The sequence below is a fragment of the Companilactobacillus furfuricola genome, assembly GCF_003946325.1.
GTDB lineage: Bacteria > Bacillota > Bacilli > Lactobacillales > Lactobacillaceae > Companilactobacillus > Companilactobacillus furfuricola.
In genome coordinates this window covers 1-50,911 of the sequence record NZ_RHNT01000014.1, presented here as the reverse complement: position 1 = coordinate 50,911, position 50,911 = coordinate 1, and the positions used below count along the sequence as shown (strand labels likewise).

Genomic DNA, 50,911 nt, shown 5'->3' with positions numbered 1-50,911 from the left:
GAAGTACTTAGAGTATCGGGTGCGACCGATGCTCTTTTTTATACATATAATTATATCAAAAAGGGTGTTGTATCAGAACCTGACGGTTCTAATACAACACCCTTTTTTGGAGACTTATGTCACAGCCTCTTTTTAAACGTTGGATCGACGTTGATTGTCGGATAGATTAAGTTCTTTCAAATTTTTGTTGGGGATGATTTTAAGTAGATTTTAATGATGATTGCTTTTAGTTGACTTGTTTTACTGGGGACGGTATTTTTTGGATGATAGTTGTGACTCTTGATTTTTTTGGGGATCAAGAGTAATTTTAAGTTTCTGAGTTTATAATTATTTTTGAGAGTCGCTTTAATTTTGGTATAATTGTTGAGATAGTTTTTAAGGTGGTGCTAATTTTTGAACAAGGATAAGCAAGATGGTCAAGAAGCTATTCCGCTTTTGAATCCTGAGGCCTCGAGTCAAGATACGATGTTAAAAGGTTCAGTCTGGATGACTGCTGGTAGTATTTTTTCGCGTGTGCTGGGTGCTATTTATATTATTCCTTGGATGGCTTGGATGGGGTCTTATTATCCATCCGCTAATGCCTTATTTGCCAAAGGTTACAATATTTATAGTTTGTTTCTGATCATTTCTACTGCTGGGATCCCTGGAGCTATTTCTAAGCAGATTTCACATTATAATGCTTTGGATGAGTATGCTACGGGTAACCGGTTGTTTAAACAAGGCCTTAAAATAATGGCTTTGATGGGTATTATTTTTGGAGCGATTATGTTTTTTGGCGCTTCAGCAATTGCTTTTATTTTTACTGATGGAGATCCTAATAGTATCCCGGTAATCAAATCTCTTGGGATAGCTGTTCTGGTGATCCCAATTTTGAGTATTTTACGTGGTTACATGCAAGGATATTCTGATATGGCACCATCAGCAATTTCTCAGCTGGTTGAGCAAATTGCACGTGTGCTATACATGTTGACTGCTACTTATTTGATCATGCAAGTGCAAAAGGGTAGTTATGTTAGTGCGGTTACCCATTCGACTTTTGCAGCTTTTATTGGTGCAATTTTTGCGATCGGGATATTGCTGTTTTATATTTTTAAAAAGCTGCCTCAGTTACGGGCACTTTCACGCAATGGTAAGCCGGCAACGACTATTAATAAGAATTTTGCCAGGGAAATATTTGAACAAGCTTTCCCATTTATCATCATGGATGCGGGAATTACTTTTTTCAATTTGTATGATCAATCGACCTTCCAACAGTTTATGCTGATGTTCGTTGATGCTACAAAGGTTCAGTTGGATAATTATTATTCACTGTTTGGTTTCCAGGCTAATAAATTGATTATGATCATAGTTTCGCTGTCAACTGCTATGGCAGTTACTGCAGTGCCGATCTTATCGGGATTGTTTGCTAAAGGCGATAAGAAGGATATTGAAGATCAAATTAGCAATACTTTGGAGTTGTTCTTTTTCATTATGATTCCTTCGGCTATAGGGATGTATGCTGTCTCACAACCACTTTGGACAACTTTTTATCGGTATGATGCTTTGGGAATTTCGATGCTACAATTTTCATCGATCATGTCGATCTTATTAGGATTATTTACTGTGTTGTCGGCAGTTCTGCAAGCTTTATACCGTAACCGGCTAGCAATCAGATATTTGGTCATCGGATTTATTGTTAAGGTGATCATCCAAGTTCCGATGATCGGTTTGTTCCATGAATTTGGACCATTAGTTGCTACAAGTATCAGTATGGCGGTCATTTGCTGGTTGATGCTGAGAAAACTTTATCAAATTTATCCATTCAATATTGAACGGACTGAGAATCGTATCAGCGGTATTATTATATTCTCGATCGTGATGTTTGTTGCAGTATTGATCATCAATTGGATCGTTTATCGATTCGTGGGTGATTCGGATAGAATTGTTAGTTTGTTCGTGCTCATCTTTGAAGCAATTGTCGGTGCAGGGATCTTTGGTTATTTAGTTTTGAAAACAAAATTAGCCGATAAGATTTTAGGATCTTGTGTAGCACGGATCAGACGTTTAGTTAGAATTAAATAAGTTTAAGTATTTTATTGCAAACAAAAGGCGCAAACCCTCGGTTGAGAAGGTTTGCGCCTTTTTTGTTAATAATTATGCTTTTTTATTAGTAACGATCTTTTGCATACTTTTTGGAATTGCTTCGATCAATTTTTCTGGTAATACGACGTAATTCTTTTTATAGATTTTATCGGCAATGAAACTGTGTAGAAATAGTGCGGCTTCGACAGTGTTTTGTGAGAAACCGAATTGGCCAACAAAAGCTGCAATTATTCCAGTCAAAGTATCTCCCATACCACCAGTTGCCATTCCCGGATTTCCCGCGATGATTTGGTTAGCAGATCCTTCGTAATATACTTCAGAAAGGTGTTTTTTCACGATTAGAAGGGCGTTAGGTGCGATGTTGTGTAATTGTTCTAAATTCTTCTTAGGCTTTTGCTCGGCTATTTCTAATTGCGATAGACGTTGCCATTCACCTTGATGTGGTGTTAATATTACATTTGCTGGTATTTTTGCGATATCAATTTTGGATCCAGCAATTATTGTCAAAGCAGATGCATCAAAGATGATCGTTTGATCCATATGAGCGTGATCGATAACTAATGAAACTAATGACTCGCTGTATTTGGAGGTCCCCAGTCCCGGGCCAATAGCAATAACGTCAGCATTCTTGATGGCATCAATGATTTCGATCAGATGATGGTAGTCAACGGTCATAGCTTCGGGAATGCGAGTGTTGATTGCGGTAAACTTTTCGGGAATAGTTGCTACAGTTACAAGTCCCGCACCAGAATGGATAGCAGCTGAAGCGGACATAATAGCGGCGCCACCAAAATTAGATGAGCCAGCGATGATCAAAATTTTTCCATAGTTTCCCTTATAAGAAATTGGATCTCGTGGTGTAATTACTTGTTTTAAGATCGATTTATCAATTTTTTGCATTACATATCCTCATTTTTATGGTATCGTTTTAAGGTAAGCATATCACAAAGATAGTTTTGCTGCTGTGGCGGAATTGGCAGACGCGCAGCGTTCAGGTCGCTGTATGGGTTTCCATGTGCAAGTTCGACTCTTGTCAGCAGCATAATAAAAGAGCTATAAACGTTGAATTTTCAGCGTTTATAGCTTTTTTTTTGCTTAACAAATATTTCCAAAAACTATTTACAAAAGAATCAATTTCTGCATATAAAATATAATGTTCTTTGTGATATATTTATCTTTTCTTGGGTTATTAAAAACTAAAATTTGCTTTTGCAGCAGTGTTGTATTCGATTACAGAAAAACTAAAATATTTTTTAAAATTGTAAACTTAATTTTTGAAAAATAGAACAAATCGTTTTTATAATATGAACTCATGTGTGGTATAATTATTTCAATAATTGTACAGGAGGTTTTATTATGAATAATGGAGCAACTGTTTCTCAAAACACCGGTGCACCAATGGATTCGATCACACTTGCCAATCCACTGTATTTTGTTGAGTCATTACTTGGAACTATCGCGGGTGTATTATTTTAAGTTTGCATTACTTGGACTGGACGTTTTTTTGTCTGGTCCTTTTTTAGTGTACAAACAGCAGTATTAAGTTTGGATAGAAGTTTGCTTGTTCATACGTTCAAAACCGACTCCGTAATCTGGGATTACAATTTCGGGATCAGAAAATTAATTGTAAAATATTTATTTCGACATCACTGGTCGATCAATGATTTAAAATGTCACAGTATTTAATCAAAAAAAGTGCCTCGTAAACGTTAGGATTCATCTAACATTTATAGGGCACTTTTTTTGTTATAACTTTGATATTTATGGTTTTGTAACTTGTTCCAGCTCATTTCTAATTCAACTTGATTGGTATTTTCATCGATATTGGTACCGGTTTTTACAAAATTTTGACCTAAGTAGAATTCAATGGCTGCTTGATTGTTTTGATAAACATGCAAGGTCAAGTGATCGAAATTGTTTTTGGCTTCTGAAAGCAATTTTTTGCCGATTCCTTGATGTTGATACTCCTCGGTGACGAATATTCCTTCAATGTAATTATCATTGATACCGATGAATCCGGTGATTTGATCAGCTTCTTCATCTACCCAAACGTCAACTTTTGTAATGGCAGATTTAAAATACGGTAAATTGTCTAACCAATATTTTTCATCAATAAAATCATGTGCGGAAATGTTTTCCGTTAGCCAAATAGTTGCTAAGGCTGAAATATCTATCCGTGTAAATTCAGTGATCTTCGTTATCATCTTTTTCCCTCTAAAATTAGTATATTTGTTTTTAAATAAATTTAAAGAACAAAAAAACCCTCTTTTTTGTCGAAGAGGGTCAAGAAACGCATAGGGGGGATTCATATTAATTCCTAATGAGGAGAAACTATCTCAATAAATATTGATAATGTAGGGGGATTATCTCAAAAGATAGGCGTGGCTTCCTATCTCCTTTATTGAGAACAACATTATAATAACTTATTTTGGCGAGCAGAATAGGCTATCTTTAAACAAAAATATTTATAAAACTTGGGTCGTATTTTTTGTTTTGGTTATTTGATAATGTCGTTAATGTTCATTCCCAAGGCATCAGCAACTCTAGTACCGTATTCTTTATCAGCACCGTACATTTGCTTGATTTCGAGGGTCTTGATTTCATCATTGTCGAATGAACCTAATCCATCTTTGATAGTTTCGATCATCCGATCTTGTTCTTCTTTTGACATTAAGCGATAGAGATCACCCGCCTGAGTTGTGTAGTCGACTTTATAATTATAAGGTTGGTTAATGGCATTACCTTGAACAGGATCACCAGCAATTTTAGCTGAGTGGTCTTCTTTAGGACCGTCAAAACCATTTGGTTCGTAGTTAACTTCGCCACCTTGATTATTGGTCTTCATATAGCCATCGCGTTCGTAGTTGTGGACTTCGTTAACGGGACGGTTGATCGGAAGTTCTTCAAAGTTTACTCCGAGACGATATCTTTGTGTGTCTTTGTAAGAGAACAAACGTCCTTGTAATAATTTGTCAGGAGAAGCTTCAATACCAGGAACTAAGTTGGCAGGAGAAAAGGCAGCTTCCTCGACGTCTGTGAAATTGTTTGAAGGATTTTGGTTCAAAGTTAATTTACCAACTTTAATCAGTGGATAGTCTTTGTGTGAAACAACTTTTGTAACATCGAAAATATCCCATTTGTAATTCAAACCTTCTTCGTAAGGGATGATCTGAACATACATTTCCTATGAAGGATAATCTTTCTTTTCAATGGCATCGAAGAGATCATCTTGCAAAAAGTCGGTATTCTTAGCTGAAATTTTATCAGCCATTTCATTAGTCATATTCTTAACGCCTTGATCAGCAATCAGGTGATACTTGATCCAGAATTGTTCACCATCTTTATTGACCCATTTGAAAGTATGTGAGCCATAGCCGTTCATTTCACGATATGAAGCGGGAAGGCCACGATCACCCATCAAATATGTAACTTGGTGAAGTGATTCAGGAGAATGTGACCAGAAGTCCCATTGCATTTCTTGAGTACGACGGTTAGTTCTTGGGTCACGCTTTTGTGAATGGATGAAATCAGGGAATTTTAATGGATCGTTAACGAAGAATACCGGAGTATTATTGCCAACGATGTCATAATTTCCTTCTTCTGTATAAAATTTAACTGAGAAGCCACGTACATCACGAACTGTATCCGGATAGCCTTTTTCACCAGCCACTTGTGAAAAACGCATGATCAATGGGGTCTTCTTACCAGCCTCATTGAAGAGGTCAGCTTTAGTATATTTGCTCATGTCATTTTCAAGAACGAATTCACCTTTAGCACCTGCACCTTTAGCGTGCACAACACGTTCAGGAATACGTTCACGGTCGAAATGTGCCAACTTCTCGATCAGATCATAGTCTTGCATTAGGACGGGACCTCTAGGACCAGCCGTTTGCGAATGTTGGTTGTCAGCCCAAGGTTGTCCAGTTTGTGTTGTCAGTTTCTTTGCCATTAATATAATCTCCAATCAATTTAGTTTATTTCGTGATAAACGAAATTACATCTCTATGATTGGATTATTTCACCAAAAAGTCAATTTATGTGCACAAAAATGGTAATTTATTTTTTAAAAAATTAGATTATTTCATATTTGACCGAGTTATTGTTTTTTTACAAAATCATTCGAGCAGAATAATTGTTTTGATCACCTTTTTGTTTATGATTAAATTGTTGGTTACGAAAATGCATCTAACGTTTTATCATTAAATCAATGAAGCAAATTAATTGGAGGTTATCAAATGTCAGAACAATATGATTATCAAGTTTTGTATATCGGAGCTGGTCATGGAACTTTTGATGGGGCTATACCTTTAGCAGCATCTGGTTGCAAAGTTGCGATTGTTGAAAGTGGCTTAGTGGGTGGAACTTGTCCTAATCGTGGCTGTAACGCCAAGATCACTTTGGATGAACCTGTAAAAGTAATGCGTGAAGTTGAACGTTTGAATGATGTTTTGAATGGAAAAGTCGAACTGAACTGGACTGGTAACGTTGAACATAAGCAACAAGTTATCGATTCTCTTCCAAGTATGATCTCCGGTTTGATGGATAGTGTGGGTATCGATGTGATCAAAGGATATGCGACATTTAAAGATTCTCATACTGTTATCGTTAATGATCAAGAAATCACTGCCGATAAAATCGTCATTTCGACTGGTTTAAGACCACATCGTCTGGATGTTCCTGGTGAGGATCTGACTCACGACAGCGAAGACTTTATGAATCTTAAATCATTACCAAGAGATATAGTGATTATTGGTTCAGGTTATATTGGTATGGAATTTGCGACGATTGCCAATGCTGCTGGCTCAAAGGTCACGGTGATGCTTCATTCAGACAAAGCTTTGCGCCGCTTCCATCAACCATTTGTTGAAAAAGTAATCGCTGATATGACAAAACGTGGCGTTAAATTTATATACAATGCCAAAGTCGCTGGATTCAGCAATAATGGCTCAAATATCAGTGTCCAGTACGGCGACAGCGAAGAATTGACGACTGATTGGGTATTGGACGCAACCGGTCGGATCCCAAATACTGAAAACATGAATTTGGAGAAGATCGGCGTTGAATACAATGAGCGTGGTATCGTCATTAATGATCATTTGCAAACGACAGTAGATAACATTTACGCTTCAGGCGATGTGATTGATTCAGATCAACCGAAATTAACACCAACCGCTATTTTTGAGTCAATGTATTTGATGAAATTGTTCTCTGGAAAAACGACAGATGCTATCAATTTTCCAGTTGTACCTTCAGTGGTCTTCACGTCTCCACGCATAGCCGAAGCTGGGGTGTCAATAGAAGATGCTGAAAAAGCTGGCTTGTCAGTTACTAATTCTGACTTAAGCCAAGACTGGTATTATCAAGTTGATAAAGAAACCTTAGCAGAAAGCAAACAAGTTCATGATAAAGATGGTCGACTAGTTGGCATTACTGAAATGAGTGATCATGCTGATGATGTCATCAACAGCTTATTGCCGATTATCGAATTAAAACTTGATCCCGAAGAAATAGGACGGATCGTAAGTCTATTTCCATCAATAGGATCAGCCGCATTTGGCCGGATATAAAAACAGAGAGAGCGGAAGGCGACGGTCAGCTGCTGAGGATTTAGGGACAGTCAGCACAAAGGTACGGCGAAGCCGTGCATGCTAACAGTTTCTAAACCGGAGGCCGCTGTCGCCTGGAGATCGTTTCAACATCCTTGAGGGCAAAAAGTAAACAGCACTATTCAAAACCGCTGCAATTTTAACAAGCGTAAATACAAAACACTATTTTATTGAGCAAGTTTAAGTTATACGGGAATCCCATCAAAATTACATCAAAGTGATGGAGCAACCAATCTAAACCGGAGGCAGAAATCTGCCAGACTCCAAACAATGCAAAAATAGCAAGCATTCTCAAAATGAGACGTGCTTGCTATTTTTTGCTATTTTTTACTAATTTTTACATAATTGTTGGAACTAAACCGCCATCTAATCGTAATGCTTCACCAGAAAATGATGAATTATCCGGGCTAGCAACAAAAGCCGCAAAGCGACCGATTTCTTCAGGGCGGATCAATCGTTGGATTTGTGATCTAGAACGATGATTTTTCATAAAATCAGCTTCCCATTGTTCTTTTGGTAGGTCACTTTCGCTATACATATCGGTTAACATTTTTTCAACACCCTCAGTCAAAGTTGAACCTGGCATGATCGTGTTAACCGTTACGTGAGTTGACTTAGTTAGTAAGGAAAGACTCTTTGCTAAAGACAAGTTCATTGATTTGGTCATGCTGTATTGAGGCATTTCACCTGATGGCATGATGGCTTCCTCACTCGCAATAAAAATAATACGACCAAAATCTTTGGCAAGCATCTTCGGAAGATAAAATTTCGATAACGCATTTCCAGAGAGGACATTGACCTTGAAAAATTTTTCCCAAGTTTCATCAGTGATGTCCAAATAATCCATCGGTTGGAAAATACCCATATTGTTAACCAAAATATCTACTGTGGGAATTTTTTGGAACAATTCTGTTTGACCGTCCGTAGTTGAAATATCTGCAGCGATACCAACTGGTGAAGTATTAGGAAATTGATTTTTGATTTCAGTTACTACACGATCAACATCAACAGCCTTACGACCATTAATAATGACGTTAGCTCCTTCGTTAGCCATTTGTACAGCGATGGCTTTGCCAATGCCCTTGGTGGATCCGGTGATTAGGGCACTTTTGTTAGTTAAATGTAAGTCCATATTATTTCTCCGTTGAAATATATTTAATATTTTGTATTCATTGTTGTTAAATCATAACAAATCATCAGAAAAATAATAGTAGGCACATTTAAGTACCCGTGCAACCGTGCCAATAGTCCGTAAATGCTCAGCAGCTGATCGTGCACTTCCACTCTCTATCTAAAACGAGTTCCAGAGCCCAGCGGCCTCCGCTTTACAAACTATTGGCGAGCCCCGCTACGCGGCACTCTAGTGCCAATAGCCCGTAAATGCTCAGCAGCTGATCGTGCACTTCCACTCTCTATCTAAAACGAGTTCCAGAGCCCAGCGGCCTCCGCTTTACAAACTATTGGCGAGCCCCGCTACGCGGCACTCTAGTGCCAATAGCCCGTAAATGCTCAGCAGCTGATCGTGCACTTCCACTCTCTATCTAAAACGAGTTCCAGAGCCCAGCGGCCTCCGCTTTACAAACTATTGGCGAGCCCCGCTGCGCGGCACTCTAGTGCCAATAGTCCGTAAATGCTCAGCAGCTGATCGTGCACTTCCACTCTCTATTCAGGTACGGTTAAAAATTTGAAAAAATTGCGTGTTTTTTGTTCCTTTTCAAATTCACTTGTATCAATGTCGATGAGTGTAATTACGTCACTGTAGTGATTAGTTGGGATCACGTAATTTGATGGGGGTATTGGTTCGTTGAAGGATTTTAATTTTTTTATTTGCTCAAAAATCTTCTTGCGTGCTTGCTTCATTCCAGTGTATGGATCCGTTGCGTGGAGTGAACAATTAAAATCGGGGATGTCGATATAATATGGATAATATTCGCGATCGCATTTTGTCATAACTATTGGATATACAGCCTTCATAGTATTACCTCCAGTTGTTATTGAATAGTCTAATAGTAAGTCACTAAGCAGCAATAATATTATTCATTTTTAATAATAATTTTTTCAAAATAAAAAATCGATAAATCTGCTTCATTCATCGATTTTGGTATTTTTGCTAGTTATATTGTCCATTTCTTTGATCAAAGAGTCGACTGATTCAGTCCCGTGAATATAAACACCGCTGGCTAGGGCATGACCGCCTCCGCCAAATTTTTCGGCGATCGAATTTATCGGAATATTCTTTGATCGCAAGTTTACGCGGAAGACATTAGTTTCATTTTCGCTTAAAACAGCCCAAGTTTTAACAGAATCGATTTTCCCGATCAAGGGAACTGCATAATCTAATTCTCCAGGATTCAAATTAAAAATATCTAGTAGTTGCTTATTTAATACAATATAAGCAAATCCGGAATCATTTAATGAAAAGTTTTCCAACATATAGGCCTCTAATCTGGCGGTTTGTAGATTGATCTCATTTTCTTCATGACTGATCTTCGACGCATTAGCACCTAGTTTAATTAATTTGGCAGCAGCATCGAGTGTTCGAAAATTAGTATCCGCATATAAAAAGCGGTTAGTGTCACCGATGATGCCGGCATATAAGCAATCAGCGATTTTAGGCGTTATTTGTAAATTAGTTTTACTGGCAAATTTGAAGATCAGTTCCGCACAGCTGGAATAATGGTCTTTGACCCAGTTGATGGCACCGAAGGGATCCACATTAGGATGATGGTCGATCTTGATGATTTTTTTAACAAATGATAAATCGTGGTCATCGTCGATCCGCTCAGTATTTGCTGTATCAACTGCAATTATCAGTGCACCGGTATAATCAGTTTGGTCAAGTTGATCCATTTTTCCGATCCAATCAAAAATTGGTAAGTCGATTCCAGTAGCATAGATCTCTTTTTCAGGAAATGCTGTTTGAAGCAAAAGCTTTAAGGCGATTTGTGACCCTACGGCATCAGGATCGGGATTGCGATGCCTTAAAATAATGATTTTTGATGCATTGGTGACTTCTTTATATATTTGACTGATCATTTTTTGGACCTCCAATTTAACTTCTCACAACCTTAATATACCCGAAATATGGCAATATTCATATTAAATAAAATCTATTTCTTTCAAAAATTCATTTTTCAAATTATTGGGATTGGGTATTTTAAAAAAGCAAGCAATATATCAGTGAATTGTTTCGGTCATGGATGATTGCACGAAAAATCTTCTCCAATAATAAATATAATCAAAATAGTAAAGCGTGTAACGAATTGAATCAGCGTGAAATAATGTTTTTTACACAATATAATGTTTTGATATCAAATTATTTCAAAAAATAAAAGCCAGCGCTTTAATAATTTACAATTAATTAATTATGTTATAGTAATATATTTTCATATAAAATGAACTTTAATCTAGCATTCAGTCGCGATGATGCTATCATATCCCCGAGGAGGACGGGATATGCTAATCAAAAAAATGATAGCTTTGTTTATATTGACGGTCACCTTTGGTTTAATTATTGGACTAACTTTTAATTTGGGGATTAAAAGCAATCATTCCACCAACGATCACGTTTCTGAAGCTGATACCGATACTACCGCGACAACCAGTACTGTTCCGGCAATTGACAATAACACGCCAAGCCAAACTGTCAAAAAGGTTTTAACTTTTTATCAAAACGATGGTTTTAGATTACAACCTAATTCACAAATCAATTTGTATACTGGAGGAGGCTCCAAGACTATTCATACTGTTCCGGCGGAAGGTGACGTTGACGATGATTACGATCTGAACGCCAAACAATGGCTGGTGTATAATACGAACACTCAAAAATGGGAGCCTCTGAAAGCTAATGATCCCGCTGCTAAAATTTCCAATGGGGATGATTTAATAGTTTCACCCAGTGCTGGAGTTAAATATTATCAGTATCAATTGAAATGGCGAGATCTAGGTTTGATCACCTATCGAGATAAGTATGATTACTCAAATATTGTGCAAGTTAATACTTATGCAAAGGAAAATAAAGCTAGTTACTTAACGGTAACTTCAGATGATAAATATTTGTACAATAACCAAAATTATGAAGATACAACCTATGTTCACGCAATTCCTAAGGAATCTAACGCTACTGGTGACGTGAAATGGTCTTCAAGTGACACTTCGATCGCTACAGTCGACCAAAAAGGACTAGTACAGCCTATTTCTGATCCGTCGGGAAAAACCAAAACTGTTACGATCTATGCCGAGTTAACTAATCCAGATGGCAGTAAAATCAAGGGTAGTACTGATATTACCGTGGGTGGGGGATTGACCGATAAATCTGCTCAAAATGGCAGCAGCGTTGAATTCACTATCCCCGGCACCAGACAAAGCGATATGAGTGCTATTAGTAAAGTCGAGTGGCACAGAGTTGCTCCTGACCAGAAATTTGATCCGAAAGCTGATTATCCGATCGTTCAAGCTGGCACTAATCTGCAGTATACGATATCAAATCTTCAGGCTAGTGCTCAAGATGGTTCGCAGTACTATGCGGTCGTTTCCTTTAATGATTCAACCAAGCAGTTGATCACCAATCCAGCCAAATTAACAGTAGTAGCAATTTCTAACAACCTAATCAAATTCAGTTCCTTCAAGTTTGAGAATCTGACCACTAATCAAAAAGCCGACGCTAATGGTTCCCTGACCAATGTTAAAAAGTCAGATCAATTGGAGGTCTCTTTTTGGTTGACTGATCAAGATCTCAATTCGACCGTCGACGATGGACCGTTGACCTTTCAACTTCCCAACGGAGCACAAGTCTTGTCATTTCAAAAAATAGGTGGCGGGAATACTGGGGAATTAAAGAGCCTACCTAAATGGAAAGATGCAAATGGACAAGAGTTTTATAAAACGCAGCCAACGGAAAATCCGCAGCTCGACACGATAAGTGATCCCCACGTAATTTTTAATGATAACACTGGGGCTATTATTTATTCACTGACTTTTCAAATGCCATACGATGCGACTTCCTTAAACTTTACCGGTCATGCTACTTATTCTCCACGAAACAAAGAAAATACCTTGCTAGGAAATTATAATAGTAAGAATTACTCGATCAATCCGATCCCACAAGAATTTGCCTTAAATGCTAGATCAATCGATTTTGGCAGTGTTTTGCAAACATCCGATAGTAAACCTTTGATCGGAAAAGTTGACGATCCTAATTCTGAAGTTTTGCAAGTCGTCGATAAGCGCAGTCAGGCTGATCGAACGCCGCGAAAAGTATTTGTCAGTGCAGATCCAAACTTTATGAATGAGAACGGTAAAATGTTCAACTCAAAACTAGTTTTAGACCAAAATGGGGTGGAAGAGCCGATCAATTTAAACGGATTAGAGCTCTACCAAACCAAGCAAGGCGAACAAGTGCCGTCTATTTACTGGAAAAATAAAGTCAAACTAGAATTGCCGAATGATATCCCAGAGGCTGGGCATTATAAAACAGTTTTAGCATGGACAGTTAATGATTCCGTTTAATCATTCATCAAATTTGAATAAATTTCCATTCAATTATTTGTAAATTATGAAAAAATGTTATACTATCAACAGAAATTGTTAAACAAATCACGATTATAATTAAGCAAAATGTTTGTGAGGGAGCATTTTACTTTTAAATAAAATATTAATTTAAAAATAAACATGGAATTACTACCACAGGGGGGAGTAATTCCATGTTTTTTTGTTTGGGGAGAGTAGCTATGAAAGTTCGGGTTGTTTTTATGTTGTTCGTATTGATAATTGCAAATTGCTTATTCCTTTTTGATGCAAAAGAGGTAGGTGCAACATATTCCGACGATTCTGGATATCAACTAATGGGAAAGCCTAGTAAGGATGGAAAACCAGGTATATTATATTGGAAAAATGGTATCTATTATTGTTCGAAGGAACAAAGAATTACTGCGGGTGAAAAATATACGTTAAATATTAGAACCGAATGCCGTAATTTTCTTTATCACGCAAATATTGATTATATTGAGTGGTATCAAATTTTTAAAGATCACCCACCCGTTCATCTTGCTACAAACAAAATGGAAACATACGGCGATATCTTGACTTCGGCTGGTGATTATTATTTTCAGGCAGTATCCCATTACAAATATATTCGTCAAACTCGTCAATATTTTTCTAAGATTATGACTGTACATGTAAATCCGGTACATATAAATGCGAATCAAGTTCTAATAAATATTGATAATCATTATTTGAATAGTTTTAACAAAGTCCCCAGCTCAATATTTGCTAGAGCAACTGTTTTACCAGCAAATGCAGATGGAAAAGTGAGATGGTCTTTGAATAATCAAAATCTTGCAACCATCGATCCCGATTCAGGTAATATTACTGCGAATAATCATGGAAAAAATGGAATTGTTGAAGTTAAAGCAACAGTAGTTGATAATAATAATTCAGATGAAAAAATCTTCGAAACACAAAAAATTACTGTTGGCCAAGGATTAGAAGATCAGACCGTTGAAAAAAATGGGAATGTAACTTTTACAATACAAGGAGATATAGTTGACAAAGCTAAAAATATTCAGTGGCATAGAATAAATACTAACAAACGATACTCTCGTGATGAGAAATTGGTAGGAGCTACTCAAAAGTCATTAACTATTGATGGAATCGATGATAGCTATGGGAAATTCAGATATTATGCAGAATTTGTACTGGTTCAAAAGGGCGAAGATGGAAAACAACAATTCATCAATATTCGTACAAACAAAGCTAAAATAAATATTATCCCCAGCAATAAGCCAAGAATTCAACTAATCTTTTCATCACTAAATGAAACGTTAAGTAAAATATATCCTAATGTTAAATTTAAAGATCATTTACATAGTGTAGCTCCAAATGACACCATTTTTATGCAAGGAACTATTACGGATAAAAATGAAAATTCATTTTTGAAAAATGGTCGATTAGAGTTTAATGTTCCTGCAAATTGTAAGAATTTAAAAGTTTGGATTGATGATAGGCCAGTTGATAGTAATTTTGATACTCAGAGAAATAATGTTAGTATTGATAATTTGGATTTTTCGAAGAAAAAATCTTTTCATATAAAAGTCCAATTTACTATTAGCAAATTTAAGAAATCTGTGTTCCAAACGGAACCAAAATTTAGTATTTTAAACAATGTCCCTAACAATATTAACCTTGAATCAGAAGTTATTGGAGATCCTTTATCAATGGACTTTGTACAAGATTCTGTTGTCTCAGTGGGCAGTAATATCAATTTTATTGTTAATCATGCTTCAGAAACTAAAACATCATCGTTTGGTCAAATTGATGATCCAAACGATGAGGCGCTAAAAGTTATTGATGATAGACGTGAAAAGTCTGTGGTACAGGTTTTTATTCATTTAGACAATGATAACGACCCAACTACTCAACCAAGTTTTTATTATTGTCCTGATCATGGCGCACCTCAATTGCTTTCTACCAAGTGGCTTCAAATTTATCAAACTCAACCTGGTCAATCATTAAAATCGATAGTTTGGAAAAAGAAAATCAAGGTCGTCATTCCTAAAGACTATCACTCAGCTAAAAATTTGCATGTACCTATCCGTTGGGAAATTAAGCAGGTTAGTAAAACTGATTATAGCAATGTATCAAATCGATAATATATATCATTAAAAAAAATGAGCTTTAAGTTCGCCACTTTTTTAAATTAGACTTATAATGAACTTGTAAATCTAAGGAGGCTGTTTAACATGACAGAAATTCTATCTGATGCAGATATTGCAAAGGAACCTGAGGTTTTAAATACACCAATGAAAGATGCATTTGACTGGAGCGATTCGAAGACCGACGTTCGGGATGCAATTTGGGATCATATTATGGAAAGCAATAACCATAGTACTGATAAGACTGCCGAAGCCATGAAACCATTTTTGGACATGAGCGAAGACGAAGTCAAAGACTACGTTGAAAAAAATTTAAAGAAGTAATTTAAGACGCATATAAATAATAAAATCTCTGGAGCAAATTAAACTCCAGAGATTTTTTTGCTGTAATTCATTTTTTAAAAATTATAATTATTTAAATATGCTCTTTATTGTTAATTGCAGATGAAGCCGCTTAGTATAAGAGATGGATAAATAGGATTATGAAATAGATCACTTAGCGAATGATTTTCGAAAAGAAGGTCTATTATTTATGAGAAATAATAAAATTTTTGGATTAAACGAGATCAATTATAAAGATTTAGCAATTGCGGTAGTACTCAGTGGTGCTTCTTTGTTGTTAACTACGTCTATTTCAGGTACAGCAAACGCAGCGGCGACAAATGATACATCTACTACTTCAACTGAGACTGAGGTGACAGCTAATACTGCAAAAATTAGCAGTCCGTCGATTTCTAATGATGCATCAACTGGAGTGGCACAAATTAATCTACCTGATCAATCTAATGATGAGATAACTGGTACGTCTTCGGTTAATGATTCGATAAACAGTTCTAACTTAAACAGTGATCCTGCAACAAGTGCAACCAACGGTACATCAAAGAGTGACACAACAACTATCGACAATAGTACGGCAACGTCAAATGTACCTTCTCCATCAGATCAATCGAATAGTGAAACTGATCTAACTTCAGATGCGACAGGCGAGACTTCAGGACAAGGGGAGGATCAGATATCTACCGATCCCAACGCTACAAATATCTATCAAGCCTCGGAAAATGAATGGACCGCAAATGGTGCATCTGATAATAATTCACTGTCCACTGGTGAGATTAGTCCAGCATTTAAAGTTCCTAGTACCGGTATCAAAGTCACAAATTATGGTTCAACGCCCACATCTGAAAATTTATATGTGGTTTATCTACAAGCCTTTGATAATTACAACAAGCCATTAAGTAAAGTCATTAGTATTAGTAGTGGTGTTAATGACTCGATTATGACTAGTAGTTGGCAACCATTAGTATTTTTAAGATTTAAAGCAAGTATGGGTGACAATGCTGATTATTTGAACACACCTTATAACCCCGATTATCTTGATTCACCGATAACTGTGACCGCAAATGGTCATAATTTGTTAGTTTCAATTTACTTCATGGATCCTAAAGTTGAAGCAAACTATGAATTTGTTGATGAGGATACGGGTCAAGTAATCTCCCAACAGACTGATTCATATTCATACAAAAGCTCATCTGATTTTGGGACAACCGGAATTCGCCCGGCAATGGACATTTTATCAGGAAATACCATGACTGTTGCAAATAAAACAGATACTGCTGATAGTGATCCTGATGATTTTCCATATTTTGGCCCGACTGGAATGATTTATAACAGTGATAAGTATGTTCTAGATTTGGCTAAAAGTGGAAACGTCACGCCATTAGATTATTCGAAGTGGCCAGATCAAGACTTCACTAAAATTTTCTATTACAAAGAAGCCACAGCACCAACAGTTACAGTCGATGCTGTTAATCAGTATGGTGATCTGCTCAAGACATTCAGTAGTTCACAAATTCCTTCAACAACAATGAGTTATTCGGATTATTTGCCTGCTGCAACAGATATTAATATTGCTAATAATACTTTTTCAGGCGTCAATATCATTGAAGCTAACAGTTTATCAGGTCAACCTAATAAAACCATCAATGATCCCATGACAATCGATCAATATCCTGCCTTCTTAGATAGCAGTACTGCACAACAACAAAAAGATGTCCGTACGTTAGGGGATTATCAAAATATAGAATATCAGCTGACGTACAATACTGAGATAACACCTCTTTATGTTCAACCAGTTGATCCAAATGGCGACAATATTGGTGATCCCATTTCTGTTGGTATTGGCGAAGTTGGTCAAAATGCTAATATTTTTGCGCCATCAGTAGATGGATATGATCCTCTAACTTCATCAATTGATATTACAGTTCAACCGGATCAAACACCGATCGATTTTCCATATATTTCAGCTACGGATATCGATCCGGCCCATGGTGGTTCTTATTTGTATTCTGGAAAATTCCCTCAATTACCAATTGGTGGGATTAATATTATTAATACGGGAACAACTACGACCGATCCAACTGCTGAACATTCAGTGAGCGTTCAAGCAGTAGATACTGCTGGTAACCCATTAGGCAGTTTGATTCCTGTGACAACTGCCGAATCAAATACTTCAGCGCTTATTAATTGGTCTTCTGCATTGATCAATTTGTTGAATAAGTCAGTTAAAAATATTTCTCAATATCAACTTTGGAATCCATCTGCTTTGACTGGAGAAATGAATGTTCCAGTTAAAAATCAAGATGTGGTTGTTGATGTTATTTATGCGATCCCTAAGATAACAACGACGTATAAGTTCGTGGATTCGACTACTGGTAATAATATCCTTACGGAAACCAATACTTGGGATTTGAATGATCCTAACAATGGCTATACTTACCAAACACAAGGTATTAGACCACCGATGACGATCATCGATCCCGACTCAGGTCAACTTGAAGCAGACGATGAAACGTCTGATCCTCAAACCGATCCCGCTAAACTTCCATTTTTTGGACCTGCAGGCAATACCTTTAACACTAATTATTATCAATTGGATACCACTAAGAATGGTTCGACGACGCCAATGACTTATATCGCTTGGCCTACTGGCGATGTTACGAAGATTTTTTATTATACGGAAAATCCTGATCCAACAATTACAATTGAAGCTGTCAATCAAGCAGGGGATGTTATTAAAGTTTTCAATTCACCAACAGTAGTCAGCAGTTTACCTGCACCACAATTGAGCCCAGCAAAGAATTTTCCAACAGCTTCTGACGTCGCCATCGACGGCTACACGTTAACTGGACTTAAAGTTCACGCCACTGGGGACTATTTTGGTGGTACAGACACAGATTATAGTTATACTTTCACACCAGATCAGTATGCAGCATTTCTTAATAGTCCTAGTGCACAAAATACGATGGATGAGCGTGCTTTAGCTGCACATAAGAACTTTGGCATTTATTTTACTTATACTGGTGATCCCGTTGATTTAATCGTTCAACCAGTCGATCAAAGCGGTAATAATATTTCTAAACCAATTACGATATCTGATCAGATCGTGGGTTCCACAGTTACGATCCCCGCACCAACGGTTTCCGGCTATCAAGCAGTTGAGCCATCTGTCGATGTGTCGGTCAAACCTGATCCAGCAATCATTCAACTTACTTATCAGAAAGTTACACCAACTAATCCTGATAGTGGAGGTACAGGAACAGGACAAACTGATAGTGGAAACACTGGGACAGGGACAACAACTGGTGGTTCCACAAATGTCGATAGTGGAAGTGCTTCTAGCACTACAAATTCCGGAACTGCATCGGAAACAGGTTCTTCAACTGATAATAAAACAGAACAAACTTCTGAACAAACATCAGCAGGAGCATCTGCAAACGGTATTAATACTAGCGTTTATTCAAATAATAAAGGTATGTCTTCTAATACTGAAAAGAAAGTGAACCTTGCTTTGATTGGTAATGTTTCTCAAAACAATATTGAAGAAGCTAGATCAAATGGCAACATTCAGAATGAAAATAAGCTGGTGGCTACGAGTTTAATCGGACGTCAAAATGATGTCACTTCTGAAAAAGATAGTGTTCAAGTTGGCAATTCTCAGAAGAAACGTAGTTTAGGAATTTTTGCTAAATCAACTTTATATCCTATCCAAAGTAACAAATTACCACAGACAGGTAATAAATTTGCCTTTATTCTCAGTGCATTAGGTCTAGGTATGTTAGGTGTAATGTTGCTAGGTATAAAGAAATTTAGAAAGTTGATCTAGAAAAATGGATCAATAACTCATTTACAAATCAACAATACAGGGTAGAATGTCGCATTGCTTCAATTTTAGGAAAGTAAGCGATGTTTTGTCCTGTATTCTTTTTGGAAAAAATAAATATTATTAATTGTGCAAAATAACTATCTATTTTGAGGGAAAACCTGTATACTCACATTATTGTATTATGAGTTAGTTAGAGATTTAATTTTTCTTTATGAATGGTTACTTTCTGAACTTGGCTTAACAATGCAAAAATATTGCGCACAAGCGCTGGAGGTTCTCATTCATGGAACAAGGAACAGTTAAATGGTTTAACCCTGATAAAGGTTTTGGTTTTATTACTCGCGAAGATGGTAGTGACGTATTTGCTCACTTCTCAGCTATCCAAGGTGAAGGATTCAAGACTTTGGACGAAGGTCAACACGTTACATTCGACGTTGAAGACGGCGACCGTGGACCACAAGCAGCTAACATCGTTAAAGACTAATTAGCTACTTTAAGAGATCGAAACGCAGTGTTCGATCTAATTAAAGGCGACGATAGATTCCATTTTGGAGTTTATCGTCGCCTTTTTGTTTTGCATAAAAAAATAAATATGGATCACTACTTGAAAATACGAACGTGTGTTCGTATAATGATTACTAAAAGGTTGGTGATACAGATGGAACAAATTGTCCCACGGGAAAAGTGGTTGTATAACGATCGAGGCATGCTGAAATGGATGGGCTGGTTATTGTCTGATCATAGTGCCTTTATGGAGAAATCAAGGACCCAAGAGACTGATAAGGAAATAAAGCCACAGATGGATCAGCAACAAATTAGTCGTAATCTGGCCTCTGCTTGGGAAGATGGTGCAATGATCAGTATTCAAATGAATACGATCGAAGTTAATAGTTTCATCCCAGAGATCAAAGGTCAGGTGATCGGATTTAATGCCGGTCAGATCTATGTTTTGTTAGAAGAAGGAACAACGAGAAGACTGCAAGTTGAAGATATTCGCTATGCAACAACAGTACCTTCTCAAAAGTGGTGGTTAGATGATAACACCCTTTGATGATCCAAGTCGATTGCCGATCAGAGATATCATGTGTATCGATTGCAAGTCTTTTTATGCAAGTACTGAGGCTATCAGAAGAGCAGAGCACCCACTAGCTTCCAAGATAGCAGTTTTATCCCGCACTGAATCTAATGGAGGACTAGTACTGGCAGCATCACCTGATACTAAGAAAGACTACGGGGTCAAATTAGGGACCCGTAAGTTTGAGATCAGGCCTAATATGGATATTCAATTAGTTTCACCGCATATGGCAGACTATATTCGTTTGAATTATCGAGTCAATCAAATTTTTCGACAGTTCACTGATGATGCTCATTGGTTTGTTTACAGTGTCGATGAATCTTTCATCGATGTTACTCACAGCCATAAGCTATTTGGAAGCAACGAAGAGATCGCCGCAAAGATCCAAGATAAGGTTTTTAAAGAAACCGGGATCGTTACGACTATTGGTATTGGTCCTAATCCGCTCATGGCCAAATTAGCGTTAGATAATGCTGCTAAAGTCCAAGCTCCTTGGTGGGCCACGTGGACTTATGAAGAAGTTCCAGAGACTATTTGGAAGATACCTTCATTGACTGATTTTTGGTCGATCGGTGCGAAAACGGCTGCCAAATTAGAACGAATGGGGATCCACTCGATTTATGATCTAGCTCATGCTGATCGCAAGAAATTGAATAAGAAATTTGGTGTTTTAGGGGATGCTTTGTATTTTCACAGTTGGGGGATCGATTATTCTGATCTAGCCAAGCGTTACGTTCCTAGATCGGATAATAAAGGTTATGGAAATAGTCAAGTTTTGATGCGGGATTACATTACTAAGGAAGATATTGAAACAGTTTTATTTGAAATCGCGGATCAAGTTGCGACTCGTTTACGTAAGCATAAAGTTCTTGGAGAAGTCATTGGCATCCAAGTTGGCTTTGCACAACCAAATGTGGCGGGAAAGAACGGCTGGGGAGCACAGACCAAAGTCGATCCAACTAATCAAACTAATGATCTGATCAGAGCAACTAAGTACTTGTTCGAGAAGAAATGGCAGGGTGAGGCTCTACGAAGTTTAGGTGTGCGGGTCAACCGCGTTAGTCATCCGAACTCTTTACAAATGTCATTATTTGAAGATGTGCACCAATACGATACTAATTTGCGTTTGGAACATACTATCGATCAGATCAGAGATAGGTACGGCTATAAAGCGATCGTACGTGGATACAGTAAATTATCAGCTGGTACTGCCATTGACCGCAGCAAGTTAGTCGGTGGCCATCAAGCTTAAAAGGTGAAATACAGTGCTAAAAGAATCGAAGACCTTAATTCAAAACTTTGATAAACATTTTTTACGTAAATACAATTGGCGTTATCACATACTGATAGTTGATAATCATCTATTTGATAAGTATAGCTTTTTCTTACAAACCTTTAAGAAAAATGAGAAATTAGTTTATAGCTATGATCTTTTGGAAATTACACACGATGAGAAATTGTATTCAGAAATACTACGTGATCTAAAAGCACATACTCAATTGAGCATCGAGTATCGAGATACCGATCATTTAGTTCATCCTGGAAAGGATATTCAATTAGATAAAAGCCACGGACATTATGGTAAATAAAACTTCAGAGCAGAGACTTGTTCTGAAGTTTTTATGTATTGCGGGAAAAGTGAAAATCAAAATAATAAAAATAAATTTGAAAAAGATTTTAAGTTATGTGTATAATTTAAGAAACCGTTTTCAAGATACTGTGGAACTTAGTATTAAAAACGATTTTTGTCACATTCTATGCAACCGTATTCAATTGCGATATAATAGTCATGACATAGGTAATGAAAACATTTGTAAAAGTAGATTGACAAATTAATCACAAACGAATAAAATAAAATGTATTCGTTACCAAAAGAATAAAAATAAATGGAGGTAAACAATGAATATGAAATATCGTGTATATTTAGATACAGATTCACAATTGTTTACTGTCGTGGATAAAAACAACGAAAACGTTAAAGCCAACGGTACAACAATTGAAGAAGCTATCGGAAAATTAAAAACACAAGTTGCTTAATATAAGAAACAAATGTAATAAAAGACGACCTTGAAAACTTAAATTGTTTTCAAGATCGTCTTTTATGTTTCATGGATCGTGATGATAACCGTTGTAAGTTAACTGAATTGTTCACCATTCTCGAAAGGTTTAATGCAGACTATGATTGTCTGACATTGGGCACGAGGTTAATTGTTAGTTAACGGTTAGTATCGCTGTGTGGATGTAAGATGGCATTATCCTCAAGGATGTTGGAACAGATTCCAAGTGGCTGCTAACAAGTTATTTCATCATTTCAAATAAATTGTGTTTGGATTTCTGTATCCGTTCCATTTAATTACTAAGTAAAAATAGTGCTTCCTTTTTCTACTTGTTTAAAATGCAGCGGTTTTGATTGTGGTATCCATTTTTGTTAGCTAATGTTGCGGTAATTGGATAGTGGTGTTTATCTTTATCCTCAAGGATGTTGAAACGAGCTCCAGGCGACAGCGGCCTCCGGTTAACACACGTAGTCGCGGTACTGCTTCGCAGTACCTTGTGCGACTACATGCGTTAATCCTCAGCAGCTGACCGTCGCCTTCCGCTCTCTGTGTTTTAATCCTCAGCAGCTGATCAACCTCGCTCCGCTCTCTATTTTTTTAATTTGTTACTGTTTGCGTACATGATGCCCCAAATTCCTGGGATCAAATATAATGTTGGTCCAAAGAATGCTAGTACTACTAAGATGATTGGATAAATGTACGAGTTATCTTTGTGGATGTATTTGATCATGAAGAAAGAGATGATTTGGATCGCTAGTAAGAAGATTGGCATTATGACTGAAAATCCTACAGATAATGCTGTGTCCATTTGATTGTTGCTGAGTGCTGAGGCATGTGATAGGGCAGCTACCATTAAGATCTCTACTAGTAAGTAGATAACGGTATTGATCCACCAAACTATCCAGCCTGATTTTTGTACAGGTGTTGTTGATTTCATGTAATTCCCCTCCATTTATCTTTTGATAACATTTTACAATAGAAAAAATAATAGAATGGCAATTTTTAAGAATTTAGAATTAATTTATTTAAAAAGCTTTAATAAGGGCGTCTTTGGTTGAAATCACATTGAAAAAAATTGCATAATCTAGACGAGTATCTCTCGGTCAAATGTGCAGTTGATCATTTGAGAATGCTAATTTTTATGTGATTGGAGTTTTATAAAATGTTAAAGGAATTTAAGGATTTTATTGCCCGTGGTAATGTTATGGATCTAGCTGTTGGTGTAATTATGGGGGCTGCTTTTACAGCTATCGTTACATCACTAGTATCAAATTTGATCAATCCGTTGATTGGATTGGTTTTAGGTAAGATCGATCTAACAAAGATGTCAGTCCAAGTTGCTGGTGCTAATTTCAAATATGGTAGTTTCATCGAGTCGATTATCAACTTCTTGATCATTGCTATCGTTGTTTTCTTCTTAGTGAAAGGCGTTAACAAATTGATGAGTACGAAGAAAAAAGAAGAAGAAGCTCCAGCACCAACTAAAGAGGACGAAATGATTGCCTATTTGAAGAAAATTTCCGAATCAGTTGATAATTCACATTCAGAGAAGTAAGTGATTATTTTCTGAAAATTAGAACTATTCCAATGGTTATGAATCATTCAATATTGGTGATAAATATAGATTTTTCCGTTATTGTCTTGTAAAAAATGAAAATAGGGGTTACTATAATTAACACAAAATTAATTTTTTTTTAATCAGTGGAGGGAATAAAATGACAGATACAAAGAAAGTAGTTTTAGCTTATTCAGGAGGTTTGGATACATCAGTAGCCATTCCATGGCTTAAGAACAAAGGATACGACGTTATTGCATGTTGTATCAACGTAGGTGAAGGTAAAGATCCTGACTTTATCGAAAAGAAGGCCATCAACGCAGGTGCAGTTTCTGCCGAAACAATTGACGCAAAAGATGAATTTGCTGATGGATATGCATTAGTTTCATTACTAGGTAACACTCTCTATGAGGGTAGCTATCCATTACTCTCTGCTTTATCCCGACCACTGATAGTTAAAAAATTAGTAGAAGTTGCTCAAAAGAATAATGCCGTAGCTATTGCTCACGGATGTACTGGTAAGGGTAATGACCAAGTTCGTTTTGAAGTTGGTATTCATGCCTTAGCACCAGAGATGGAAGTTTTGAGCCCAGTTAGAGATTGGCACTGGTCACGTGAAGAAGAAATCGACTTCGCTAAGAAACACAATATTCCAGTTCCTATTGATCTTGATTCACCATATTCAATCGATGCAAATATTTGGGGCCGTGCTAACGAAGCCGGTGTTCTTGAAGACCCATGGGTAGAAGCACCAGAAGATGCCTTCGGCCTAACAAACCCAATCGAAAAGACACCTGATGAACCAGAAGTAATGACAATCAAGTTCAACAAAGGTGTTCCTGTTGCTATCAACGATGAAGAGATGAAATTCTCAACGATGATCGAGAAACTTAACGACATTGCTGGTAAACATGGTGTTGGTAGAATCGATCACATTGAAAACAGACTAGTTGGTATCAAGTCACGTGAAATTTACGAATGCCCAGCTGCAATGGTATTGATCACAGCTCATAAAGAACTAGAAGACTTAACAACAGAACGTGACTTAGGCCATTTCAAGCCAGTTATCGAAAAAGAACTTACAGAGATCATCTACAATGGTTTGTGGTTCTCACCATTGATGGATTCAATTTTGGCCTTCCTGAAAGAAAGTCAAAAGAACGTTGCTGGTGAAATCAGATTGAAGTTATTCAAGGGTAATATTTGGATCCTTGGACGTAAATCAGAAGTTTCATTGTATGATAAAGATCTTGCTACATACACATCAGCTGACTCATTTGATCAAGAAGCTGCCAAAGGATTTATCAAACTTTGGGGACTTCCAACTCAAGTACAAGCTCAAGTTGATGCTAAAAATGCAAAGAATCCAGTAAATGAGGGCAAATAATGAGTACCAAAAAATTATGGGGTGGCCGTTTTCAAGCTCAAGCTGAGGCTTGGGTCGATGAGTTCGGTGCATCAATAAGTTTTGATCAACTCATGGCTGATGAAGATATTGAAGGTTCTTTAGCACACGTTAAGATGTTAAAGAAAACAGGTATTTTGCCAGCCGAAGACTGCGATAAAATCGCGACCGGTCTAGAAAATGTTCGCCAAGAACTCCACGATGGAAAACTCCATTTCACTGTTGAAAACGAGGATATTCATATGAATATCGAAAGTATTTTAACAGATGAAATTGGACCAGTGGCAGGTAAGTTACATACTGGTCGTTCTCGAAATGATCAAGTTGCAACTGATTTCCATCTATACGTTAAAAATCGTTTGCCAAAGATCATTGAAGAAATCAAGATTATCCAAAAGACGTTAGTTCAATTGGCTGAAGAAAATGTCGAAACTATCATGCCAGGTTATACGCATCTTCAACATGCGCAACCTATTTCGTATGGACATTATTTGATGGCTTATTATTCAATGTTCAAACGTGACGTTGAACGATTCGAGTTCAACAATAAACATGCTGATATTAGCCCCTTAGGAGCTGCAGCATTGGCCGGAACGACTTTCCCGATAGATCGGGAGTTCACTGCCAAAGAACTCGGATTCAGCGAAATTTACAGCAATTCACTCGATGCTGTTTCTGATCGTGATTTTGCCTTGGAATTTTTGAGCAATGCTTCGATTTTGATGATGCATTTGTCACGTTTTTGTGAAGAGATCAGTATGTGGGGCAGTTATGAGTTCCAATATGTGGAATTATCTGATAAATACACAACTGGTAGTTCGATCATGCCACAAAAGAAAAATCCTGACATGGCTGAATTGATCAGAGGAAAGAGTGGTCGAGTTTACGGTCATTTGATCGGATTGCTGTCGACGATGAAGTCATTACCATTGGCTTACAACAAAGACTTGCAAGAAGACAAAGAAGGAACCTTCGATACTGTCAAAACACTCTTGCCAGCTTTGAAAGTGTTCAATGGAATGATTTCCACACTCAAACCTAAGAAAGAAAACATGCGTCATGCCACCGAGAATGATTTTTCCAACGCAACTGAATTGGCTGATTATTTAGCAACCAAGGGTATTCCTTTCAGAGAAGCCCACGGGATCGTTGGTCAGTTAGTTTTACAAGGATTACAAACACATAAGAATCTGCAAGATATCACAATGGATGAATTCAAAGAGATCTCACCAAAGATCGATGAAGACGTTTATGAAGTTTTGAAGCCTGAAGTTGCCGTTGAGAGAAGAAATTCGCTCGGAGGAACAGGATTTGCTTCCGTAAGAAAACAAATCGCTGATGCAAAAAAAAAATTGCAATAATTAAATAGTGTCCAATTATCCATTATTTTTGACGATAATTGGACACTTTTTTGTTATTGGATATTTTAAAAAATGAATCTGAGTATATAATATGATATATAGCAAACTGTTGACCTGGGATTTGCTATACCACTTAATCTTTCCCAAATATAGTCATTTTCCATGTAGATAACCAGGTTTAGCTCTTCTCTTTTGAGGAGGGCTTTTTTGTTTGAAATGGGTCGTTATAGGTGTGAACGCTGTTTGCATCTGACAGTGGAAATGATTTAGGTGATATGAAATTGTATATCTACTTCTTTTTGTATTAAAACATTGCACAAATTAGATAGATTTTTATTTTGAAAATTACTTAATGGGGCAGTGATCTACTGTTTGGCAATTGTCAGCGGGCAATGCTGGTAGACGTATATATAACTATCCATTATGGTTGTCTAAACTTTCAGCAATTGGATAGTGGTGTTTATTTTTATCCACAAGGATGTTGAAACGAGCTCCGAGGCACAGCGGCCTCCGGTTAACACAGGTGGTCGCGGCACTGCTTCGCAGCACCTTGTGCGACCACCCGCGTTAATCCTCAGCAGCTGACCGTGCCTCTCCGCTCTCTCTGTTTTTAAATAGTTAAATTAACCTTAATATCTGATACAATTTTCTGCACCAATGCTATTATGAAAGCGTATTAATTTTGTTATAGGAGGGGTGTACGATGAGTGCAAAGATTAGTAAGTTTATGTCGTCTCCCAGCAAGGTTTTTTATACGGCTGCGTTGACGATAATTGTTATCATGCTGATCGGTACTGGATTTGATTGGCAAATATCACAGGCTATTATGGATCAAAATTCTTGGTTCGGGACTATTTTTCAAGATTTTGGTTTGTGGCCAATTCCATTTATTATTATTTTGAGTTCGATGGTAATTATTAATTATGCTTGGCGGAGCAAAACTATGCCGTGGTTTGTTCGTTGCAGTATGATTATTGGAGCTTTTGTATTGTCAGGTTGGCAACTGTGGGCTAATTATTTAAAGACTACCGTTTATTATGCATTGACTTTAAATGACAATATCAAAAAAGGTTTACCAGTTGGACAAGCTAATAGTGATGGTGGAAATCTACACTTATCATTTTTAGGTAATTTTGCTATCTGGATCATTATTTATTTAGTTATTTTCTTTTTGACCCAAATTTGGCTTTCACACAAGTCAGATGAACAAATGAATTATTTAGTTAAAGTGGCCGTTGTCGCAACTTTAGCAGCTATCGTGGCTAACGATATGAATAGTGCCATGAAGACTTATTGGGGTAGATGGAGACCTTATGAATTAGCAGGTAACCATGCAAACTTCACTAACTGGTTCCAACCCAATGGGGCCAATAATCATATGAGTTTCCCATCTGGACATACGACGGCTGCAGCTGGGATCATGCTCTTACCAATGTTTGTTGATCGGGCCAATGTCAAATTACAAAAGATCACATTTTGGCTAGGATTAGCTTACTGTATCTTGATGTGGGCTTCTCGTGTTCGGGTCGGTGCTCATTTCTTAACTGATGCTACTTCAGGCCTTTGGACAGTTTGGTTTGTTTTCTTTGTTGTATTGAGTATTACAGGAATGCACTTGGTCGAGTGGAAAAAAGATCCAATACTGTTAGACCACAATATATAGTGCTTTCATAGGTCGTTTATCACCATATATATGTAAAAATAGTGGAATTTATATTTTCTCAATGATACACTAATCTTTGTCGTTTTTATTTTTAACGTTTAGAGGGTGTATTGAGAAATGATGGTTATTAACGATTTTAAAGGCTGGAGTAAATCCAGTTATGGATTACTTGCATTAGGGATCATTATGCAATTAATTATTTTAATAAGTTCTGGTAATTATACAGCTATGAATTTATTGACAGTTTTAGGCGCCATGCTGGGCGTAACTTGTGTTCTGATGATCAGTAATCGGAAGGCAAGTAACGGTATTTTCGGAATTATTTCCGCCGTTATCATTATTGTTAACGCAATGATCAACAAAGTATATGCCGATGCATTATTGCAATTTGCTTATATCTTTGTCTTGGATATTCCAGTTTTGGTTGCTTGGACTAAGCATGAAGATGGCACTGGAAACGCCGAAGTTTCTAAACCACTTCAAGGATTCAAACAGTGGGCTTATGCCATTGTAGGTATGTTAATTATTTGGGCAGTATCATACGTCTTATTGAAACAATTCGGTGATACGCAACCAGTAGTTGATGCCTTAGGATTTTCTATCGGAATGATCGCATCGATCCTTTGTGTTAAGAGAATCAAAACACAATTTATCTTCTGGTTCGTTCAAGGAATCGTCTCAATGGTCCTCTGGATCAGAGCTTCCATGCTTGCTGGAACTGGTTTGATGAGTCCACTAGGCTTCATGTACGTCATTTACATGTTGAATGACTTAGTTGGATGGATCACTTGGTCACGTGCTGAACATAAGGAAAAAGTAGCTGAAATGGCTGAATAAAAACTACTCAATTTACTTGGTATGTAATTAAAAAAAGGCAATTTAGTTCTAACAGTTTTGTTGTTAGACTAGATTGTCTTTTATTTTGGTATAAGGAAAAAATTATGGCTGGTTTAATCCTAGACTCTCGTGAATTCCCAAGTTTTCGTTTGTAACGAGTTTTCCAACGACTTCCCCCACTGAAGCAGTTGAAGTTGTATTACCGGAAACTAGCTCGCCTTTATGGGTAATGACCACTTCATCAGATCCAGAGACTAAGAATCCCGGACGTAATAAGGTATAGTCTAAGTCTGATTTTTCAACGACTTGTGCTGCCTTAAGATTGTGTATCTGCATCGGATTGTTATCGACGTTATCTTGTGGTCCTACAGATTGCGGAATTTCATTGTAAATACCCATGGCAACCATAAAAATCAAACGATGGACATTTTGTTGGTCCATTACGGTAACGATATTTGTAGCAAGGTCGGCTAATTCGTTATCGGAATTTTCAGCAGATAATGCTGAAAAAATAATATCTTGTCCTTTTATCACTTTGGCCAACGTAACTACATCATGAACATCCAATTCTTCAATTTGTTCACGATCTGGTGTTGGCGTGAGAGTGGATGCATGTCGTGATACTAAAGTAATAAATGAATCTGTTTTCTTCAAAAGTTTTTGTCTGACTGCCGATCCTGCAGTGCCTGTCGCACCTAACAGTAATACATTTTTCTTCATATGATCCTCCTTAAACAAATAGTCTGTTTTGCAAGTTTTAACTAGTATAAAATCCATCATGAAGTATGTAAAATGCTTATATTGGACAGGATTGATTTCAAAGTATGAATAACAGAGCAACAAAAAATGCATTATCTATCTAACAATCATTTTTTTAGTCATTGCATGAACAAATAGTTCATAGGGTATAACTAGAAGTCTATTTAAAATTATTGATATCTAGTTATACTTGAATGTGTAATTAATATTATAATTTTATTCAAAATGAAAAGAAGCGAATGTTTTTGCCAAAAATTGTCAATAAAGACAATGTATATCATATTTTAATCTTAGGACTTGTGTTGACTCAATTATTGGGTTTAATTATACCCATTGACCTTACTCTTTTAGAAGCCGTATTTGCCATCGGTGTTTCTATTTTCGGCATCCAAAAATTGAGTAAATCATTTCAAATTGCCACGATCATCTTTTTTGTCATGGGAATTGCCTTATTAGGTACTGCAGGATTGTCTGTTATAAAATTTGCTTCGGCTGTAATATCAATGATTGATATTATTGTCTTGTTAATAGTCATGCGACTATTTTTAGTTCCAGTTAGTGTGGGTAATTATCAGTCTTCAGTCGAAGAATTTATGAAACAGCACGTGAACGGACCTAAACAAACGTATTCATTTGTCATGTTAGTTACTAATTTGCTATCCAGTATTCTTTCGATGGGCACAATTGCTATCGTTTTATCTATTTTAGGGGATAGCATTAAGCGACAAGTGAAAGACTCCGATCGTTTGTCTTCGACAGCCGTTACAAGAGCGTATACTATGGGAACATTATGGGCACCTGGAGCAGCAACGATTTTCTTAATTAGTTCAGTCACTAAAGTGGGCTGGACTAGGCTTTTTGTTCCTTGCTTTATTTTAGGGACAACTGGTTTATTCCTTTCGTACTTGATGGAGCACAATCAAGCATATATGAAAGTGAAGCCAGTCAAGAATGATGAGATAGTTCAATTGAATAATCAAAAAAATCCGTCACTCTTGGGGCTTGTCTTTGCTGTGGTTGCTTTATTAGTGTTGAGTTTTATCTTTATGCATAACAAAATTGCTAGTTCAATGGATTCAGTAACAATCGCTGGATTATTAATTGTCTTATTTTGGACTTTGTTGCTAGGATTAAGAAAAATAAAGCAACAGCAAACTTTTACAGCAGATTTGAAAAAATCTATTGTTTCTTACTGGCAAAAAGGGATGGTCGGTGGAGCATCCTTAGCACCATTTTTCGTAGGGATCGGGACTTTTACTTACGGATTTGAACATTCAACCATTAGTGTCTCCTTGACTAAAAATTTATCGCCAATTTTTGCAAGTTTAGGTTGGTGGTTGATACTGTTGATACCAATTATCGTAGTTTTTGTATCACTGATAGGGATTCACCCATTAGCATCCGTGGCTTTGATCGGTAAAGTAATCATGTCGATGAATATTACTTTGTCGCCGGTATTAGTTGCTTTAGGATTAAATATTGGCAGTGTAGCATCGTATATGCTGTCACCATTTGCGGTCATTATAATGATTGTCGCCACTATATTAAATGTTAAGCCGACTACGGTGTCTCTGCGCTGGAATTGGAAATTTTGCATTAGTTTTGTAATTGTGAGTTTAGCTTTAGCGACATTATTAAGTTTGATATTTTAAATTTAAATAGGTTATGGAAAAGGAACAATACTATTAGATTCTATTATTCAGAATTAATATTATTGTTCCTTTTAATTTTGACAGGTAATTTTAACTTTGTCGTCGAAAGATTTAGATTGAATTTGTCTCGATGACGACAAATCTCCAAGAAGATTGATACTTTTTAGCAAGCATTGAAGAATTTAAACCGATATTTGGATGTTTAAAGTTCAAAATTAAATTGTTTTCTACGTGATCAGTAAAATCTGTCCAAGTAATATTTGAAGAGCCAGTATTTATTTTGGTATTTCCGATAATAATTTTTCCGCCATTAGGAACGAACTGATTTTTATAAGATATTGATGATTTTAAAGAAGAAGCTTCTTTCTTTTCAGTATCTGTGTAGATCAATTCTCCAGTTTCTAACGATAATGTTAAGGGTGACTGCTTATTTGGACGATAATCGATTACTCCAAGGCTACCAGGTAAATTCGCTCGACAGGAATAGTGTTGCTTGTTAGTTGCATGAATAGTCCCAAAGTCGATTGAATCCGGAGCAACGATTCTAAATAAACCTTTGGTTCGATGAAATAAGAAAAAGTCGAACCCTTCATCGCTGCCAGTTCCATCATCAACATAAATAGTTAATGTATGAAAATCAGTATCAGAAATATGAGCAATCGACAAATTTTTCAAGTGCCATTGTACAGGTCGGCCTGGAGTCACATTAGGTGCATCTTGTGAAAATAAAACTTTCTTACCTTTATCAAGTTGGTAATATAAATTACCTTTTTTACTATCAGAATCGAGCCAAAATCCTGAGATATTAAGTTTATCGGAACTTACTTGGTATGGTGAATCTGGAAAAGTATCTGAAGCAGGGGCCAGGATGGATAAATAAGGTTTAGTTGTTGCCTCCGATTTTATATAAATTTCGACTTGGTGAGTTTCAGACTGGAATTCAGTTGTGCTCCCATCTTCATTTTTTACAAATGAACGGGCCAGGAGTCGGATTCTATGTAAACCTGGAGTTAGATTGGAAATATTAATTTCTTTTTGCCAGTCATGATTAATACCGGCATCACGATCTAGTTCAGTTTGATTTACTGAAAACAATGGCTTAGCAGCATTAGTATTGTTATCATCGATGGTGTATAAGAAATCGATGTGAGTGCTTTTGTAGTCAAACCAAGATCCTTTTAATAAGAATTTTTCGACATTATTTTCTAGAAATATTGGTTTTTGGTCGATTAGATCATTGTTCAGTTTAATATTTGGCTGCATTTTTCCTGTAACGTTAAATTTAGTCGAATAAACTAACTTAGTGGTATCTCCTATATTAAGTGGCTTATCCTTAGTGGCCATCATGATAGTTTTTAACTTTGGATCTGGAAAACTTTGTCCAATGCCCGGATCTGGAGAGGTTTTATATCCTTGATCAAAAATGTTTTTAAAATTTGCTTCGCTATTATTTTTGTAAAATGATTTGCTTCCATTAAAATATGAAGGCTTATTGGAAGATAATTTCCAGGCAAAAGGTGAACTGTCTTGCGAAGCCAAGTCAAACTCAATATTAGTTCCTAAATCCTTATTAAAAGCAAATAAGCCTCGATTATTTCCTAATGAACGGATCTCTGCGTTTTTAGATATTATTTTATTGTTAAAAGAGTTATTAAATGTCAGATTTCTGAAAGTATATCCGATAAAATTGCCTAAATTTTGATTACCCGTATTAGCGTAAGTGATTTCAGTTTCAACCGAATTGTTATCACTAAAACGTTGGACAATTTCTATGCGAACTTTATAAATAACGTCGCTAGCAAAGAACTTTTTAATTTCATGTTCTTGCTCAAACATCAACTTTTGCTCTTCTAAACCAGTTTCTTTAGAAGTTCGAGTCCAAAATGAAACGGAGTTTTTTTTAATTCCTGTATTGAAATTATTATTTTGTAAATTATTATCTGGTCCTATGATATTTGGAGTTTGAACATTAGTCTTGTTGCGATAATTGAACAAATTTGTTGTTACGATATTATTAATTGACTGTCGGTTATCGTCTATTTTGTTGTTTGTATCAAATACTTGGACACGTCACCGCTAGTACTGGTATAAAAGATATTGTTGATAATATTTTTTTCAGAATTGTCTAGGACAACGACCCCAGAATTTGCGGCGGTAACATTATTTTTTCGTGATGATCGATATCGATCACGATTGACTGATTCTTGAACGGAAAAATGGTTTAATGCGTTAGTAATTGAGCCAAAGTAGATTACTGGCTTAAGGATAGAACCATCTGACTGTTTTTTTATTGGATGTCCATAACTGACTTGCAGATTATTTCTTTTAGTCCAAGTATATGGATCCGTTTTGGAATCTTGAGTGAAAGTTTGTAGATCTGAAAATGAAGCAGTAGCGATTTTATCTTGATGTATATCATAGACACTTAATGTAGCTACATTCGTGTCATGAAAATGAAGATGAAAATTATCTTTGTCAAGGTCTTTCAAATTGACAGTTATTTGTTTTAAGTCAACATCCTCCACAACATTACTTTCGCCAATTTCAGCTTTTAAATCAGTGGTTGAAATTTTTTCGTATTGTGGTGAATGGATAGTTAATAACTTATGTTTATCTTTAAAAGAAGTTTTTACATAAATATTAAAGTTGTTACGATTATTATTTTCATTGACGTTAATAATTTCTGCTTTTGTTGAAACTGCTGTTTTTTCAGCATTGGCGCTATTTGTCTTACCACTCCCCAAAATCGTGGCAACGCAAATAAACACTAATGCGATTAATATTTTATTCAGTAACATATTTTCCCCCGTACCTAAAACATACTTTAGTAGGCTATCACAGGAAGAAAGTCAAATTAGATTAAAAAAAAACATGAATTCCTTTCTAAAATGACAATTTTTTCATTATTAAATTTTTAACCATTAATTTCACGACGAGTAATTTTAAGAGTGAAACATCAAAAAAGGATATCGCTGTAAACGATATCCTAGTTGGAAAATCAAAATTGAATGAGCTGAGAATTTTATCAAGATAATTGTAATGATTTATTGAAAATTACCTCAGATCAAACCGTATCACGAGCTTCCCAAGTCCAATGACTTTGGTACTTTCCAGTATTTACTTTGTCATTACTTTTGATTTTTAATTTTAAGTTCTTTTGTAGTTTTTCAGTTAAATCAAATTTGAAGTCATCAGATTCTTTGTCAAAAACGTACAAAGAATCGGGGGTGATTTTTTGCTTATCCCAATATAATTCCGTGTTTAAAATTTTGTTGGAATTATTTTTTTTCGATAAAATTTTCTACTTTGAGATTTACTTTGATAGGCTGAGCCTTTCTGTCTCGATAATCATAAATGAAGAGGCTGCCGTCCATTTTAGGGGAGGTCGCTTCGACTTCTGATTTTGGAGCTAAATTTTTGATCCCAAAGTTGATAATGTTTGGTGCATCAATTCCGATACTATTATCTTGATTTATCCGAAAATGAAAATAATCTTCGTTATCGGAAGTGCCGTTTTCATTCCAACTGACGATTTTAAAATGAATGGTTTTGTCACCGCCGTCGTTTAGGATCGGTCGAACATTGAAATCTTTGAGTTTCCAGGTAGATGTTTTGCCGGCAACTTTTTCCTCTGGAGGAATTTTGATTTCTCTTTCTGTACTATCAAAATTGGATGTGTAAGTGATTTTGAAGTTTTTAGTATAAGATAGATAAGTCCCAGAGAGGTCAAAAGTTGATTGATTGCTTTTATTCAATTTCAAGTCGTAGATTTCTGTTCCTGGGGCAGTTGTTGACCAAGCATTATCTACTGGAGATTTAACGGCGATAATTGGTCGTTGTGGAGTACGAGAAGGAACGGAAACATAACGGGTCTCAATTTGCGAAGTTTGTTTGGCTTTGTCTAAAGCAATAACGGATATCTTATATAATCCAGGTCCAAACTCGTCCAGAGGTATTTTCTTGGAGAAGCTTTGAACTTTTCCAATCTTTTTATCTTCATTAGATTGTTTGGCATATCCGTTTGTGGCACTTAGTTTGTTTCTTAATAGATCGTTAGTGGGGTCTTCGTTATTGTCTGCTTGGGTATTGATTTCTTTGATCCGATATTTTACATTAACGTCGTTTTCTCCATAATGATGCCAAGTTCCGTGGAGATCATAGAAATTTTGTTCAGGTTTCATAATATATGGTGAATTTCTAGTCAGTCCATCATTGTAAACTGAAAGGTTGGGTTTTGAATTAATATAGCGCATGTTTACACCGTAAGTCATTGAAACTTGTTCACCGGGAGCTAGCAATTGATTTTGCGTGTGCATTGACAACCCGGAGTCAAAGTCTTTTTTCAATTCCATCCAAGTGTTGCCGGCCCCTGGTTCAACGTATTTATCGGCTGTATCGTTAATATTAATGAAAGCATCATTGTAGGTGTTCTCTAAGCCCTTTTTATTCCAAGGGAAGTGGTCTTTGTCACCAGCTTCAAAGGTTGTTGAACGGGTACCACGTGCTGCCCAAGCGAAAGGACTGTCTTCAAAATCATTTAATTGAAACTCTATCCGACCGCCATAGTCTGGACGGCTAGCATAGAGTCCACGGTTGTTTCCAAGTGATCGAAGTTTGTTCTTTTGGGCACCTTGATCGTAACGAACACCCTTGTGGAAGGTAATATCTCTAAAAACGTAACCTTGAAAGTTATCTAATGTGTGATCACTGACGTTTTTGTATTCATAAGTAACAATGACGGCATTGTCCTTATTAAAGCGCTGTGTGATCGTTACCTGAATTCTAATTCCGTGGTTTACTTGATAGAAGACCATCCGTTGTTCATTGAGGAGTTCACCTGATTCTTTAGAAACACGGGTATAAAAATGAACGTTTTCCTCATCAATGCCCCATTCATTCTTTTCCTCGTAGTCAGGCCCATAAATAGTAGGTTTAAGTGGATCCTTACTCGCATGCGTGTAATCAAAAATATTAGTTGTTGTAAAGTTTCGTTGAGATCCTTTGTTAACTAATCTATCTGGATAAAGACCGTCACCAAAAGTATTAGTGTAATATTGATTTTTATTTTTATTTTTCTGTTGCGGTCGAGACCAAGTACTTCCTTTAGGGACGTAAATAACACCGGTATTAGCAGCGGTGATATTATTATATCTTCCGAATCCGTAAGAAGTGGCGGGGATACCAGGAATTCGCATATCTCTTCCTCCCACGGAACGGTGGGGAGTAGTTTCTCCATCAAGAGCGTAATTGATAGCACCAAAATAAATTACCGGATAAATGCTGGATCCGTCGGGATTGTTGGTAACTTTTCCATATGATGCCATCATTTTGTTTATTTCGACCCAATTGTCATTCCATTCAGGTGTTAAAGAATTGGACTCTCCATAAATAGGTGCGTAAGAGGCTGCTTTTTCCGTATTGTTTTTTGAATCACTGGAATTTTCTGAGGAATTTCCAGCTTGATTTGGCGTGGTCACTGAAAGTGTCGGATCATTTGCGACAGGCTCAGAGTCTTTTTCATTGATAGTTTGATCCAAAATTTGTTGACCAGTAACATCGAGAAAAAATAGATGGGTTCGATTGTTGTTGAGCTTAATAGTAAATTCACCTGATCCCTTGTCATCTATTTTCTTTTTAAAATTTAAGTGGATCTGTTTATTGTTGACGTCATCACCAATATCTCCATCGTCAAATTCTTGTTTCAGATCGGTTAGATCGATGTTGTTAATTTGTGGGGAGGAAATAGTGAGGATCGGGTCATTTTTTGGTAGCGTGTAATTTATTTTTACCAATGTAGCGTTGTCTGACTTTTCAATCGAAATTAGACTTACTTTCGCAGGTGGCAAATCGATGTCGCTAGCCTTTGATTCCGTGTTTTTGGAAATAATTAACCAGATGCCCAAGACACTTGCCAAAACTAGCATTATCAAACTTAGAAAAGTACGTTTATTTTTCATTGAAATCCCCTTATGCGTTTTTAACCGGATAATATAGTACCAAGCAATTTTGCTGGTATGTTTTCAAAAGTAATAAGGATACTTTGCTGATTTGGAGCTTTTTTTCAACGAGTAATTTATTTATAAAATAAAAAAAATCACTCATGAAAGAGTGATTTTTTTAATGTTGTCTAGACCGAATCGACGAAATTCCACAACCATTTACTTTTATACAGTCCAGTTTCATGAGCTTTTTTCTTAAATTTAAGTCGTAATTTCTTTTCGAAGTCATTGATGGTAGTTACCGTGATCCATTGATTTTGTTTGGGAACGATTTTCTTATGGATCGTCAGTACTTCATGCGGCTTGACGGGTGAGTTGTCCCACTGAAGATTATAATTCAAATTGCGATTATCTTGAGTTTTGAGTTCATCGATCGTCAAGGTCAAATCTAAAGGAGACGAATTTAGCCCACGATAATCGATCAAGGTAATCCGGTTGTCCAAGGTTGGTTTAACTTTCTTGGATTGTCCAGGAACTAGATGATGATTTCCAAAGGAAATTTTTCCCGGATGTATCAATTCTAAGGGACCATCTTTGTGCTTGAAATAAAAAGTATCCGATTGTGGGGGATTGTTTTCATCTTTTATGGTAAACCTAATGCTATGAGTCTTGGATTTATCGAGTCTTTGAAAATTGAAATCGTGCAATTTAAAACGAGTGTTTTGTCCATGATTATTTAGGATATGATCTAAATTTTTTTCTGGACCATTGTCGACGGAGTAGGTCAAAGTTAACTCTTTACTGTCTTTGTCAGACCAATTGCCCTCGATATTGATCAAGTTATTGTACGTTTCAAATGGAGCTTCCTCGGAAGTTTCTTTTGGTGTATCAATTTTGATTCTTGGCACATCAGTAGCAATGTCGGGAACGACGATGTTTACGGGTTTTACGACTGAATAATGATTATGAGTGTCAAAGGCGACTACACTGATCTTATGAGGTCCAGGAGAAAGTTTCTTTAAATTAGGAACTTCAGCTTCCCAATCGTGGAGTACGCCGTGAAATTGTTCAAGTTCGTTTTGTTTGATATATCCCTTAGGAGAGATGGGGGTACCTTTTTCGGCAATGTATTTTGGAGATTCATCAGGTGAATCAACTATGTATTTTATTTGAACTTGTCGATCCTCATAATGATGCCAATTGCCAAAGATTCTGAATTCATTCAGGTCGTCTTCATCCAGTAGGGCGGGATTATCGTTGTACATTCTCAATTGGATGTCGTCAGTTTTTTCAATGAGTTTAGTTTGGTAGCTCATGAAAATTGATTTCCCTTTATCTAAAGTCTTGTCCCCAGTGTGCATTGAGATACCTTTTTCAGCAATTGTCCCGTCAGGCAGCCACTGTTTTCCTGCTGGAATTGGTTCAGTCTTGTCGCCAGTGTCCAAAACATTAACAAAAGCATCGTGATATTTGGGATTTTTGGTTGCTGCAAAAGGAAAGAGTTTATCATCTTCACCTTTAAAAAAGGTTGAGGCAGTTCCACGTCCTGCCCAGCCGTAAGGTTCATTATCGATATCGTTGAGTTTAAATTCAATTCGACCGTCATTAGAGTCACGACTAGCATAGATACCCTCGTTATTTCCTAAAGATAACATTTTGGTTTTACTGTCTCGACCATCGAAATCACTATTCTTCATAAAAGTGATATCACGAAAAACGAATCCGGTAAAATGAGTTACTTTATTAGCTAAATTCTTGAACTCTGTTTGAATATTTATCGACCCATCCGGTAGAAATTTTTGGGTGATGGATATTTGAATTGAATAAGTTTTACCAAATATAGGATCATAAGTCTGATTAAAGACGATTTTTTGCATTTCTAATTGAGTATCAGGATCTTGTCGGACGTAAAATTTTGCTGAATCTGGATCCATCGTTCGTCTATTTGTACTAGTGAATGTATGGACAGGGTCTACCCCATTGACTTGTGGACGCAGCTTTTTCTTTCCACCACTAGCATAAAAAGTTTCGATATTAGTTGTGGCAAAATTTCTTTGCGATCCCCAATAACTATCGTGTCCTTTCATTTCACCATCACCAAAGGTCGTGGTGTAATAAGTATAATTTGGGTCATTTATTCTTTGACTATTTAGATCTGCATTCTTTTCGGGAGCAACGATAATAGCAGAATTGGCTGCTGAAATATTGTTTTTGCGACCTTTACCGATATCATCAGCACCAACTCTATCTCTTGATCCAACAGAGCTTTTAACAGAAAGATGACTTAAAGCGTAGTGGAGTGATCCAAAATACATGACTGGAATAATTTGCTTTCCATTTCTAATTGTAGGGACCCCAGTGGAAACTTTCAAATTATTGTGTCGTTGCCAATCTTGTCCCAAGCGGGGAGTTGGTTCAGGATTATTTGATGAAGTCTCAGGTTCATTTTTAGAAACTTCATCAGACTTGGCAATTTGTGGGTCAGCCTCGGTCTGATTATTTTTTGGTTCATCCTTGAATTTGAATTCATGTTCGCCAATTGTTTTATTTTTGGAATTTACAATACTTACTTTGATATTACGTGTTTCTTTGACCGATAACTTAAATGAAGTTTGCAGATCATCTAATTCCAGCTGCTTTAGGTCGAGGTCGATCGATTGGTTGTTTAGATCTAATTTTACGTTGTCATCACCGAGTTGTTGTTTAAGTTCTGCGATGGCAATATTATCAATTTGATCAGATTTAATCCGCAGTTTCATATCCGCTGTGGTTTCTGGTTGATAATTTATTGTCACGGATTTTTTATTGTCGTGATGGCTATCTTCAAAGCTGATTTTTTCAGTAGATGTGATCGCATATGCTTGAGAATCGTTAATACTGAATGCTGCAGTGATGATGATTAATAAGGCGGTGATAATTGTTATAAGGTTGAGGCTTTTATGATTCATGAAAACTCCCTTGATTGCAATATTGCTATTGAAGAAAAATAATATCATTACTGTTAGTAATACTTTTATCAAAAGTAGTCGTGATTTTTGTTATCATCTGGTGATAATTTCAGCAAAATATTTATTTTAAAAATCATTTTGTAATTTAATAAAATAAAAACATCTCAATCAGGAGATGTTTTTTTGACTAAATATGTTCTTGGATGTTGGACGTCTGTCAAAATGTTACCTCGAGTCAGTAACAGTCCAAGTCCACTTACTTTGAAAACTCCCAGTATTGACAGGGCTGTCGCTGTCTACTTTTAAGCTGACGTTATTTAAAAAGATATCATTTAAAACGATACGATTAGCTTGTTCGTCATTTTTGATCAAATAGGGAATATCTTTTTTGAGATGTTGATGCTTCCAAAGTAGCTCGGTGTCGATTGTTTCTTGATCGTTATCTTTACGGTGAAATCGTTCCGTTGATAAGGTCAATTTGACTGTTTCAGCTCTTTTTTCCAGTCTTCGCTGATCATCAAAGACTATATTCTGTTTGATTTTTGGTTTTAATGTTTTGGTTGAATGATCCGCCATATTGGCAACGCCAAAATCAATATCCCTAGGAGCTAAAACTCGATAAGTACCTTCAGGTTCGTTGGTCGAAGCATTCATGACATATTGAAAGTAAAAATCCGTAGTAGTTGTTTGGCCAGCTTTATTAGTTAACGTAAAGGTAATCTTATGGATCCCGATATCTTTTTTTAAGTGGGTCAAGTCTAAGTCTCTTAGACCCCAATAAAGAGTATCTTTTTCTTTAAATTGTTGATTAACGTCTATTGGTAGTTTCTCGCCGTCGTCTAATTGATACTCAATTTGGTGATTGTGCGTTAAATCTGTGCTGTAACCGGTGATAGTCATTTTATTGACGTGTTGCTGATCATCACGAGGGTCGTAAGGGCGTTTTCGTTGGGTCTCAGGATCAGGTGTCATGACGTTGATTTCAAAGTCATGACTTTCGCCACGTTCTGGAATGGTAATATAATAAGTCTTGATTTCTGAAGTATGGTTTTCTTTATCATAAGCAATGAAAGAAATTTTTTGTAAACCACTACCTAAATCTTTCAACGGAATTTCCGTTGACCAAGAATGCTGGATCCGATTGTGCATATCGGCTTCACTTTGGGTTTGAAATTGATCAGAGATAGATACACCTTTTTTCAATAGTTGATCTTTAATATCTTTTTTATCATCGCTATCAGAGTTGATCTCTTGGACCAAATATTTAATATCTACATCTTGCATGCGATCATATAACCAAGTTCCATTGATTTTTACTTTATCTTCCGTTGGCTTGACTTCATACGGGCGATTCTTAGTAGTTGGTTGATTGATATCAAGGACCGGTGCATGGTCTTTTTGGACGATATTCGTGGAATACGTCATGGCAACTTGCTGGCCTGGTGAGAGTGCTTGGTTTTTAGTGTGCATTGAAATACCAGTGTCAGTGACATAATCCATAAATGGTTTACCAAAAGTTGGCTCATTATTTTGATCGGCTCGATCATAAATGGTTTTAAAAGCATCATCATATTTTTCATCAAGACCATTTTCATTCCAAGGAAAGTGGTCGTCATCGGATGCATAATAATAAGTTGATCGAGTTCCACGTGCTGACCAAGCAAAAGGAGAATCGGGATAACCATTAAGCATAAATTCGATTCTTGAGTTATAGACATCATTGCGACTGGCATAGGCACCTTTGTGGTTTCCCAATGAACGAATGATATTATCTGGTTTTGATCGGTCACGACGATGATCACGAATGAAAGTAATATCACGGAAGGTGTATCCTTGGAAATTATCAATATAGGTATGCCCAATATTTTTAAATTCGGTAGTGATTATCGAACCATTATTGTTGTCAAATTGCATAGTAACGGTTACTTGGATGATTGAATTCTTCATAACTTGACGAAAGACAAGTCTTTGCATGACGGTTTTTACAACGTTTTTAGAATTGGTGTTTTGAGGATTTCCATCTCGAAAAAGTTTATGGTCTTTAATGTAATAATGAACGTTTTTTTCGTCCAAACCGTATACTTTTTTGGTTTCTTCAACGTCGGGTCCATAGATCCTAGGTTTCGAAATATCTCCAGTGGGCAAGTAATAGTCAAAAAGATTAGTTGTGATGAAATTTCGCTGCGAACCTCGGTATACTTTTTCACCACCGTCATTACCAATGCCAGGTTTGTATAATAAGCCATCACCAAAAGTATAGTTTAAATAGTAATTTAGTTTATAATTTTCACTTGCTTTTTGTTTCTCAGTCCACACATGTCCCGGTCGGGACATGATTATTCCAGAATTTGCTGCAGTAAGATTGTTTTTACGACCTGTACCAGATCCTGGACCAGGTATGAGCCAAATAAGTCCTGGTCGTAAAGGTCTTCCATGTACGGAATCTTTGACAGTGATATTTTCAAGAGCATAATTTAATGCTCCAAAATATTGGACTGGTGTTGAGGTTCTTCCGTCAGACATCTTTTTATCAATGCCACGAGCAACAATGATCCTGTCCCTTTCTTTCCACCCAATGTTCCAATCGGCATCTCGGGGGATATCCGCTTGTGGCGTGGTGTCATAATCATTATTGTCAATGACCTCTGAAGTTGTTTTATTTTCAGTCTCAGGTGCCGGTTGATTCGGATTAGGTGATTCATTCAAATTTTGCTTTTGAGGATCAAAATTGGTTGAAGACTGAGTTTTAGATGGATTATTTTGGTTGTTATTTTCCTCAACTGATTTATCATCAGCAAATTCTGACTGATATAACACTTCATGTTGAGGATTTCTGATCGTTAATAATAGGGGTTCATCGCCGATTTTTTTAAGTTGAAAAGAATCTTTGGATCGATCAAAATGTTTTAAGTTCAAAAAAAGTTGCTGGTCTTTTTCACTGAAACCGACATTTTCTTTGCCAAATTGTTCAACTAAAAAGGGGATATCAAAACTTTTGATTTGATGAGATGAAATGGCAAAAATGGGGTCATCATCATTATTTTCGTAGTTAATTTTATATATCTGAGTGTGGCTGTCAGATTTTTGTTGCCGGATGGTGATCGTGGGGTTTCCGGTAGATCCGGCAGCATTAATTCTTTGGACTGGATTTAGAATAATAAGTCCAATAGTAATCAAAATCGTTGTCATTATTAGTGGTATCAATATTTTTTTCAGCATATCGAAACTCCTTTATAAATGAATGTTTACAAGAAAAAATCATAGCATTCAAGTATAAGAAAATGCTTTCAAAAATAATAAGGATATCTTGAAAAATTGAAAGGATTTTTACAAATCAATAAATTTTAAGCATAAAAAAAATCGCCTTTAAAAAAGGCGATTTTTTAATATTTTTAGAATTAAGATTTAAAGCTTATGTTTAATAGGCAATTCGACAATAAATTTACTTCCTTGGGGATGATTATCTTCGATAAAAATCTTCCCATGATGATTTTTAACAATTTGCTTAGCAATGGAAAGACCAAGTCCATGTCCACCGGTTGCTTTAGTTCTAGACTTATCTACTCGGTAAAAACGGCCGAATATTTTTTGCTTGTCAGCATCGGAAATACCCACGCCTGTATCTGATACTGTAATGTAATATTTGTTATTTTCGACTTTATCAGAAATTGATATTTTTCCACCTTCAGGAGTATATTTCGTAGCGTTGTCTAACAAAATAATTAATAACTGTTTGATTTTATCCCGATCGACGTGCAGTTGAATCTTTTCATCAAATTTGTACGAATAGTTTTTCTTTTGAGATTTGACAATATCTTCAAACGGCCTAATTGGATCTGACAAAAAGGCTTCAGGTTCAACAGTTTGAAAATTGAGCTTGGTGGTTGCCTGATCAACTCGAGCTAACTCTAACAAACTATTAGTCAATGAATTGAGTCGGTTGACTTCATCGAGAGAAACAGAGATCGGTTCAGCTTGTTCGATGATCGTATCATTCGGTTTTGTCAACATGTATTCCATCTTGCCCTGAATGATGGCCAGGGGCGTCCTTAATTCATGAGCAGCGTCGTTCACAAATTCGCTTTGTTGTTTCCAAGACCGGATGATCGGACGCATGGTGATCTTGGTGAGTAAGTATGACAGTACCAAAGATATCAGCCAAAAAATACCAAATGAAACGATCAAAATATTTTCAAAGTTTTCCAGTGATTCCATTTGATTGTCAAAGTTTTGCACGACCATGACGTATTTTCCTGCGTATGCAGCATTATTGTTGTCTTTTGATACTTTGATCAACTCAGTTCGAAAATTCATGTTGTTGATCGTGATATTAACTTTTTTGTTGAGATCGCTTTTCCGCATCGGTACATGTTTAAGAACAGAATAGCGATTACCTAATCCGGATTTGTTGACTAATTCCTTTTTTTGATTGTAAATCAGGATCGATGTTTGGAAAGGAGCCTTCGGCTGAGGAGATCGGTGATTTGGATCACTTTGGTCCGGAGTATTTTGACCAGGTGCGTGGATCTGTGTCTGACCGATGACTTTTGGAGAGTTCTTGATTTCTTTGATTTGATTGTCGATACCGTGATCAATGCCATCGTAGGTATTGCTTTCAAAGGTGTGAAAGACAATCATTCCTAAAGAAATGAACAAAATGGCAAAAGTTGCCATGACTAAAATAAACTGTTGAAGTTGTTGTTTCCGAATAATTTTGCTTAATCTAGTTTTTCGCTTTTTCTTCATTTTGGAAAATATACCCAACGTTTCTGATTGTCTTAATTAGATAATCGTTTTCTGAAGGACGCAACTTTTTGCGAAGATTGCTCATATACACTTCAACGACAGTTATTGACGTGTCAGAATCAAAGCCCCAGATTCTTTCAAAAATTTGATCCTTGGTCAAAATAGTATTTTTATTTTGTACCAAATAAACTAGCAAATCATATTCTTTGCCGTTTAGAGAAATTGGCTGTCCTTCAATGTTAACTTCATGATTGTTCAAATTGATCTCAATATCATTGATCTTGAGAATTGAATCATCAGCTAAAGCACCACTTCGCTTAAGTAAGGCTTTAACACGCACTTGAAGTTCCTCACGGTGAAAGGGCTTAGTTAAATAATCGTCCGCACCGAGATCGAAACCACGTAATTTATCATCCAGCTCTGCTTTGGCAGTTAGGATCAAAACTGGTGTGGTGATTTGTTCGGAACGGATATTTTTCAAAATATCATAACCGTTCATTCCGGGCAGCATCAAGTCCAAAATGATCAAATCATAAACTCCCTCAACGGCATCAAATTTTCCCGAGAGGCCATCATTTTCAACATCAACTTGCGAAAATTCACTTAAAAAAGATTCAATATTGTTAGCTAGTTCGACGTCATCCTCAACTAGCAAAATTTTAATATTATTGTCCATACGCACTCCTATCTAATTTCTAACATTGCATTAATTATAAGTTATAGCCATGAATATTATAATGTTTTTTCAAAAAAATCAAATCTAAGAATATTTTTATATTATTTAAGCTTGATTTAAGTTACTTAAATTATTCTGTATTCAGCGTTGAAAAAGGGAGTGAAACAAATTGAAAAATCATTTGAAAAAAACCACACCAATTTATCTTTCGATGTTGGTTTATGCAGCAATTTGTTTCCTGATAAATATTACCTTTTAAAAGATTGGAGAATAATAATTAATGGAACAAAAGGATTCACGTCAAACGAAAAAGTCGACTGGCTTTTTCGCAAAACTAAAAAACGCTAAATGGGATTATTGGCTAATTGCTATTTTAATATTAGCCGCATTCCTATATGCGTGGAATATCTGGGAAGCTGGAGAGGCAAATAATTTCTACACTGCTGCCATTGAAAGTATGACCCAGAATTTCAAGAACTTCTGGTATGCCAGTTTTGATCCTGCCGGATATATTACCGTCGATAAACCTCCCGTAGCTTTATGGTTTATGGCAATTTCCGCTAAGATCTTCGGTTTCCATGGATGGAGTGTAGTACTTCCATCAATTTTGTTTGGAATCGGATCGGTTTATCTAATTTACAATTTGATCCATAAACGTTTTGGTAGGATTCCTGCTCGCATTTCAGCTTTGATCATGACTTTGACACCGATCGTCGTTGCAGATTCAAGAACTAACAACATGGATGCGACTTTAGTTTTCTTCTTACTATTATCGATCTGGTTCGTTCAAAAAGCTGTTTTTAATGGCAAACAAAGATATCTTTGGATCGGATTTGCCCTCATGGGTGTGGCTTTTAATGTCAAAATGCTACAAGCGTTCATGATCTTACCAGCCTTATATTTCTATTATTGGATCGCAACCAAGATCAGTTGGAAGAAAAAGCTTGGGCATTTAGCTATTGCTACAGTATTTTTAGCCGTATTTACCTTGATCTGGCCATTGTCAGTTGATATGACAAACGCCAATGATCGTCCTTATGAAGGTGGATCAGAAACTAATTCAGCTCTAGAATTAGCTTTTGGATATAACGGTACCCAAAGATTACTAGGTCAAACCACTGGTACTGGTGGAGCCTTCCCAGGAATGGGCAATAATAAGAAGGGCTCTTCTGAAGGTCAACCAACACCTCCAAGTGGTTCAAAGAAATCTTCTAAGAATGGTTCAATGACTCCACCAAATGGAAAGAGTTCTTCTAAGAACAATCCTCCAGCAATGCCTTCAAACAGTAAATCAAGCAAGAATGGTCAACCTGGTGGCCAAGGTGGACCTGGTGGTCCTGGTAGCAACAAGAAGGGTAATAAACAAATGGCCGGAGGTGGCGGTGGTGCCTTTAACATTGGTACTGCCGGTCCATTGAGACTATTTCAACAAGAATTAGGACCACAAATTAGTTGGTTACTTATCGTAGCTATCTTAGGATTCTTCTCAAGTTTCTTCTATTATAGAGGATCTAGAATGAAACACTGGTGGTCATTAACGCCACAACGTAAAGAATTATGGCTTTGGGCAGCTTGGTTAGTACCTGTATTTGGCTTCTTCTCAGTTGCCAGTTTCTTCCATCCATACTATACGATCATGTTAGCACCTGCTATCGCTACTTTAGGTGGTGTCGGATTGTACACCATGATCAAACAATGGATGCACAAATCTGGTTGGTCACTGATGCTACCGACTGCAATATTAGGAACTAGTTTGTTACAAGCTTGGTATTTATACGAGACTTATCCAGTTTGGACTTGGATCATGGTCGTCCTTGGCGTCTTGATCTCAATTATCTTGTATATTTTACCTTGGATCTCTAAAAAAGCCCGTCATGCATATACTTGGCCAATTATTGGTTCAATTTTAATTATGGTGGCACCAACTTGGTGGTCGTTAACACCAACAATTGCTGGGTCATCTGATGGTATTCCTAGTGCTGGTCCATCATTACTTCAATCCGCTGGAATGGGTGGCGGAGGAGGCATGGGTAATTCCCAAGTCAACTCTGAACTGTTGAAGTACGTTGAGAAGCATCAAGGAAATGCTAAATATTTATTTGCTACCGACGATGCTAGTACCGCAGCTCCATACATCATTAAATCTAAAAAAGCTGTCATGGTGATGGGGGGATTTAATGGTACCGACCCAGCCATTACATTAGCTCAATTTAAGAAGTTAGTAAAAACTGGTCAATTGAAGTATTACTATTCCGGTGGAAAATCTGGTAGTGCTAATTCAGAGATCGTGAGCTGGATCAAGAAACACGCTAAGAAAGTGACACTTAAGAGTTCATCTTCTTCTGCCATGGGTGCAGCTACATCCACTTCATCATCGAAGTCAACTAAGAACAGTAACCAACCGGGTCAAGCTGGTGGGCAACCTGGTGGCCAACCAGGTGGAAATATGACTGGTGGTCCAGGTCAAGGTCAAACACCAGGTGGAAAAGCTCCATCAGGTAAGAAAACAAGTACTAAACCATCTAAAGCACCCGGTTCAAGCAGTTCTTCAGAAAGCACGATGTCTCAAGGTGGCATGATGGGTGGACCAGGGCAATCTGGTACTCTTTATGATTTAACTAGTATTTACGATTAATTAATATTAAATAGGTAAAAAAACACAATTAAGATAAAGAAAGGAAGTCTTATCATGACTGATACGATCTCAATCGTATTACCTGTTTTCAACGAAGAAGCAGGAATTAAAACAACTATCGACACGCTCGAAAATTACGTTGCCAAACAGCCGGAAGACTACGAATTGATTTTTGTAGACGATGGTTCTAAAGACAAATCTGTCGATATTATTAAGTCAGAATTGGAACACAATGACAATATTAAACTAGTGGAATTTTCCCGAAACTTCGGACATCAGATTGCAATTACTGCTGGTCTGCAATATACCTCGGGTGATGCTGTAGTCGTCATGGATGCCGATCTACAAGATCCTCCTGAAGTTATTCCTAGCATGATCAAGAAGTGGCATGAAGGTTATGACATTGTTTATGGAAAGAGAAAACAACGAGATGGTGAAAGCTTTTTTAAGAAATTCACTGCAGCAATGTTCTACCGTACATTCAAGAAGCTAGCTACTATTGATATGCCTCTTGATACAGGAGACTTTCGCTTGATGAATCGAAAAGCAGTCACCCAGATGCAACGATTGCATGAACAAGATCCTTTTGTAAGGGGTCAAGTAACTTGGATCGGTTTTAAACAAACGAGTGTTGAATATCACCGTCACGAACGAATTGCCGGCGAAACAAAATATCCACTCTCAAAAATGATCAAGCTTGCCTTGGATGGGATAACATCATTTTCAATGAAGCCATTACAATTAGTTAGTTTCTTTTCAGTCTTGCCACTAGTAGGTGGTTTGATCTACTTGATCTATTTAATTGCAGTAGGTGGATTTACAGCACCTACAGTGGGAATTACGTTGATGCTATTCTCAGTCGGACTGGTCTTCTTGTCACTAGGGATTTTTGGAAGTTATCTAGGAAGAGTCCTAGATCAAGTTAATGATCGTCCTCGCTTCATCGTCAGAGATACAGTGGGGTTTCAAGAGAGACAAAGTAGTATCCACCGTCTCGAAACTAGACAGAGAGTATCTAGATAATGCATGAATTCATGATATTATTTAGTTTCTTCATCTTAATTGGTATTTTGTTTTTACCTAATGACACAAGAAAAGTTAAAGCTGTAAAAAAGAAACGTTTTTAAAATAACAATCAAAGGAGGTGATGTTTGATTCTCTCCTAAATCTTTAAAAGATCAAATGGGCTATGGTAGGATATAGCTCATGGTAAATAATAATGGGAAGTTTTGGTAAAATTTCGGGCAGAATACTATTTAAATTTCTAGCTTTATGTTACAGTAATGTTAAATTTGATAGGAGGGGTATCGAGTTCGCTAAGCTACGGTTAGTGGATTTAATACTTGTTTGTCAAATTGAACAATGAACTATCCCATTCATTAGAAGAAGCCAACAATTACCCAGTTGTTGACTTCTTTTTTTATTTGAGAATATATTTTGGGTGGAGGTTTAGACCCGGATCTGTGGGGTTCCGGAAATTTCGCTGTGGAACGATGTGGGCCGACTTTGAGCTACCTGGGGAAGTGCACCCAGGTATCTCAAAGCTCGACCTTTTTGTAAGCACGGCTTTTGCCGTGCAAACAAAAATTTCACATCTGACAGCGAATTTCCTCCACCCCACAGATCCTAAGTTGGTGAAAGTATCTTTGTTTGTGGGGGGGGGACGGTACTTATTTTTTTTGTGTAAACTTGCTGCAGTTTGGTAGAAGTATTGATGTTTATGGTCCTTTTGTAAGTACAACCGTTGCCATGTTTAAAAAAATTTCAAGTCTGAGAGGAGATCTTCTTCACCTCATAGATCCTAAACGTGTTCAAATATCTCGTTTTGTAGGGGAACGATGCTTATTTTTTACATATTTTTGGTGTCTTCATTGGTTGCTATGATTTGATTGCATTTCTTTGCTCTTTCTTTGCTCCTTCGTCGCTTGAAACTCGCGATAGTTTGGTAGCTAATTTCAAGGTAACAAAAAAGAGGCTGTGACATAAGTCTCCAAAAAAGGGTGTTGTATTAGAACCGTCAGGCTCTGATACAACACCCTTTTTGATATAATTATATGTATAAAAAAAGAGCATCGGTCGCACCCGATACTCTAAATACTTC

Annotated in this window: 35 protein-coding genes, 1 tRNA gene and 1 pseudogene; 20 read left to right on the top strand and 17 right to left on the bottom strand. The window is 36.7% G+C overall.

The window, feature by feature from the left end; all coding sequences use genetic code 11:
- Positions 1-465 precede the first annotated feature (465 nt).
- Positions 466-2,061 carry a putative polysaccharide biosynthesis protein gene (locus EKM78_RS05890; RefSeq protein WP_164507218.1) on the top strand — a complete coding sequence of 532 codons (1,596 nt, stop codon included), beginning with the start codon at positions 466-468 and terminating at the stop codon, positions 2,059-2,061.
- 72 nt (positions 2,062-2,133) lie between these two features.
- Here EKM78_RS05890 and EKM78_RS05885 read toward each other — a convergent pair whose 3' ends face one another.
- The gene (locus EKM78_RS05885) at positions 2,134-2,982 is read right to left on the bottom strand and encodes an NAD(P)H-hydrate dehydratase (protein WP_125770337.1); all 849 of its coding nucleotides are present in this window, start codon (positions 2,980-2,982) and stop codon (positions 2,134-2,136) included.
- A gap of 58 nt (positions 2,983-3,040) precedes the next feature.
- Here EKM78_RS05885 and EKM78_RS05880 point away from each other — a divergent pair.
- Positions 3,041-3,124 (top strand) — tRNA-Leu (locus EKM78_RS05880).
- A 685-nt stretch (positions 3,125-3,809) separates the two neighbouring features.
- Here EKM78_RS05880 and EKM78_RS05875 read toward each other — a convergent pair.
- Both EKM78_RS05875 and EKM78_RS05870 read right to left on the bottom strand, forming a co-directional pair.
- Complete coding sequence (locus tag EKM78_RS05875) at positions 3,810-4,286, bottom strand: GNAT family N-acetyltransferase (protein ID WP_164507217.1); 477 nt, start codon at positions 4,284-4,286, stop codon at positions 3,810-3,812.
- 293 nt (positions 4,287-4,579) lie between these two features.
- Positions 4,580-6,031: pseudogene (locus EKM78_RS05870) on the bottom strand (catalase).
- A 286-nt stretch (positions 6,032-6,317) separates the two neighbouring features.
- On the opposite strand from EKM78_RS05870, the gene EKM78_RS05865 reads away from it, so the two are divergent.
- Positions 6,318-7,649: a dihydrolipoyl dehydrogenase family protein gene (locus tag EKM78_RS05865; protein ID WP_125770333.1), complete on the top strand. Its 1,332-nt coding sequence runs from the start codon at positions 6,318-6,320 to the stop codon at positions 7,647-7,649.
- A gap of 376 nt (positions 7,650-8,025) precedes the next feature.
- Here the strand turns inward: EKM78_RS05865 and EKM78_RS05860 are convergent, their stop codons facing one another.
- The 3 genes from EKM78_RS05860 to EKM78_RS05850 all read right to left on the bottom strand — a co-directional run bounded on the left by EKM78_RS05860 (position 8,026) and on the right by EKM78_RS05850 (position 10,724).
- On the bottom strand, positions 8,026-8,820 hold the full coding sequence (locus EKM78_RS05860; protein WP_125770331.1) for an SDR family NAD(P)-dependent oxidoreductase: 795 nt from the start codon (positions 8,818-8,820) through the stop codon (positions 8,026-8,028).
- A 530-nt stretch (positions 8,821-9,350) separates the two neighbouring features.
- Positions 9,351-9,662, bottom strand: a complete 312-nt coding sequence (locus EKM78_RS05855) for a hypothetical protein (protein ID WP_125770329.1) — start codon at positions 9,660-9,662, stop codon at positions 9,351-9,353.
- A 111-nt stretch (positions 9,663-9,773) separates the two neighbouring features.
- On the bottom strand, positions 9,774-10,724 hold the full coding sequence (locus EKM78_RS05850; RefSeq protein WP_125770327.1) for a DHH family phosphoesterase: 951 nt from the start codon (positions 10,722-10,724) through the stop codon (positions 9,774-9,776).
- 420 nt (positions 10,725-11,144) lie between these two features.
- Between EKM78_RS05850 and EKM78_RS05845 the strand changes: the two genes are divergently transcribed.
- The 9 genes from EKM78_RS05845 (at position 11,145) to EKM78_RS12580 (ending at position 22,614) form a co-directional block, all read left to right on the top strand.
- A complete protein-coding gene (locus tag EKM78_RS05845) occupies positions 11,145-13,196 on the top strand; it encodes an Ig-like domain-containing protein (RefSeq protein ID WP_164507216.1) in 2,052 nt (683 codons plus the stop codon).
- A gap of 221 nt (positions 13,197-13,417) precedes the next feature.
- A complete protein-coding gene (locus tag EKM78_RS05840) occupies positions 13,418-15,337 on the top strand; it encodes an Ig-like domain-containing protein (protein WP_164507215.1) in 1,920 nt (639 codons plus the stop codon).
- A 90-nt stretch (positions 15,338-15,427) separates the two neighbouring features.
- Entirely contained in the window at positions 15,428-15,664 is a 237-nt protein-coding gene (locus EKM78_RS05835) for a P8 family protein (RefSeq protein WP_125770321.1), read from the top strand.
- A gap of 208 nt (positions 15,665-15,872) precedes the next feature.
- Positions 15,873-19,502 carry an LPXTG cell wall anchor domain-containing protein gene (locus EKM78_RS05830; protein ID WP_125770319.1) on the top strand — a complete coding sequence of 1,210 codons (3,630 nt, stop codon included), beginning with the start codon at positions 15,873-15,875 and terminating at the stop codon, positions 19,500-19,502.
- 283 nt (positions 19,503-19,785) lie between these two features.
- Complete coding sequence (locus EKM78_RS05825; protein WP_125709690.1) at positions 19,786-19,986, top strand: cold-shock protein; 201 nt, start codon at positions 19,786-19,788, stop codon at positions 19,984-19,986.
- A 174-nt stretch (positions 19,987-20,160) separates the two neighbouring features.
- On the top strand, positions 20,161-20,553 hold the full coding sequence (locus EKM78_RS05820; protein ID WP_125770317.1) for a DNA-directed RNA polymerase subunit beta: 393 nt from the start codon (positions 20,161-20,163) through the stop codon (positions 20,551-20,553).
- On the top strand, positions 20,537-21,829 hold the full coding sequence (locus EKM78_RS05815; protein WP_125770315.1) for a Y-family DNA polymerase: 1,293 nt from the start codon (positions 20,537-20,539) through the stop codon (positions 21,827-21,829). The genes EKM78_RS05820 and EKM78_RS05815 overlap by 17 nt, the downstream gene beginning before the upstream one ends.
- Positions 21,830-21,842: 13 nt before the next feature.
- Positions 21,843-22,166, top strand: a complete 324-nt coding sequence (locus EKM78_RS05810; RefSeq protein ID WP_125770313.1) for a hypothetical protein — start codon at positions 21,843-21,845, stop codon at positions 22,164-22,166.
- Positions 22,167-22,476: 310 nt separating this feature from the next.
- Entirely contained in the window at positions 22,477-22,614 is a 138-nt protein-coding gene (locus EKM78_RS12580; RefSeq protein ID WP_164507214.1) for a hypothetical protein, read from the top strand.
- A 609-nt stretch (positions 22,615-23,223) separates the two neighbouring features.
- Here the strand turns inward: EKM78_RS12580 and EKM78_RS05805 are convergent.
- The gene (locus EKM78_RS05805; protein ID WP_125770311.1) at positions 23,224-23,571 is read right to left on the bottom strand and encodes a hypothetical protein; all 348 of its coding nucleotides are present in this window, start codon (positions 23,569-23,571) and stop codon (positions 23,224-23,226) included.
- Between the two features lie 225 nt (positions 23,572-23,796).
- Between EKM78_RS05805 and mscL the strand changes: the two genes are divergently transcribed.
- The 5 genes from mscL to pnuC all read left to right on the top strand — a co-directional run bounded on the left by mscL (position 23,797) and on the right by pnuC (position 29,455).
- Positions 23,797-24,189, top strand: coding sequence for a large-conductance mechanosensitive channel protein MscL (gene mscL / locus EKM78_RS05800; RefSeq protein WP_125770309.1), 393 nt, complete (start codon positions 23,797-23,799; stop codon positions 24,187-24,189).
- Between the two features lie 160 nt (positions 24,190-24,349).
- Positions 24,350-25,576, top strand: coding sequence for an argininosuccinate synthase (locus EKM78_RS05795; protein WP_125770307.1), 1,227 nt, complete (start codon positions 24,350-24,352; stop codon positions 25,574-25,576).
- Entirely contained in the window at positions 25,576-26,955 is a 1,380-nt protein-coding gene (gene argH / locus EKM78_RS05790; protein ID WP_125770305.1) for an argininosuccinate lyase, read from the top strand. Before EKM78_RS05795 ends, argH begins: the two co-directional genes overlap by 1 nt.
- A 703-nt stretch (positions 26,956-27,658) precedes the next feature.
- On the top strand, positions 27,659-28,618 hold the full coding sequence (locus EKM78_RS05785; RefSeq protein WP_125770303.1) for a phosphatase PAP2 family protein: 960 nt from the start codon (positions 27,659-27,661) through the stop codon (positions 28,616-28,618).
- 117 nt (positions 28,619-28,735) lie between these two features.
- Positions 28,736-29,455 carry a nicotinamide riboside transporter PnuC gene (pnuC, locus tag EKM78_RS05780; RefSeq protein WP_125770301.1) on the top strand — a complete coding sequence of 240 codons (720 nt, stop codon included), beginning with the start codon at positions 28,736-28,738 and terminating at the stop codon, positions 29,453-29,455.
- Positions 29,456-29,557: 102 nt separating this feature from the next.
- Here pnuC and EKM78_RS05775 read toward each other — a convergent pair whose 3' ends face one another.
- Positions 29,558-30,175 (bottom strand): NAD(P)H-binding protein, encoded by a 618-nt coding sequence (locus tag EKM78_RS05775; RefSeq protein WP_164507213.1) that lies wholly within the window; start codon positions 30,173-30,175, stop codon positions 29,558-29,560.
- A 278-nt stretch (positions 30,176-30,453) separates the two neighbouring features.
- Here EKM78_RS05775 and EKM78_RS05770 point away from each other — a divergent pair, with 278 nt between their 5' ends.
- Positions 30,454-31,866, top strand: a complete 1,413-nt coding sequence (locus EKM78_RS05770; RefSeq protein WP_245994794.1) for a hypothetical protein — start codon at positions 30,454-30,456, stop codon at positions 31,864-31,866.
- Between the two features lie 111 nt (positions 31,867-31,977).
- Here the strand turns inward: EKM78_RS05770 and EKM78_RS05765 are convergent, their stop codons facing one another.
- From EKM78_RS05765 to EKM78_RS05735, 8 genes are all read right to left on the bottom strand, one after another.
- Positions 31,978-33,861 carry a hypothetical protein gene (locus EKM78_RS05765; RefSeq protein ID WP_125770295.1) on the bottom strand — a complete coding sequence of 628 codons (1,884 nt, stop codon included), beginning with the start codon at positions 33,859-33,861 and terminating at the stop codon, positions 31,978-31,980.
- 41 nt (positions 33,862-33,902) lie between these two features.
- Positions 33,903-34,664 carry a hypothetical protein gene (locus tag EKM78_RS05760; RefSeq protein WP_125770293.1) on the bottom strand — a complete coding sequence of 254 codons (762 nt, stop codon included), beginning with the start codon at positions 34,662-34,664 and terminating at the stop codon, positions 33,903-33,905.
- A gap of 266 nt (positions 34,665-34,930) precedes the next feature.
- Positions 34,931-35,083, bottom strand: coding sequence for a hypothetical protein (locus EKM78_RS12575; protein ID WP_164507212.1), 153 nt, complete (start codon positions 35,081-35,083; stop codon positions 34,931-34,933).
- Positions 35,084-35,144: 61 nt separating this feature from the next.
- Positions 35,145-37,823, bottom strand: a complete 2,679-nt coding sequence (locus tag EKM78_RS05755; RefSeq protein WP_125770291.1) for a hypothetical protein — start codon at positions 37,821-37,823, stop codon at positions 35,145-35,147.
- A gap of 170 nt (positions 37,824-37,993) precedes the next feature.
- Positions 37,994-40,753, bottom strand: a complete 2,760-nt coding sequence (locus EKM78_RS05750) for a hypothetical protein (RefSeq protein WP_125770288.1) — start codon at positions 40,751-40,753, stop codon at positions 37,994-37,996.
- Between the two features lie 225 nt (positions 40,754-40,978).
- Positions 40,979-43,972 (bottom strand): hypothetical protein, encoded by a 2,994-nt coding sequence (locus tag EKM78_RS05745; protein WP_125770286.1) that lies wholly within the window; start codon positions 43,970-43,972, stop codon positions 40,979-40,981.
- A 186-nt stretch (positions 43,973-44,158) separates the two neighbouring features.
- The gene (locus tag EKM78_RS05740) at positions 44,159-45,499 is read right to left on the bottom strand and encodes a sensor histidine kinase (protein ID WP_125770284.1); all 1,341 of its coding nucleotides are present in this window, start codon (positions 45,497-45,499) and stop codon (positions 44,159-44,161) included.
- Entirely contained in the window at positions 45,477-46,175 is a 699-nt protein-coding gene (locus EKM78_RS05735; RefSeq protein WP_125770282.1) for a response regulator transcription factor, read from the bottom strand. Before EKM78_RS05735 ends, EKM78_RS05740 begins: the two co-directional genes overlap by 23 nt.
- 280 nt (positions 46,176-46,455) lie before the next feature.
- Here EKM78_RS05735 and EKM78_RS05730 point away from each other — a divergent pair, with 280 nt between their 5' ends.
- Complete coding sequence (locus EKM78_RS05730; protein WP_125770280.1) at positions 46,456-48,810, top strand: glycosyltransferase family 39 protein; 2,355 nt, start codon at positions 46,456-46,458, stop codon at positions 48,808-48,810.
- A 54-nt stretch (positions 48,811-48,864) separates the two neighbouring features.
- Positions 48,865-49,833 (top strand): glycosyltransferase family 2 protein, encoded by a 969-nt coding sequence (locus EKM78_RS05725; RefSeq protein ID WP_125770278.1) that lies wholly within the window; start codon positions 48,865-48,867, stop codon positions 49,831-49,833.
- A gap of 855 nt (positions 49,834-50,688) precedes the next feature.
- On the opposite strand, the gene EKM78_RS12955 is transcribed toward EKM78_RS05725, so the two are convergent.
- Positions 50,689-50,911: hypothetical protein (locus tag EKM78_RS12955; protein ID WP_211334339.1), on the bottom strand; the 223-nt coding region annotated here is incomplete at its 5' end.

What these genes read in the sequence shown, in the direction of transcription:
- EKM78_RS05890 (WP_164507218.1), top strand. Translation starts at nt 466, where the DNA reads ATGTTAAAAGGTTCAGTCTGGATGACTGCTGGTAGTATTTTTTCGCGT.
- EKM78_RS05885 (WP_125770337.1), bottom strand. Translation starts at nt 2,982, where the DNA reads ATGCAAAAAATTGATAAATCGATCTTAAAACAAGTAATTACACCACGA.
- EKM78_RS05875 (WP_164507217.1), bottom strand. Translation starts at nt 4,286, where the DNA reads ATGATAACGAAGATCACTGAATTTACACGGATAGATATTTCAGCCTTA.
- EKM78_RS05865 (WP_125770333.1), top strand. Translation starts at nt 6,318, where the DNA reads ATGTCAGAACAATATGATTATCAAGTTTTGTATATCGGAGCTGGTCAT.
- EKM78_RS05860 (WP_125770331.1), bottom strand. Translation starts at nt 8,820, where the DNA reads ATGGACTTACATTTAACTAACAAAAGTGCCCTAATCACCGGATCCACC.
- EKM78_RS05855 (WP_125770329.1), bottom strand. Translation starts at nt 9,662, where the DNA reads ATGAAGGCTGTATATCCAATAGTTATGACAAAATGCGATCGCGAATAT.
- EKM78_RS05850 (WP_125770327.1), bottom strand. Translation starts at nt 10,724, where the DNA reads ATGATCAGTCAAATATATAAAGAAGTCACCAATGCATCAAAAATCATT.
- EKM78_RS05845 (WP_164507216.1), top strand. Translation starts at nt 11,145, where the DNA reads ATGCTAATCAAAAAAATGATAGCTTTGTTTATATTGACGGTCACCTTT.
- EKM78_RS05840 (WP_164507215.1), top strand. Translation starts at nt 13,418, where the DNA reads ATGAAAGTTCGGGTTGTTTTTATGTTGTTCGTATTGATAATTGCAAAT.
- EKM78_RS05835 (WP_125770321.1), top strand. Translation starts at nt 15,428, where the DNA reads ATGACAGAAATTCTATCTGATGCAGATATTGCAAAGGAACCTGAGGTT.
- EKM78_RS05830 (WP_125770319.1), top strand. Translation starts at nt 15,873, where the DNA reads ATGAGAAATAATAAAATTTTTGGATTAAACGAGATCAATTATAAAGAT.
- EKM78_RS05825 (WP_125709690.1), top strand. Translation starts at nt 19,786, where the DNA reads ATGGAACAAGGAACAGTTAAATGGTTTAACCCTGATAAAGGTTTTGGT.
- EKM78_RS05820 (WP_125770317.1), top strand. Translation starts at nt 20,161, where the DNA reads ATGGAACAAATTGTCCCACGGGAAAAGTGGTTGTATAACGATCGAGGC.
- EKM78_RS05815 (WP_125770315.1), top strand. Translation starts at nt 20,537, where the DNA reads ATGATAACACCCTTTGATGATCCAAGTCGATTGCCGATCAGAGATATC.
- EKM78_RS12580 (WP_164507214.1), top strand. Translation starts at nt 22,477, where the DNA reads ATGAATATGAAATATCGTGTATATTTAGATACAGATTCACAATTGTTT.
- EKM78_RS05805 (WP_125770311.1), bottom strand. Translation starts at nt 23,571, where the DNA reads ATGAAATCAACAACACCTGTACAAAAATCAGGCTGGATAGTTTGGTGG.
- mscL (WP_125770309.1), top strand. Translation starts at nt 23,797, where the DNA reads ATGTTAAAGGAATTTAAGGATTTTATTGCCCGTGGTAATGTTATGGAT.
- EKM78_RS05795 (WP_125770307.1), top strand. Translation starts at nt 24,350, where the DNA reads ATGACAGATACAAAGAAAGTAGTTTTAGCTTATTCAGGAGGTTTGGAT.
- argH (WP_125770305.1), top strand. Translation starts at nt 25,576, where the DNA reads ATGAGTACCAAAAAATTATGGGGTGGCCGTTTTCAAGCTCAAGCTGAG.
- EKM78_RS05785 (WP_125770303.1), top strand. Translation starts at nt 27,659, where the DNA reads ATGAGTGCAAAGATTAGTAAGTTTATGTCGTCTCCCAGCAAGGTTTTT.
- pnuC (WP_125770301.1), top strand. Translation starts at nt 28,736, where the DNA reads ATGATGGTTATTAACGATTTTAAAGGCTGGAGTAAATCCAGTTATGGA.
- EKM78_RS05775 (WP_164507213.1), bottom strand. Translation starts at nt 30,175, where the DNA reads ATGAAGAAAAATGTATTACTGTTAGGTGCGACAGGCACTGCAGGATCG.
- EKM78_RS05770 (WP_245994794.1), top strand. Translation starts at nt 30,454, where the DNA reads ATGTTTTTGCCAAAAATTGTCAATAAAGACAATGTATATCATATTTTA.
- EKM78_RS05760 (WP_125770293.1), bottom strand. Translation starts at nt 34,664, where the DNA reads ATGTTACTGAATAAAATATTAATCGCATTAGTGTTTATTTGCGTTGCC.
- EKM78_RS05755 (WP_125770291.1), bottom strand. Translation starts at nt 37,823, where the DNA reads ATGAAAAATAAACGTACTTTTCTAAGTTTGATAATGCTAGTTTTGGCA.
- EKM78_RS05750 (WP_125770288.1), bottom strand. Translation starts at nt 40,753, where the DNA reads ATGAATCATAAAAGCCTCAACCTTATAACAATTATCACCGCCTTATTA.
- EKM78_RS05745 (WP_125770286.1), bottom strand. Translation starts at nt 43,972, where the DNA reads ATGCTGAAAAAAATATTGATACCACTAATAATGACAACGATTTTGATT.
- EKM78_RS05740 (WP_125770284.1), bottom strand. Translation starts at nt 45,499, where the DNA reads ATGAAGAAAAAGCGAAAAACTAGATTAAGCAAAATTATTCGGAAACAA.
- EKM78_RS05735 (WP_125770282.1), bottom strand. Translation starts at nt 46,175, where the DNA reads ATGGACAATAATATTAAAATTTTGCTAGTTGAGGATGACGTCGAACTA.
- EKM78_RS05730 (WP_125770280.1), top strand. Translation starts at nt 46,456, where the DNA reads ATGGAACAAAAGGATTCACGTCAAACGAAAAAGTCGACTGGCTTTTTC.
- EKM78_RS05725 (WP_125770278.1), top strand. Translation starts at nt 48,865, where the DNA reads ATGACTGATACGATCTCAATCGTATTACCTGTTTTCAACGAAGAAGCA.